This window comes from Micromonospora sp. NPDC003944, assembly GCF_053605225.1.
Genome location: NZ_JBSGIV010000004.1, coordinates 1 through 57289, shown reverse-complemented (window position 1 = coordinate 57289; position 57289 = coordinate 1). Strand labels below are relative to the sequence as shown.

The following is a 57289-nucleotide window of genomic DNA, read 5'->3' as shown; positions in this document are numbered from 1 at the left end:
ACCGCCTGCGCGGGCACCAGATCCGGATCGACCCCGGCGGCAACCGCGAGGTCGCGCGCCCGGGGGCCCTTGAGCAGCTTCGCGGCAGCGGCCGGCTCGGTTGGGCCGCTGCCGTAGGAGGGGCAGAGCTTCGCGAGGGTGCACGCGCCGCAGGCCGGCTTTCGGGCGTGGCAGACCCGTCGCCCGTGGAAGATGATCCGGTGCGAGAGCATGGTCCAGTCGCGCTTGTCGTACAGCGCGCCGATCGCGTGCTCGATCTTGACTGGGTCGGTCTCGGCGGTCAGCCGCCAGCGGTGGACCAGCCGCTGGAAGTGCGTGTCGACGGTGATGCCCGGGACGTCGAAGGCGTTGCCGAGGATCACGTTCGCGGTCTTGCGGCCGATGCCGGGAAGCGTCACCAGGTCGACGAGCCGGCCCGGGACCTTACCGTCGTACCTGTCGAGGAGGGCCTGACCGAGCTTGAGCAGCGAGTCGGTCTTGTTGCGGTAGAAGCCGGTGGGCCGGATCAGCTCCTCCATCTCGCCCCGGTCGGCGGCGGCGTACGCGGCAGCGCTCGGGTAGCGGGCGAAGAGCTTCGGGGTGACCTCGTTGACCTTCTTGTCCGTGCACTGCGCGGACAGGATCGTGGCGACGGCCAGCTCCAGAGCATTGGAGTGGTCCAGCTCACAATGCGCGTCGGGGTGCGTCTCGGCAAGCACCCGGCCGATCTTGCGGGCACGGCGTTTACGCCCGAGGTCGGTCTCGCTGGCACCGGGAGGGCTACTGGTCACGACGGTCAGCCTACGTCGCACCCCCGACGGCCCTGCTCGGGTCAGCCGGCGGTCGGCGGCGAGATCTTGCCCTGCCCGTCCAGACGAGCGCCGCCCTTCGGGAAGTCGGAGCGGCTCAACTCGGTGACCAGACCCAGGCCCCGGTCGTCCTTGTCCATCGTCGGCTTGCCTGCCGAGTTCATGTACGTCGAGGTGAACGTGCCGCCGGCCCAGGTGCCGTCCGGCTTGAGCGACACCTTCAGCACGCCGCCCCAGCCGAGTCGACCCGCGTTGCTCAGCGAGTTGCCACCGCCGGCGAAGTTGCCCAGGCTGTACGCGATCAGACGCCCCTGGTAGAACTCCATCCCGCGCAGCACGTGCGGGCCGTGCCCGACGATCAGGTCGGCGCCGGCGTCGATCATGGCGTGCGAGAACTTCACCGGGTCGCCCCGGTTCTCCCCCAGGAACATCTCGGTGCCCGGCTTCACCCGGGTCTTGTCGGCGCCCTCGCCGCCCATGTGCACCTGCACCACGACCAGATCGGCCATGGTGGCGGCCTTGGCGACCACCGCCTTCGCCTTGGCGATGTCGACGAGGCTGTTCGACCAGACGTACGACGAGAAGCCGGCGACTGCGACCTTGACTCCCTTGACGTCGACCACGGTGATCTCGTTCGGCGCCCCGGTGTGCTCCAGGTCGTACTCCTTCAGTGCCTTCTGGGTGTTCTCGTAGCCCTTCGGCCCGTAGTCGTAGCCGTGGTTGTTGGCCTGGTTGAGCACGTCGAAGCCGGCGTCCCGCAGGTGCCCGGCGTACTCCGGTGGGGCGCGGAACTGGAAGCAGCGGGTGGAGTTCGCCCCGCACTTGCCCGTGCCGGTGTCGACAGTCAGCGGCTCCTCCAGGTTGCCCATCACCAGATCGGCCTTGAGCGCCTCGGTGACCGAGCTGAAGAAGCCCTTACCGCCAGCGGCGGGCAGCCGGCTGGGGGCGTTGCCCATGATGATGTCGCCGGTGGCGGAGAGCGAGATCGCACCACCCTGACCGGCGGGTCCGCTGCCCTTCGGGCCGGCCGTGGAGACCGGCGCGCCGGTGCCGCCACCTCCCGCGCCGGGCTGCCAGACGGGTGCCTCACCACCGGAGTCGGCACAGCCGGCCACGAGGAGGGCAGCCAGCAGCGCGGCGAGGCCGAGGGCGACGCGGCGGCGCGGGCGGGACGCGAAAGGGGCGGGAGCGTACATCGCCCGCGACCCTACCGCTCGTTAAACGCGCCGACGCCAGCCGATCGGGTGGACTTCTCGCCGGTGAGCTGCTCAGACCATGGCACGACCGGCCGAGCACCGCCGGTGAGCACCGCCGCGTGCACCGCTCGGGCGAGCGGGGCACCCCAGGCGGAGCGCGGACCGCCGTAGGCGGCCTCCGGCCCGTCCACGGGGCAGAGCACGGTGACCGCGTCGGTGGGCGTGCCGGTCCCCGGTACCCCCAGTTCGGTGATCGCCTGGGTCTTCGCCTCGGTCGCGGTGGCCACCGCGTTGACGAGCGCCGAGTCGGCGAGCCGGGCCGGCACGTACACCACGATGTTGACGGTGCCGGCGCGGTGGGCGAGCGCGGCCGGCGTCGGCGCGGCCGCGGGCACCGGCGTGCCGAGCCCGACCGTCACCCAGGCCCGCACTCCGGTGTCGGTCCGCGCCACCACCTCGGCCACGTCGACGCCGGTCAGCAGACCAACCCCGGGCCCGTCGAGGGCCAGCTCGTCGGCGAGCGAGGCCAGGTGTGCCGCCGGGTCCTCCCGGTCGTACGACATGGGTACCGTCGCGTTCAGCACCCACCGCCGGACCCCGATGCCACCGCCCAGCGGGCCACTGCTGACCGCCCGCAGGGGTGCGTCCGCGCGCCAGACGAGCAGCGGGACGCTCCGCCCCTCCTCGGCCCGGCTGGTCAGAATCGGCTCGCTCAGCACGTCGGGCAGGTTACGCCCACCGATCAAGATTCCAGGGGCGACCTCTGATTCATGCTCATGTGCGCCTAGACTTGGCGGCGCGCGAGGGGATCAGCGGACGGCGTCCCCGGCCGACGGACGGCACGCGCAACCGGAGGTGCGCAATGGACGAGGTACTGGCCCGCAGCGGGATCTTCCAGGGTGTCGACCCGGAAGCTGCCGAGGCGCTTGCCAAGGAGATGGAGACGATCGAGGTCCGCAAGGGCGAGATCGTCTTCAATGAGGGCGAGCCCGGTGACAGCCTCTACATCCTGCTGTCCGGGAAGATCAAGGTTGGTCGCCGCGCAGCGGACGGCCGGCAGAACCTGATCGCGGTGATGGGGCCGTCGGACATGGTCGGCGAGCTGTCGCTCTTCGACCCGGGTCCGCGTACGGCGACCGCCACCGCGGTGACCGACACCCGGCTGGTGCGGCTGCGCAAGCAGGCGCTGCGGCCGTGGCTCAACAACCGCCCGGAGATCGCCGAGCAGTTGCTCCGGGTGCTCGCCCGGCGGCTGCGTCGGACCAACGACTCACTCGCCGACCTGATCTTCACGGATGTGCCGGGCCGGGTCGCCAAGAACCTGCTCCAGATGGCCGGCCGCTTCGGCACCCGGGACGGCGGCGTCCTGCGGGTGACCCACGACCTCACCCAGGAGGAGATCGCCCAGCTCGTCGGCGCCTCCCGGGAGACCGTCAACAAGGCGCTCGCCGACTTCGCCTCGCGCGGCTGGCTGCGGCTGGACGGCAAGAGCATCATCATCCTGGACCCGGAGCGTCTGGCCCGTCGCGCCCGCGTCTGAGCAGCACCTGACGTCCCCGCCTACCGTCGCTGACGGTAGGCGGGGACGTTTGCCGTCTGCCCGCCGCAGAATCGCTGGTGTGTGACGGTGCCAGCGGTGAGGGTGGGGCCATGGTGAACCGTGTTGCTGTGCTCTCCGACATCCATGGCGTCCTGCCGGCGCTGGAGGCCGTGCTGGCCGAGCCGGACGTGGCCGCCGCTGACCTGATCGTGCTCACCGGTGACATCGCCGCCGGCCCACAACCGGTCGAGGTGCTGGACGTTCTCGCCGGTCTGGGCGACCGGGTGTGCTGGGTCGGCGGCAACGCCGACCGCGAGCTGGTCGAGGCCCGAGCCGGCCGACCGGCGTCGATCGAGGTGTCGAACTGGGCCGCCGGGCAGCTACGTGACGACCAGGTGGCCCGGCTCGCGGCGCTGCCGGCGACGGTGACGCTGGAGATCACCGGGCTCGGGCCGACCCTGTTCTGCCACGCGACGCCCCGCGACGACGAAGAGGTCGTGCTCGTCGACTCCCGGATGGCACGCTGGGCGGAGGTGTTCGAGGGTCTACCCGCCGAGGTTTCCACAGTGGTCTGCGGCCACACGCACATGCCCTTCACCCGGTTGGTCGACCGGCGCCTGGTGGTCAACCCGGGCAGCATCGGCATGCCGTACGGGGGAACCGGTGCGTGGTGGGCGCTGCTCGGGCCGGGCGTCCAACTGCGCCGCACCGCCTTCGACGTGGACGCGGCCTGCGCCCGGGTGGCAGCGGGGTCCACGTTTCCCGACGCCGTAGCCTGGGCCGACGAGTACCTCCGCTCCCAGCACAGCGACGCCGACGCACTGGCCGTCTTCGGTCCCCGCGACGGCCGCTGAGCCGGCGGCCCTCCGGCGGCGGCCCCCCGGAGTGCGGGCTGGCGGCTGGCGGCTCACGCGGCGCAGCCGAGGGCGACAGCCGAGGTGGACGGCCGCAGGATATGAGTCGGGCCTCCTTTGGAGCTGAATCGTTTGCGACATCAGCACCGCCGATGGGCGGATGACGTCGACGGCCCGGACCGACCGACGGTCGACTCGTTTACGACATCAGCTCCATAGGGAGACTGAGCCACTCATGGGGGATCAGGGTGGGGCGCGCGCATCGGTTCAGCAAGCGCGGGCCGGGCTGGAGAAGAGATCGATGTTCGCTGTCTTCGGAGCTGCCCAGGTCTGAGGCAGCCAGGTCAGCCCGACAGGTCAACCGGTCGCGGTCGGGTCAACCCGCAGGGGCCAGACCCCAGGCGCACGCACCAGTTTGCCGAGACCTTCGAAAAAGTCAGTCTTGACTGTTTGTTTCGTAGGCCGCAGGCTGTCCCCGTGCCCACCGCATCGACCCGCGTACCTCAGCAGGAACGCAGCCGCGCCACCCAGGCCCGCCTGCTGGAGGCGACCGTCGACTGCCTGATCGAGCACGGCTGGTCCGGCACCACGACCACTGTCGTCGCGGCGCGGGCAGGTGTTTCGCGGGGTGCTCAACTGCACCACTACCCGACGAAGGCAGCGTTGGTGACGGCCGCCGTGGCCCATCTGGCCGAGCGCCGGGCCGACGAGTTGCGCACCGAGGCCGAGGCGCTCCCGGCCGGCCCGCAGCGGTTGGACCGGGTCGTCGACCTGCTCGCCGTGGCGTTCACCGGGCCGTTGTTCGTGGCCGCGCTCGAGCTCTGGGTCGCGGCCCGCACCGATCGGGAGCTCCGGGATGCCCTGGTGCCGCTCGAGGCGACGGTCGGGCGGGAGATGCACCGGCTCACCGTCGCCCTGCTCGGTGTCGACGAGCGCCGACCCGGTGTCCGCGAAGCGGTGCAGGCCACGCTCGACCTGCTCCGCGGGCTCGGGGTGGCCAACCTGCTCAGCGACGACTCCGCCCGCCGCGCCGCCCTGTTGACCACCTGGAAGCGCCAGCTCGCCACCCTGCTCACGCCCTGACCGCCGGCCGCACCGGCCACCACCGACCGGAGGCACCATGGTCGACCTCAGCGACCTGCTCGTGGACCTGGCCGACGAGTCGGCCCAGTTGGACGCCCTGGTGGCGCCGTTGCCCGCAGCCGACTGGGCGAGGCCGACCCCCGCGCCGGGCTGGAGCATCGGGCATCAGATCGCCCACCTCGCCTGGACCGACCACGTCGCGCTGTTGGCCGCGACCGATCCCGAGGCGTTCTTCGCGACGGTGACCTCCGCACCGGACGTGACCCGGCTCGTCGACGTCGGCGCCGAGGAGTTCCTCGCCCCGCCGGCCGACCTGCTGGCCCGTTGGCGGGCCGGTCGTACCGCGCTCGCCGACGCCCTGGCCGCCGTTCCGCCCGGCGGCAAGGTGCCCTGGTACGGCACCCGGATGTCGGCCACCTCGATGGCCACCGCCCGGCTCATGGAGACCTGGGCGCACGGTGCGGACGTGGCCGATGCCCTCGCCGTGGTCCGCCCCGACACCGACCGACTTCGGCACGTGGCGCACCTTGGCGTGCGTACCCTCGGGCACGGCTTCGCCGCGCACGGCCGGGAGGCACCGACGGCGCCGGTCCGGGTGGAGCTGGTCGGGCCCGGCGGCGACACGTGGAGCTGGGGCCCGGCGGACGCCGCCGACCGGCTCACCGGCCCGGCTCGGGACTTCTGCCTGCTCGTCACCCAGCGCCGGCACCGCGCGGACCTCGCTCTGGTCGCCACCGGTCCGGTGGTCGACGAGTGGCTCGACGTGGCGCAGGCCTTCGCCGGGCCGCCGGGTGACGGTCGGAAGCCGGCCAGCGCAAACGGGGTACGGGCATGATCCGCATCGGCAACGCCTCCGGCTTCTACGGCGACCGGTTCACCGCCTGGCGGGAGATGCTCGACGGCGGTGAGCTGGATGTGCTGACCGGCGACTACCTGGCCGAGTTGACCATGCTGATTCTCGCTCGGGACCGCCTGCGCGATCCCGACCTGGGTTACGCGAAGACGTTCCTGCGGCAACTGGAGACCTGCCTCGGCACCGCCCTCGATCGCGGGGTGCGGATCGTGACGAACGCCGGCGGGTTGAACCCGGCCGGCCTGGCCGCCGCCATCGAGCAGCTCGCCGAGCGGCTCGGCCTGGGGGCCCGGGTCGGGTACGTCGAGGGCGACACGATCCGGCGGCCGGACGCGCTGAGCGCGAACGCGTACCTCGGCGCGTTCGGGATCGCCGCCTGCCTCGACTCCGGCGCGGACGTGGTGGTCACCGGCCGGGTGACCGACGCGTCGCTTGTGGTCGGCCCGGCCATCGCCAGGTACGGGTGGGGCCGCGACGACCTCGACGAGCTGGCCGGTGCCACCGTCGCGGGGCACCTCGTCGAGTGCGGCGCACAGGTCACCGGCGGCAACTTCAGCTTCTTCACCGAGCTGCCCGACGGGGGGCACCGGCCCGGATTTCCGATCGTCGAGGTGCACCCCGACGGCTCGTCCGTGCTCACCAAGCATCCGGGCACCGGCGGCGCGGTCACCGTGGAGACCGTCACCGCCCAACTCCTCTACGAGATCGCCGGCCCGTCGTACCTCGGGCCGGACGTGGTCACCCGACTGGACACGGTGACGCTGCACCCCGACGGGCCGGACCGGGTCCGGGTCTCCGGCGTACGGGGCACGCCGCCACCGCCCACGCTCAAGGTGGGCGTCAACAACCTCGGCGGCTTCCGCAACTCGATGACCTTCGTCCTCTGCGGACTGGACATCGAGGCGAAGGCGGCCCTGGTCCGGGGGCAGATCGAGGAGGCGGTCGGCAAGGACGGGCTGGAGTTCACCCTCGCTCGGACCGACCACCCGGACGCCGCCGACACCGAGGCGGCGAGCGCTCTGCTGCACGTACACCTGCGCGACGGTGACAGGGCACGCGCCGGGCGGGCCTTCTCGGCCGCCGCGGTGGAGCTGGCCCTGGCCTCGTACCCGGGCTGCACGCTGACCACCCTGCCCGGCGACGCGACACCGTACGGCGTCTTCACCGCCGACGCGGTGCCGCAGGACGCGGTGGCGCACATCGCGGTGCTTCCCGGCGGCGAGCGGGTGCCGATCGCCCCGCCGATCCGCACCGCTCCCGGGTCGGCGGACGAGACCGACCCGGGCGGTGACGCGCCGGTCGACGGCCCGACCCGGCGCGGGCAGCTCGGGGAGGTGGTCGGTGCGCGTTCCGGGGACAAGGGCGGGGACGCCAACCTCGGTGTCTGGGCGCGTACCGACACCGGGTACGCGTGGCTGCGGACCTGGTTGACGGTCGACCGGCTGGCCGAACTGCTGCCGGAGACCGCTCCGCTGTCGGTGCGACGATACGAGCTTCCGAACCTGCGTGCGGTCAACTTCGTGGTCGAGGGGCTGCTCGGCGCGGGGGTGGCCGCGTCCACCCGGTTCGACCCGCAGGCCAAGGCACTCGGCGAGCTGCTCCGCGCCCGCATCGTCGACCTGCCGGCCGACCTTTCGACGGGGGCATCCCGGTGAGCATCGTGGACACCCCCGAGCGCCGGCAGCTGCGTGAGCTGACCCGGGCGTTCGTCAACCGGGAGGTGCTGCCCCACCTGGACGAGTGGGAGCGGGCCGGCGAGGTGCCCCGGGCACTTCACGCCACCGCCGCGAAGATCGGTCTGCTCGGCATCGGCTTCCCCGAGTCGGTCGGCGGCAGCGGCGGTGACCTGCTCGACTCGATCATCGTGACCGAGGAGCTGATCCGCTCGGGTGGCTCGTCCGGGTTGGTGGCGGCCCTGTTCACGCACGGAATCGCGCTGCCGCACATGGTCGCGGCGGCAGGTGCCCGCACCGGCGGGTCGCTCGGCAGCCGGCTCGGTGGCGCGTCGTCCCCGGGCGACGACAGCCTGATCGAGCGGTACGTCCGACCCACCCTGTCCGGCACGATGATCGGCGCGCTGGCCATCACCGAGCCGGACGGCGGTTCGGACGTGGCCGGCATCCGTACGACCGCTCGCCGCGACGGGGACCACTACGTGGTGAACGGTTCGAAGACGTACATCACCAGTGGGCACCGGGCCGACTTCGTCACCACAGCCGTCTGCACCGACTTCCCCGGCAGCGGTGAACTCACCCTGCTCGTCGTCGACAAGGGGTCACCCGGGTTCACCGTGGGACGCCGGTTGGAGAAGCTGGGCTGGCACTGTTCGGACACCGCCGAGCTGTCGTTCGTGGACGTGCGGGTTCCGGTCGCCAACCGGATCGGCGCGGAGAACACCGGCTTCCTGGCGATCATGCAGCACTTCGCGGCGGAACGGCTGTCGCTCGCGACGCAGGCGTACGCGACCGCGCAGCGCTGCGTCGAGCTGGCGGTGCGCTGGTGCCGGGACCGGGAGACCTTCGGGCGCCCGCTTGCCAGCCGGCAGCTGATCCGGCATCGGTTGGCCGAGATGCACACCCGGGCGGAGGCGGCCCGGTCGTACGTGCACGCCGTCGCGGGTCGGGTCGCTGCCGGCGAGCCGGTGGTGACCGAGGTGGCGATGGCCAAGAACGTGGCGGTGGCCGCCTGCGACCACGTCGTCGACCAGGCGTTGCAGCTGCACGGTGGCTTCGGCTACCTGCGTGACGCCGAGGTGGAGCGGCACTACCGCGACGCGCGGATCCTCGGCATCGGCGGCGGCACCACCGAGATCATGAACGAGATCATCGCGAAGGGCATGGGCCTGTGACGATTCTGGACAGCGCAGTCGATCCGGCATCGCCCGGGTACACCGCGAACCGGACGGCGTTGCTGGAACGGTTGGCCGAGTTGGACACCGCGCTCGATCAGGCGCGCGCCGGGGGCGGCGAGAAGTACGTGACCCGGCACCACGCCCGCGGCAAGCTGCTCCCCCGGGAGCGCATCGAGCTGCTCGTGGACGCGGACAGCCCGTTCCTGGAGTTGTCGCCGGTCGCCGCGTACGGCTCGGACTTCCCGGTCGGGGCCAGCGTGGTCACCGGCATCGGGGTGGTCGAGGGCGTGGAGTGCCTGATCGTCGCCAACGACCCGACGGTACGCGGCGGCGCGGTCAACCCCTGGTCCCTCGCGAAGACCCGGCGAGCCGGCGAGATCGCCCTGGCCAACCGGCTGCCCATGGTCAATCTGGTCGAGTCGGCCGGGGCGGACCTGCCCACCCAGGCGGAGATCTTCATCCCCGGCGGTCGGGTGTTCCGTGACCTCACCCGGCTCTCGGCGGCCGGCATCCCCACGGTCAGCGTGGTCTTCGGCAACGCCACGGCCGGTGGCGCGTACGTGCCGGGGATGTCCGATTACGTGATCATGATTCGGGACCGGTCGCAGGTCTACCTGGCCGGTCCGCCGCTGGTGAAGATGGCGACCGGCGAGGTCACCGACGACGAGTCGCTTGGCGGCGCGGCGATGCACGCCGGCACGTCCGGGCTCGCCGACTACCTGGCCGTCGACGAGCGGGACGGCATCCGGCTGGCCCGACAGTGCGTCCGCCGGCTGAACTGGCGCAAACAGGGCCCGTCGCCGCGTACGGCGGTGCCGCAGCCGCCGAAGTACGACCCGGAGGAGTTGCTCGGCATCACCAGCGCCGACCTGAAGGTGCCGTTCGACCCCCGGGAGGTGCTGGCCCGGATCCTGGACGGCAGCGACTTCGACGAGTTCAAGCCGGCGTACGGGGACGCGTTGGTCACCGGCTGGGGTGAGCTGCACGGTTACCCGGTGGGGGTGCTTGCCAACGCCCGAGGGGTGCTGTTCAGCGCGGAGGCGCAGAAGGCTGCCCAGTTCATCCAGCTCGCGAACGCCTCGGACACCCCGTTGATCTTCTTGCAGAACACCACCGGCTACATGGTCGGCACCGAGTACGAGCAGCGCGGCATCATCAAGCACGGCGCTCTGATGATCAATGCGGTGTCGAACTCGACGGTGCCACACCTGACGGTGAACCTGGGCGCCTCGTACGGCGCGGGCAACTACGGCATGTGCGGCCGGGCGTACGAGCCGAGGTTCCTGTTCACCTGGCCGAACGCGAAGTCGGCGGTGATGGGCCCGGCCCAGCTCGCCGGGGTGCTGTCGATAGTGGCCAGGCAGGCGGCTGCCGCCCGGGGGCGCGACTACGACGAGGAGTCCGACGCGGCGATGCGGATGATGGTCGAACAGCAGATCGAGTCGCAGTCCGGCGCGCTCTTCCTCTCCGGCCGGCTCTACGACGACGGGGTGATCGACCCCCGGGACACCAGGACCGTCCTCGGGCTCTGCCTCTCGGCGATCCACAACGGACCGGTGAAGGGCGCCGACGGCTACGGCATCTTCCGGATGTGAGGGGTCAATCGATGATCGAACGCTTGCTGGTGGCCAACCGGGGCGAGATCGCCCGCCGGGTCTTCGCCACCTGCCGGGCGATGGGTGTGCAGACCGTCGCCGTCTACTCCGACGCGGACGCCCACGCGCCGTTCGTGGCCGAGGCCGACCAGGCCGTACGCCTGCCGGGGAGTTCGCCGGCCGAGACGTACCTCCGGGCGGATCTGATCCTGGACGCGGCCCGCAAGGCCGGCGCGGACGCGGTCCACCCGGGCTACGGCTTCCTCGCCGAGAACGCCGAGTTCGCGGCGGCGGTGACCGACGCGGAGCTGACCTGGGTCGGGCCGCCGGCCACGGTGATCGCCGCGATGGGAGACAAACTGGCGGCGAAGGCGCTGCTCGCCGAGGCGGGTGTGCCGATGCTGCCGAGCTGGACCGACGCCGACGAGGTCAGCGACTTCCCGGTGCTGGTGAAGGCGTCCGCCGGTGGCGGCGGGCGGGGCATGCGGATCGTCCGGGACGCGGACGAGCTGGCCGAGGCCGCCGCCAGTGCCAGCCGGGAGGCGGCCGCCGCGTTCGGCGACGGCACGGTCTTCATCGAGCGGTACGTCGAGCGGGGCCGGCACGTCGAGGTGCAGATCCTCGGTGACTCGCACGGCCGGGTGGCCGCCCTCGGGGTGCGGGAGTGCTCGATCCAGCGCCGACACCAGAAGATCATTGAGGAGGCCCCCGGGGTGCTTCCGGGGGAGATGCGGGCGGCGCTGCACGAGGCGGCGGTGTCCGCCGGACGTGCCGTCGACTACGTGGGTGCCGGCACTGTGGAGTTCCTGCTGGCGCCGACGGGTGAGTTCTTCTTCCTGGAGATGAACACCCGCTTGCAGGTGGAGCACCCGGTCACCGAGCTGACCGTCCCCGTCGAGCTGGATCTGGTGCGGTGGCAGTTGCTTGTCGCCGAGGGCGCGGCGCTGCCGGAGCACCTGCACGAGCCGGGCGTACGCGGCTACGTGATCGAGGTGCGCCTGTGCGCCGAGGACCCGGCGCAGGGCTGGCGACCCGCGACCGGCGTGCTGCACCGATTCGCGATCCCGGGAGTCGACCGGGAGTTCGGTGGCCTCCAGCGGGCCGGCCTGCGGCTGGACTCCGGCGTCGGCACGGGCTCCGAGGTGAGCGTGCACTACGACTCCATGCTCGCCAAGCTGATCGCCTGGGCGCCGACCCGGGCCGAGGCGGCACGGGCCTTGGCGGGCGCGCTGGCCCGGGCCGAGCTGCACGGGGTGACGACCAACCGCGACCTGCTGGTCCGGGTGCTGCGCAGCCCGGAGTTCGGAGCGGCCGACATCGACACCGGCTTCCTGGACCGGCACCCGGAGGTCTTCGCCCCGCTGCTCCCCGCCGACCAACTCCCGCTCACCGCCCTCGCCGCCGCACTGGCGGGCGCGGCCCAGCGTCGAGCGACCGCGCCGGTGCTGGGCGGGCTGCCCTCCGGCTGGCGCAACGTGCCCGCCGTCCCGCAGGTCAGCCGGTTCGTCGGCGCTGACGGCGACGAGGTCGAGGTCCGCTACCGCCTGGACCGGACCGGCGGGCTCGCCCACTGGTCCGGCACGTCAACTGCTTCAGGTGCGGCCGACGGCCAGTCGGAGACCAGCGTCGCGCTTGTCGAGGCCACCCCGGACGGGGTGGTGCTCGACGTCGACGGGGTTCGTCGCGCGTACCGCGTACACCGGGTGGGGTCGGCTGTCTTCGTGGACGGCCCGGACGGGGCGGCGAGCCTCGACGAGCTGCCGCGCCTCCCGTTGCCCACCGCGGCGGTGGCGGCCGGGTCGCTGCTCGCGCCGCTGCCCGGCGCGGTGACCCGGGTGCACGTCCAGGTCGGTCAGCGGGTCACGGCCGGCGACCCACTGCTCACGCTCGAAGCGATGAAGCTTGAACACCAGGTGCTGGCACCGGTCGACGGCGTGGTCACCGAACTGCCGGTGCCGCCCGGCGGTCAGGTGCAGACGGGCGCGGTGCTTGCCGTTATCGACGAAAAGGACTCGTGATGACCTTCGACCTCACCCCCGAGCAGGACCAGCTGCGCGACGCCGTGCGGGCGCTCGGCCGCCGGTACGGTCACTCCTACTTCGTCGAGAAGGCGAAGTCCGGCGAACACACCACCGAACTCTGGGCGGAGGCCGGGCGGCTCGGCTACCTGGGTGTCAACATCCCCGCCGAGTACGGCGGCGGGGGCGGCGGCATCACCGAACTGGCAATCGTCTGCGAGGAACTCGCCGCCGCCGGCTGTCCGCTGCTGCTGCTCGTGGTCTCCCCCGCCATCGCGGCCACCGTGCTCACCCGGCACGGCACCGAGGAGCAGCGCAAGCGGCACCTGCCGGGCCTCGCCGACGGCTCGCAGAAGATCGTCTTCGCGATCACCGAGCCGGAGGCCGGCTCGAACTTCCACCGACTCGGCACGGTGGCCCGCCGCGACGGTGACGGGTGGTTGCTCAACGGCCGCAAGTGCTACATCTCCGGCGTCGACGAGGCCGGGCACGTGCTGGTGGTGGCCCGCGTCGCCGTCGATGACGGCCCAGCCGGCTCAGGGGAAACGCCTCCGCAGAGGCTTAAGCCGGCACTGTTCCTGGTGCCGACAGACGCGGCCGGGCTGACCCGGTCCAAACTGGACATGGAGATCGTGTCCCCGGAGAACCAGTTCCTGCTCTACCTGGACGACGTACGGGTGCCCGCCGACGCCCTGCTCGGTGAGTCGCTCGACGCCGGGCTGCCGGCCCTGTTCGCCGGGCTCAACCCGGAGCGGATCACGGTGGCCGCGATGGGCGCCGGCACCGGCCGGTACGCCATCGAGCGGGCCAGCGAGTACACCGCCACCCGCAAGGTCTGGGGTGGTCGGAGCATCGGCTCCCACCAGGGGGTGTCGCACCCGCTTGCCCACGCGGCGGTGCAGGTGGAACTGGCCCGCCTCATGATCCAGAAGGCGGCCACCCTCTACGACGCGGGCCGTGACCTGGAGGCCGGGGTGTCCGGCAACATGGCCAAGTACGCGGCCGGGGAGGCCGCCGCACTCGCCGTGGACACCGCCGTCCAGGTGCTCGGCGGTGCCGGCATGACCACCGAGTACGGCGTGGCGACCCTGCTCGGCGCGGTCCGGGCGGGCCGGATCGCCCCGGTCAGCCGCGAGATGATCCTCAACTTCGTGGCCCAACACGTCCTCGGCCAGGACAAGTCGTACTGACCCGGCCCGGCCGCGCGGCTTGATCGACTCGGTCTCCTTGAACCTGCGGTGTCCGCCAGCCGGCAACACCCCGAGTTCCTGAAATCCGAGTCGATCAAGCGGGGCGGGGCGCTCAGGCCGGGTTACGGCAGGCGGCGTCGATGCGGTGGACCGGGCGGACCCGGCGACCCATACCCTCCAACAGCGAATCCTCGACGTGGAAGTCGTGAATGCGCAGTTGGTGGCGGGGCAGCTCTTCCTCGCTCGGGCAGAGCACCTGAGCACGGACCAGGCCGACCGGCACGTACCGGACGCCGCCCCGTTCCTGGAGGATCACCATGTTGACGTCGTCGGTGGTCACCACGTGCCCGCGTACGTCCTCGGTGGGCCCACTCTCCGGGCCTACAGTGGTGACGGTCAGCGGCAACACCGGTGTGCTGATCACCGGCACCGCGGCCCAGACCAGGGTGGCCAGCACCGCCACCTCTGTCACCGACGCGAGCGGCCGGATCACCATGCCCGGCAGCGGCCCCGCGATGAACAGGGCCAGCAGTGGCGGCACCACGAGGAGCGCCAGCGCCACCGACTCCCCGCCCTGCTGCACCGCCGCCCGCAGGGTGGGCAGCATCAGCCACCCGTACCCGGCGAGCAGCGCGCCGATCAGCAGCAGCCGAGGCACGACCCGCTCGTGCAGCCGCCCGGGACGCAGTTGGAACGCCGCCACGAACGCCGGCAACAGCAGCGGCAGGTAGAGCAACGGCCAGGTGATCAGGGCGAGCAGGAAGCTGGCCAGCACCACCCAGGCCGGGGTGATGTCGGCCCACCTGGCGAAGAGCGGACGCCGGCGGGTGCCGGGCGGGAGCCGGTCCGCGCTGACGGCCAGCACCGCGCCGAGCGCGAACACGGCGACCAGGCCGGTGGAGAGCAGCCGGGCCGCCGTGGTCAGGAAGCCGGCGAGCAGGTTGACCGGCCCGACGTTTGCCACCAGCAGCAGCGTGGTCTGGAGCTCGCCGCCGGCCTCCACGCCGAGGCGGAGCACCGAGAAGATCGCGGGTACGCCCACCACTGCCGTCCAGAAGGACTGGCTGGCGCGGGCGCGACGCTCGGCCGGATCCCAGCGGACCCGCCCGGGTTCGACCTCGGCGACGACCGGCTCGGCCGGTTCGGCGACCGGCACGCCGGCCGGCCAGGCGACCTCACTCCCCGCACCGGCCGCCGGAGGGTCGACGGTCGGCGGCGCTGCGGCCGTACCGTCGATTGTCGGCGCGGCGGCGGGCACGGATGTGCGGGGTGGCGGGACCGGCCCGTCACCGCCGGTGGCGGTCGGCGTCGCGCTCACTTCGCCGGCGCCTTGTCGTCGAAGTCGACGAGCTTCGGCACCTCCAGCGGCTGTGGCTGGCGCTTCTCGGCCTTCAACCACGGGCCGAGGGTCCGGTTGTACGCGGTCTGCCAGGGGCTGGCGTCTCCGTCCCGGCCCTGCTCGTAGCTCTTCTGCAGGAAGAACGCGACCAGATCGCGCAGCGCCGGATCACCGATCGGCACGCCGATGCCCAGCAACTCGCTGGTGCCGAACGGCATGTCGACGATCTCGAACTCCTTGGGGAAGCTGGCCAGGAAGCCGGCGAGGATCGACTCGTCGGAGCTGACCGCGTCGTAGCGGCCCTTTCGGATGCCATCGACGCAGTCGCCGACGTCCTTGACCACGAACGTCTTGACCTGGTGCTTCTCCAACTCGGCCTCGGTGGTGGAGCCGCCGCTGGTGCAGACCTTGTAGGCGGGGTCACGCAGGTCCTCGATGGTGCGGATGTCGTCCTTGAGTCGGACCGGCACCATCACCTCCTGCGTGGTGACGAAGTACGGCCCGGCGAAGCTGACCAGCTTCTTGCGGTCCTCGGTCATGGAGAAGCTGGACACCACGAGGTCGACGGTGCCGCCCTGGAGCGACGGGATGCGGTCCTCCGTGGCGACCGACACGAACTCCAGCCGCTGGTCTCCCTCGTAGCCGAGGGAGGCCGCGACGTACCTGGCGATCTCGACGTCGAACCCGACGTGCTGACCGTTTCGCAGGTCGCCCATGAGCGGCTCGTTCGTGGCGACACCGATCCGGAGCTTCGACTGACCGTAGATGTGCGTCTCGCGCATCTTCTCCTGCACGGAGGGCAACTCCGGTTCCTGCCGGCTGTCGCAACCGGCGGCGGCGGCGAGCACGAGAGTGAGAGCGACCGCCAGCGTCGACGCGATCGAGCGGAGCCGGGTTTGCGAACTGCCTGAGTTCATGGGCGACCTCGCTGCCGGAAGAGCCTGCGGGACACCGAGAGTAGCCGCTCCTGTCGAATCCGTGTGCATCCGCCGGAGCATGTCGGGCGGGTCGTCCGGATCGACGTCGATCGGCGCGGCGGTCGGCTCTGCGGTTGACAGCCGGGCTCGTCACGACATGCTGGACGGGTGAGCCGATTGTCCAGACCCGATGCGCGCACGGTGGCGGTGCTCGCGGCACTGGGAGCCCTTGCGCCGCTGGTCATGCTCGTCGTGTGGCGCCGACAGGACCTCCTCGGCGTGGCTCTCGCGCTACTCTGCGTGCTCATGACCATGGTCGCCGGGGTCGCCGTCTCCGCCGCCCGTCAGGTCGACGATCCGGAGCCCGTGGATCGGTCGGCAGCCGTCGGGCCGCCCGAGCTGATGCCGTACGGGATCGACGCGGACACCCTCGACGCGCTCGACAGTCGGGACGCGTTGCGTGCGGTGCGTGACCGCCGACGCGGGTCGAACGGGCTCAGCGGCCGGTGAGTGTGGGCGCGGTGAGCGCATCCACGCCGCGCCCCGCCAGACACCTGTAGGTCCGATCGATGCTGCCGTCCACAGGTGGCAGCACCTCCAGGTGCCAGCCGGTCGGCTCGGCGATGCCGGTGGTCAGGCGGAAGGTGGTGGCGCTGCACACCTGCCGTACCGGCTCGGCCGCCGCCACCTCGTCGTAGTCGGCGCCGACGAGCGACACCGGCAGGATGCCCTCGGCGTACGTCTCCCAGGTGTGCCGGCCGGCGCAGGACAGCCGGGCCGCTTCGGCGCGACTGCCGCGGATCCGCATCGGGCCGAAACACTCCAGCTCAGGCAGGCACCGGGCACCCTCGGGCAGGGCGGTGGGCGCACCGGGGCCGGTCGTGCAGCCGGGCAGCGGCCCGGTCGCCGGTGCGGCGATCTGGGTCGCCGACGGGTACGGCGCGGGTGGTGGCGCCCGATCGGCGACCCAGGCCCCGGCCGTCGCGGAGGCGGCGAGCGCGAGCACCCCGGCCCCGCCGAAGAGCCAGCGTCGCCACCGCCGGCCGGCGGGGACCGCCCGCTGCGTGTCCTCGATGGGCGGGCGGGGCACCGGCTGGCTGGCCGCGTACGGGCCGGAGAGCGTCGCGGCACCGCTGACCGGAGCACCGCTGACCGGGGCCGCCGGTGAGCCGAGCGGCAGGTTGCTGAGCAGGTCGTGCAGCTCCAGGGCGGAGGGACGCTCGGTCGGATCGTTGGCCATGCCGGCGCGCAGCACGTCGATCAGCTCGTCCGGCACCCCGGGGAGGCCGGGAATCGGCTGGTTGAACATCTCCAGCACGGTGACCAGGCTCGGGTTGCGCTCGGACTGCCAGCGCGGAGGCCGGCCGTGCATCACCGCGTAGAGGGTGGCGCAGAGCGCGTACACGTCGACGGCCGGCGACGGCGGGCTGTGGCTGAACATCTCCGGCGGCGCGTACGCCGGGGTGAGCACCTCCAGGGTGACCGAGGCGTCCCGGTGCTCGGCGAGGACGGCGAGCCCGAAGTCGGCGAGCACCGCCGAGTTGAAGGGCGAGTGGAGGATGTTCGCCGGTTTCACGTCCCGGTGCAGCACCCCGGCGGCGTGCGAGTGGGCAAGCGCGTCCGCGATCTTGATGCCCAGGTCGCGGGCCTCCACCGGGCCCAACGGCGAGGTACGCATCCGTTCGGCGTACGAACCGTCGCAGAGCTCCATGATCAGGTAGGGGTGCTGGTCGACGGTGACCCCCACGTCGAAGAGGTCCACCACGTGCGGGTGTGACGACATCCGCCCGGCCGCCCGCGCCTCGCGCAGGAAGCGGGCCTGATCCCGCTCGCTGTCAAGCGTCCGGTTCTCTACCTTGACGGCGACCTCACGGCCCACGGAGATCTGCGTGGCTTGGTAGACGGTCGCGTACCCGCCCCGGGCAAAGACCCGCAAATCAGTCAGACCGGGCACGATCGGCACTGGCAGGCCGCCGGTCGGGGTGTCGGTCACCGCTCGAAAATACCCAACCCGACCGATGGCTCAGCGCACCGCGTCCGCCGGAGCCGCACCGGCGGGACCGGTACCCTCCTCGGCGACCGCAGCCGTCCCGGCACCCTCGGACGATCCGAGCTCACCGGCCGGGACGCCCCGCCGGGCATCGAGGCGCAGACCGATTGCGGTGGCAACGGCCCCCAGCCCCTCCCACGCCGCCACCCCGAAGAACCGGTCGGGGGCGATGTCGGCAAGCACCGCGATGGTGAACACGGTGAACGTGACCAGCCGGAAGACCACCGTGAACCGGTAGAACGACCGCCACTCGGTCACCGTGGCCAGCAGGTAGTAGACGCCCATGTTGAACGCCGCCATCGAGGACGCCAGCAGGAACGTGCCGGTGTGGTCACCGACGGCCCGCGTCTCCGGCACCTCGAACCCGAGCATGCGCAGCTGCGCCTCCGGCCAGAGCAGCCCGACCGCGCCCATCACCAGCGCCAACACGCCGAAGACCGCGATGGTCCAGCCCGCGATGGATCGCGGCAGCTTCATGAAGGGCCTCCCCAGGCACGGCGACGGTCACCACTGTGGACCCGTACGCGGTGGTGACACGCTAGCCCCTCACCCCGACCACCACATCCCCGAAACCGCCAAAACCTCCCCCAACGTGGGGGTTAGACCAGGGCGGTTAGGCGGGTTCGGAGGGCGTCGGCTGCTGCGCGTTCGCTGCGCTGTTCGGTCGCGTACGCCAGGCGGACCGCTTCCTCAGCACAGGACAGCGCCTCCGCCGGAAGCCCGCAGGCGGCCAACGCCTCCGCCAGCACACTCGCCGCGATCACCTGACTACGCACGTCCTCCGCCGGTGCGGTGACCGCGCGGCGGGCCCAGTCCAACGCCTGTTCCCGTTGACCGTGAGCGAGCAGCGCCGCAGCGTACTGGGCCATCGTCTGGCGGCGGGAGAAGAGCAGCGAGGGCGTGTTCGAGGCGGCCGTGGCCACCGGGGCGAGCAGCCCGACCGCTGTCGCCGAGTCGCCGGCGGCAAGCCGGGCCGTCGCCAGCAGTACCCGGGGCGCCACCTGCGCCGGGGCCTGCGGGTTGTGCGGCTCCACGGCGGTAAGCACCGCGCGGGCCACCCGCTCGGCCGTCTCGCAGTCGCCCATGTCCATCGCGACGAAGCCCCGCAGTGTCCCGGCCATCCCGGTGAGCAGCGGATGGGAGGTGCGCTCCGCGTACGCCAGGGCGTCGGTGAGCAGGTCCGCCGCGTGCTCCGGCTCGCCCAGCCCGCGGGCTACCACCGCCCGGACCACCAGGGCGAACCCGCGCCCCCAGTCGTCGGAGGCGGCGGCGAACTCCCGGTACGCGCGACGGGCCTCCCGATCCGCCTCGGCCAGGTCACCCAACTCGGCGGTGGCGAACGCCGCCACCGCGCGCAACGTTCCCACCGCCCACGCCTCACCGACCCGCTCGCCGAACGGCAGGAACACCTGCGCCATCCGACAGGCCTCGCGCAGTCGGCCGGCGAGCAGCCGGGCGAACGCCGTGGTGCCGCGCAGCCAGGCCCGCCCGTACGGGTCCTTCAGCTCGGCGAAGAGCCGGGCCGCCCGGCCGAGCACCGCGTCGGTGCCGGCGAAGTCCCCCCGGGTGGTCGTCACCCAGGCCAGGTTCTGCAGCGACCACGCCTGTCCGCGTCGGTCCTGGGCACCGAGGCTGACCTGGTACGCGGCCGCCAGCCGGCTGCTCGCCTGACTGAGCCGTCCCGCCACGAAGTCGGCCATGCCGAGCCGGCGCATCGCCGTGGCGCGCAGCGCGGGCAGCTGCCCGTCAGCGGCCACCTGCAACGCCTCCTGCCAGGCGGTCACCGCCCGGCCCTGGTCGCCGAGCGTCTCCTGGGCCTGCCCGGCCAGCAGCAGGGCACTGACCCGGGTGGCCTCGTCCCCCGCGTTCGCGGCGATCTTCTCGGCGTACGCCAACGCGTCGGCGACCCGGCCGACCTGGAGCAACGCCCGAGCGTGCACCACCTGATCGGCTGCCGGCACCCCGGCGCGGGCCAGTTCGGTGGCGCGCTCGGCGTACTCGACGGCCATCGCCGGCTCCCCGGCGGACAGCGACCGGCGGGCGGCCCGACCGAGCGCGGCGACGCCGAGCGGAACCACCGCGCGGGCCGACGCGTCCGGGCGCAGCTTCACCGCGTCGGCGAGCGTGGCGGCCCGCTCGACGTGCATCGCCACGAAGTCGTCCCGGGCCTCGTCGGTGAACCCGCCCACCGTGCTGACCGTGGCCTCGTCCACCGGCGCAGCCCAGCGGGCAAGCGCGGCGTGCCGCTCGGCCAACTCGGCCTTGCTCACCCCGGCGTACGCGGCCTCCCGCATCAGCGGGGTGGCGAACGAGTAGCCGGTACGTGAGCGGTGCAGCATCCGTCGTTGCAGCAACTCCTCGACCGCCCGGTCCAGCTCGACGGCGACCACTGCCGACGGTCGGCCGTCCCGGCCGGCACGCTGCTCCCGCATCGCCTCAAGCGCGCCGGTCGGCACCGTGTCGCCGGTGACCGCCGCGTCGCGCAGCACCGACCGGGCGTCCGGCGGCAGCGCGTCGATCCGGGCCGCGAGCACTGCGGCGAGGTCCCGGGAGAGCAGCCGGCTGCCGAGCGAACCGGGCACCAACCGCCACCCGCTCGACGGGGTCTGGTCCCGCTCGCCTGACCCGGGCCGCTCCACAGTGGCGCGGACACCGCGCGCCGACTCCGTGGTGAGCGCTCCCCGCTCGATCAGCAGGGTGACCAGCTCGGCCAGGTAGAACGGATTGCCCTGCGCGGTGGCGAGCAACCTGTCGGTGTCGGCCTGCGGCAGCTTGCCGCCGCTGAGGTAGCTCGTGAGCAACCGGGCCGCGTCGGCACCGCGCAGCGGCGGCAGCGAGTGCACCTCGGCGTCCGCGACCCGGGTGAGCGCGCCTGCGGTACGCACCAACTCGGGGCGACCGAGCAGCAGCACCAGCACCGGGCCGGTGAGCCTGGACAACGTCAACCCGAGGGCACCTATCGTCTCGGCGGTGGCGTCGTGCAGGTCGTCCACCACGATCACCAGCGGCGCCTCCGAGGCGAGCCCGCTGAGCAGGTCGGCGACCGCGTTCGGCACCACGTCGGCGTCTGCGGCGGCGGTGCCCGAGCCGCCCCACTCGCCGCTGTCGCCGCCCGCGTGCGCCGGGAGTTCGGCGTAGCCGAGCAGGGCGAGCAGCTGCTCGGTGGCGATCGGCGCGGTCTCCACACCGGAGCGGGCGAGCCGCTGCCCGAGGCGGCGCAGCCGCTCCTCCACCGCCGGGCGGGTCAGCGCGGTGGACGCGTCGCTCGGCAGACCGACGGCGGCCCGCACCAGGTCGGCCAGGGGCGCGAGCCGTCGCCGCTCACCGAACGCGGCACAGCGCACGGACAGCACCCGGGCCCCGGTGTGCGCCGCGTACCGGCCGGCACCGACGTCGTACCCGGCGGCGAGGCGCTCCACCTCGGCGGCGAACCGGGACTTGCCGATGCCCGCCTCGGCGGTCATCAGCAGCACCCGTGGGTCGCCCTGGTCGATCACCTCGGCGAGCCGGCCGGCGACCCGACCGATCTCCGTCTCCCGGCCGACGTACGGCGCCTCGTCGCCGAGCCCCGAGCGGGTGCCCGGCGCGTCAAGCAGACCCAGCAGCTCGTACGCCTCGACCGGCTCCCGCTTGCCCTTGAGCCGCAGCGGGCGCAGCGCCCGCCAGGAGGAGACGTGCCGCGTGGCGGCGGCGGTGCGTCCACCCGCGTAGACGGCCCCGACCGCGGCGGCGTCGGCGAGCCGGGCCGCGGTGTTCACCGTGTCGCCGATGACCGTGTACTCGATCGCGGCCTGGATGCCCGCGATGACGTCGCCCGTGTTCAGACCGACCCGCAGCCCGAGGGGCGCGCCGCCACCCCGCTCGTCGTCGAGCACCCGGCGGACGGCGCGCTGCATGGACAGCGCGGCCCGAACGGCACGTTCGGCGTCGTCCTCGTGCGCAACCGGGGCGCCGAAGACCGCCATGATGCCGTCACCGGTCAGCTTGTCGACGTGCCCGCCGAACGTCTTCACCGCACCCGCGAGGGCGGCGAGCACCCGGTCGGTGACCGCGCCGACGCGTTCCGGGTCGAGGTCCTCCGACCAGGAGGTGAACTCGGAGAGGTCGCCGAAGAGCACGGTGACCACCCGACGCTCGGCCGCCGGCAACGTGGCGGCAGCCGGCAGCGCGGCGCCACAGTTGTGGCAGAACCGCGCGCCGGGAACGGCAACGGTTCCACACACGGGGCAGGTCACATGTGCTCCAACCCACTGACCCCGGGTGCGGATTCCCCGGTGTCGACGCCGAGATACTCCAGCTGGGCACGGACCGACCACTCAGCCGCCCACCAGAGGGACCGGTCCACGTCCGCGTAGACCGTCGCCACCACGTCGGCGGGGGTGTGGGCGCCCGCGGCGACCGCCGCCCGGACCTGGTCGAGCCGGGCCCGACGGTGGGCGAGGTAGAAGTCGGCGGCGGCGGCGCAGTCGGCAAGCGCCGGGCCGTGTCCGGGCAGCGCCGGAATTCCCGGGTACGCGGACAGCAGCTCCAGGCTGGTCAGGTAGTCACCGAGGTGCCCGTCCGGGTGGGCGACCACGGTGGTGCCCCGGCCGAGAATCGTGTCTCCGGTGAGCACCACCCGCTCGTCGGCGTGCTCGACCAGGAAGCAGACCGAGTCGGCGGTGTGCCCGGGGGTGTTCAGCAGGCGGATCTCCAGGCCGAAGCCGCCGAGGTGCTCGCCCGGCTCGGTCAGCGGGTCGCCGCCGATGGTGTGTGCCGGGTCGACGGCGAGAACGTGCACCCCGCCGAGCAGCTCACTGAGCCGCGCCGCGCCCTCGGTGTGGTCCGGGTGGCCGTGGGTGATCAGGATCAGCCCGATCGGGCCGTGCTCGGCGATCCGGGTCAGATGCCCCTCGTCCGCCGGCCCGGGGTCGACCACGATGGCGTACTCGGCTGCCGGGGCGCGCAGCACCCAGGTGTTGGTGCCGTCGAGGGTCATCGGCCCCGGGTTCGGTGCACGCAGCAGTGAAACCCAGCCGGGCAACTCGTCGGCAAGCGCCGCCACCGCCCCCGTCACGTGCCCGCTCATGGCTGCGATCGTACGACCCCGCCCGCCACACCCCGCGATCTTGCACTTGCTGCTGCTGATTCATGCCTCTTCACGGCTTTCGTCGCGGCAGAAAGTGCAAGATCGCGGTTGGGTCAGGCGACCTCGACGATCAGTTCGATCTCCACCGGGGCGTCCAGGGGCAGCTCGGCCACGCCCACGGCGCTACGCGCGTGGCGGCCGGCCTCCCCGAACACCGTGCCGAGCAGGTCGGAGGCGCCGTTGATCACGGCAGGCTGACCGGTGAAGCCGGGCGCGGAGGCGACGAACCCGGTCACCTTGACCACCTTGACCACGTTCTCCAGGCCGACGAGCGAGTCGACCGCGGCAAGCGCGTTGAGGGCGCACCGCTGAGCCAGATCCTTCGCCTGGTCGGCGGAGATGCCAGCGCCGACCTTGCCGGTCGCGAGCAGCTTGCCCTCGGCCATCGGCAACTGGCCGGAAACGTACACGTGCTGCCCGGACTGCACGGCCGGCACGTAGCTGGCCACCGGCGGCACGACGTCGGGCAGTTCGAGACCCAGCTCGGCGAGCTTCGCGTGCGGACCGTTGCTCACTGCGCCACCCCGTCGTACGCGACCGCGGGGCTCCGCTTCGCTGCGCTCGCGCTCACGCCTTCGGCCGCTTCAGGTAGGCGACCAGTTGGTCCGGATTCGGGCCGGGGACCACGGCGACGAGCTCCCACCCGTCCTCGCCCCAGTTGTCGAGGATCTGCTTGGTCGCGTGGACCAGCAGCGGGACCGTGGAGTATTCCCACTTCTGCATCGCTGAAGGGCTCCCTCTCGGTGCGGAATTGTTCGAGGGACAGCCTACGGTCCGCTGGCCGGACGAGGTACGGGACGCTGCTCCGGCGTGGCCGGCAGCTCCCCGCAGAGCCCTTCGTGCTCGTACCCCTGGGGGCAGCGGGACCGGTCGGGAAGTAACAGGTCACAGAAGACCCGGTGCCGGTTGTTCTGGTCGTCGGCGTTGGAGACGGTGGTCTCGCCTGCGTCCAGCTCGGGCAGGAAGCCCAGGGAGACCGCGACCCGGCCGGCCAGCACTGTCGCCGCTGTCAGGTTCGGCACCCGGATCGGCAGGTGGATGACGAAGCCCGGCTCGTCGTCGTCGCGGGTGCGCTCGGCGGGCTGACTCGGGACCCGAGGCGTCTCCGCCTGCTCCGGCGTGCGGCGGTACGACCGTTCGTTGATCGGCTGACTGGTGACCTGCCCGCCGGCCTCGACCACGGACCCCGTCCGGCGGGGCCGGTCGTTCGTCGGGAACTGGGTGCGAGGGATGTTGTCCGCGTCGCGCATGCACTGCCTCCGGTCGTACCTCTCGGACCATGCTTCCGGCCCGGACCCATTCGTCCGTTCCGGCCCCCGCACCCGGACGAAGGTAGGTCTGTGGCCGCGGTCCCGCCAACAGGACGCGCACAAGAGGTCACCAACAGTCACATATGCGACACACCGCAGGTCGGGGGCCCGACACCGGAAGTGACGCGGGTACCGCTCACTGGATCGCCGGACCGCCCGACAGGCAGTGGCGACACCGATCCGGTCATCGACCGCTACCCTTCCGGTCGGACGGTCGCGCAGCGCCCGGCCGCCCGCTCGATCACGCTCGGCGCCAGGGGTGGCGGCGGGCGCCGCACCCCGGGGAGAACGACATGACCCACCCGCCCAGCGGCGACCAGGCCGGCACACCCGCTCACCCGCCGGCCCACCAGGACCCCGCCGGTCAGCCCGGCCTGCCGGCCATCCCCAGCCAGCCGACCCCCGCCCCACCGACCGGGCAGCTCGCCCTCCCCGCATCCCCCGCCCAGCCGGCACTCCCCGCCGCCCCCACCTCACCAGCCTTTCCCGGGCAGGCAGCCGGCGCGACCCAGCCAGCCTTCTCCGGGCAGGCAGCCGGCCCCAACCAGCCGGTCTTCCCCGGGCAGCCGGAAGGGCACGGCGGCCCTGCCTCGGCCGCCACACCGACGCCGCCGGGCGCCCCGAACCCCTCGTCGATCCCCCCGCCCCCGCCGGCCTACCCGCCCTACCCGGGCACGGCCGCGCCGAAGAAGAAGCGCGGCCTGCTGATCGCGGCCATCGCACTGGTCGTGATCATGGTGCTCTGCGTGGGTGGCGGCGTGGTGGCCTTCCTGACCCTGCGCGACGCCGAGACCGGCGAGGGGGCCAAGGAGCCCTCGGTCGCCGTCGACGAGTTCCTCACCGCGGTCTACAAGGACCGCGACGCGACCAAGGCGGCCAGCCGCGTCTGCGCCGCCTCCCGCGACGACGACAAGATCGCCGCGAAGGTGGCCGAGGTGGAGAAGTACGCCTCGACCTACCAGAACCCGCGCTTCCGGTGGACCACCCCGAAGGTGGACAACCAGACCGGCGAGCGCGCCACCGTCTCCACCCGGCTCACCATGACCACCGCCGACGAGAAGGTGGCCGACCAGGAGTTGCGCTTCACTGTGGTGCAGAAGACGGGTTGGTGGGTCTGCGAGGTCGCGTGACCCGCGAGCCTGGATAGGCTCGGCTGGTGTGTGCAGCTGAGCGTCCGATCGACCCGGCCGGTACCGGCTGGCCCGCCCGCCTCCACGTGGTGACCGGCAAGGGCGGCACCGGCAAGACCAGCGTGGCGGCGGCGCTGGCTCTCGCGCTCGCCGCCGGCGGCCGACGCACCCTGCTGGTCGAGGTCGAGGGGCGGCAGGGCATCGCCCAGCTCTTCGGCATCGACCCGCTGCCGTACGAGGAGCGGCACCTCGCCGACGCACCTGACGGCGGTGAGGTCCGCGCGCTCGCGGTCGACGCCGAGGAGGCGCTGCTCGAGTACCTGGACATGTTCTACAAACTGGGCGCGGCGGGCCGGGCGCTCCGCAAGCTCGGGGCCATCGACTTCGCCACCACCATCGCGCCCGGCCTGCGGGACGTCCTGCTCACCGGCAAGGTCAAGGAGGCCACCACCCGCACCACCGGGCAGCGGCGGGCGTACGACGCCGTGGTGCTGGACGCCCCGCCGACCGGGCGGATCGGCCGGTTCCTCAACGTGACGGCGGAGACCGCCCGGCTGGCCAAGGTGGGGCCGATCAAGACCCAGAGCGAGGGGGTCGCCGCGCTGCTGCGGTCCCCGATGACCGCGGTGCACGTGGTCACGTTGCTCGAGGAGATGCCGATCCAGGAGACGGTCGACGCGATCGCCGACCTGACCGCCCTCGGCTTCGGCGTCGGAAAGGTGCTCGTCAACGGTGTCCGACCGCCGCTACCCGCCGGGCCGGCGGTCACCGCGGCGGAGTTGAGACGCGGGCTGGTCGCCGCCGGGCTGCCGGCCGATCGGGACATCGTGGCCGGCCTGCACGATGAGGCACGTGACCAGCTCATCCGGCGCGAACTGGAGGATTCGCTCCGCGCCGACCTGGTGGAGTTGGGGCTGCCGATGATCGAGCTTCCGTTGCTGCCCGACGGGGTGGACCGGGCCGGGCTCGCGACGCTGGCCCAGGCCCTCGTCCACGCCGAATGACTCACACCTGAGCGCAGCACGGGCGCGCGGACCCACCGGCCCGATACGCTCGATTGGTGCCTTCCGAAGACGCGGCGCCGCAGCTGGACGTCGACCAGATCCTCGCCGACCCGGGCGTCCGGATCGTCGTGTGCTGCGGTGCCGGCGGAGTGGGAAAGACGACCACCGCCGCGGCGCTGGCCCTGCGGGCTGCCGAGCAGCACGGCCGACGCACGGTGGTGCTCACCATCGACCCGGCCCGCCGGCTCGCCCAGTCGCTGGGCCTGACCGAGCTGGACAACACCCCCCGCCAGGTCAAGGGCATCGACGTCGAGAGCAGCGGCGGCGAGTTGCACGCCATGATGCTGGACATGAAGCGCACCTTCGACGACGTGGTGTTGCAGCACACCGACCCGACGAAGGCCGCGGAGATCTTCGCGAACCCGTTCTACCAGGCGATGAGCTCGACCTTCGCCGGCACTCAGGAATACATGGCGATGGAGAAGCTGGGCCAGTTGCACGCCCGGGGCGAATGGGACCTGATCGTGGTGGACACGCCACCGTCCCGCTCGGCACTGGACTTCCTCGACGCGCCGGCTCGCCTCTCCCGCTTCCTCGACGGCCGGATGCTGCGACTGCTGCTCGCCCCGGCCCGCAGCGGCGGCCGGAGCATGTTCAGCCTGGTCACTGCCTCGTTCGGGATGTTCTCGAAGGTCGTGCAGAAGGTGCTCGGCGCACAGTTGCTGACCGACCTGTCCGGCTTCGTGGCGGCACTCGACTCGATGTTCGGTGGTTTCCGGCAGCGCGCCGAGCAGACGTACCGCATCCTGCAGGCACGGGAGACGGCCTTCCTGCTTGTCGCGACGCCGGAGCCGGACGCGGTCCGGGAGGCCGCCTACTTCGCGGGTCGGCTACGGGACGAGCGGATGCCGCTGGCGGGCCTGGTGCTCAACCGGGTGCACCGTCCGGCGGTCCCGGAGTTGGACGCCGAGCAGAGCCGCGCCGCCGCCGAGCGGCTGACCGAGCTGGGTGGGCATGCGGCCACCGTCGACGTGCTGCGGGCGCACGCGACGCTGGCTCGTCAGGCGGTACGCGAGCAGCAGGTCGCCGCGCGCTTCACCGAGGCGTTCCCGGCCGTGCCTGCGGTATCGGTTACCGCGCAGCCCGCCGACGTGCACGACGTCGACGGGCTGCGGACGATCGGCGCGGCGATCAGCCGGCCGTGACCGGCGTCAGTTGGCCGCGCTGACGAGAATCTTGTCCTTGGCGGCCTTGTCCTTGCTGTTCTTCTTCATCGCGGCCTCGAACATCTTGCGCCAGCTCGTCACCTGCGGGTGACGACGCAGGAGCGCCCGCCGTTCGCGTTCGGTCATGCCGCCCCACACACCGAACTCGATCCGGTTGTCCAGCGCGTCGGCCAGGCACTCGTACCGAACTGGGCAGCTCCGGCAGATCCGCTTCGCCACGTTCTGTTCGGCGCCCTGTACGAACAACGCGTCCGGGTCCCCGTTCTGACATGCCGCAAGTGACGGCCAGTCAGTGATCATGCCCATGTGTACACGTCCCCCCTTGCAGTACCTACCGACCTCGTCGATGCACGTCAGCCGGCAATTCCCCCCGATCGCCCGGCCTGCCTTCCCCAAGGCGGCACGAACGACATGTGGCCTGTCGCCGCCCCCATCATGCTCTGTAGTCGACTGATTACGCAACGTTGTCGGCGAAATCCATCATTTCGGACACTCCCGGCTTCCCGGGCTTTCGACCGCCGGTTACCCCGCCGAGGTCAGCGATAACGCTGCGCCACCTCACAGGATCGGAGGAGACTCACGCCAGGTCATACGCAACCAAGCACCGGGGGTCGTGCGTTTAGCACAACGAGGGCAGCGCGCGCAGGAAATGGGGAAAGAACGCCCAGGCGCCCCTCGTTCCCTACTCGCGTACCCTGTCGAGGTGACCTGGATGCGGAAACGTGACCACAATGTGCTGACCAACGCCGCATCGCTACTCGTGTGTGGCCTGCTGGCCGGCGTGGTGGTCGCTGCGGCGGCCTTCCCCGCGGTAGCGATGTCCGGCCTGGCCGCAAAGGCCGGCGCAGAGACATTCGGTGCCCTGCCCACGGAGCTGACGGTGGCCCGCGCGCCACAGATCAGCTACCTGCTGGCGTCGGACGGCAAGACCCCGCTCGCGACGATGTACGACGAGAACCGACGGGACGTCAAGCTCGCCGACATCTCGGTGCCCATGCAGAAGGCCATCATCGCGGCCGAGGACCACGACTTCTACAAGCACAACGGCGTCGACATCAACGGTGTCGCCCGCGCCTTCGTCAACAACCAGAGCGAGGGCTCCGGTCGCCAGGGTGCCTCGACGCTGACCATGCAGTACGTCCGGCTGGCCATCGCCTACTCGGCGACCCACCCGGCCGACGTGGTCGCGGCGACCGAGGACACCAGCGCCCGCAAGCTCCGCGAGATGCGGCTGGCCCTCCAGGTCGACAAGGAGTTCTCCAAGGACGAGATCCTCACCCGCTACCTCAACCTCGCCTCGTTCGGCAACGGCGCGTACGGCATCTACGCCGCCAGCCAGGTCTACTTCGGCAAGCCGCCGAGCAAGCTGAAGATCGAGGAAGCAGCGCTGCTTGCCGGCATGGTGAAGGCACCGACGACCAACGACCCGACCACCGAGGCCGGTTACCCGCTCGCACTGGACCGACGCAACTACGTCATCCAGAACATGGTCGACATCAAGGCCATCACCCAGCAGGAGGCAGACGCCGCCAAGGCCGTCGATCTGAAGGTGAAGGACAAGCGCACCCCGAACGGCTGCGTCGCCGCAAACGTCAACGAGTGGGGCTTCTTCTGCGACTACTTCTACCGCTGGTGGTTGGATCAGGAGACGTTCGGCTCGACCACGTACGACCGGGAGCGCCGGCTCAAGAGCGGCGGCTACACCGTCGTGACGTCGATCGACGTTCAGGCGCAGCGCGGCGCGGACAAGGCGGTCCGTAAGGCCAAGAGCGTCAACAGCAAGGAAGCGGCAATGGTCGCTGTCGTCGAGCCGGGTACCGGCCGCGTACGGGCGCTCGCGGTCAACCGGCAGTTCAAGCTCGACGACCCGAAGAACCCGAAGAACAAGCTCTCCAGCGATCCGGCGAAGAGCAAGAAGAAGATCCGGGGCAACTACCCGGCGACGGTCAACCCGCTGCTCACCGGCGGCAACGGCATCACCGGGTACCAGGCCGGCTCGACCTTCAAGATCTTCACCATCCTCGCCGCGCTGGAGAAGGGCATCCCGCTCGGCTACACGATCAACGCGCCGCAGCAGTTCAAGTCGGAATACATCATCGACAGCAGCAGCCCGGCGGCCTGCAAGGGCACCCACTTCTACTGCCCGACCAACTCCGGCCTCAAGGCCGGCGGCGTGCAGAACATGTGGTCCGCGTTCGCCCAGTCGGTGAACACCTACTTCGTCCCGCTGCAGCAGCAGGTCGGTGCGGAGAACGTGGTCGACGCCGCCCGGCGGGCCGGCATCCAGTTCCGGGCGAGCAACGACGCCAAGTTCGCCGCCACCAAGAACGACGCCCACCAGTGGGGCGCCTTCACCCTGGGTGTCTCCTCCACCACCCCGCTCGACCTGGCCAACGCGTACGCGACTCTCGCGGCGGACGGCAAGTACTGCGAGCCGATCCCGGTGCAGGAGATCCGCGACCCGGAGGGCAACAAACTGGACATCGCCAACCCGCGCTGTGAGAAGCGGTTCAGCACCGAGGTGGCCCGGGCCGCCGTGGACGCCGCACGCTGCCCGGTCGGCGACAACTCAAGCACCAGCAAGTGCGGTAGCAGCCGTACGGCCCGCGTGGTGAAGGGCATCGTCGACGCGCCGGTCGCCGGCAAGTCCGGCACCACCGACTCGGAGAAGACGGCCGCCCTGGTCGCCATGACCAAGCAGTACTCGGTGGCCGGCATCATGGCCGACCCGGACTGGCCGCAGACGAACGTCAAGATGAAGCACGCCGAGAAGGACGGCATCAACCCGCCGGTGTACGAAACCCTGCGGGATGCCATGAAGGGCAAACCGCGGATGCAGTTCGAGCCGCCCGGCCAGAAGATCTCCGAGGGTGACCAGCGCAGCATCCCCGACGTGAAGTGCGTCTCGGTGGATCAGGCGAAGTCCCGGCTGAAGGGCGCCGGCTTCGAGCCGGTCGTCTCAAGCGCGAGGGTGCCGTCCTCCTGCAAGGCGGGCGACGCGGCCGGCACCAGCCCGGACGGGCGCACGATCAAGGGTGGCGTGGTCACCATCCAGGTCAGCAGCGGCGGCGGTGCCCCCGGTAACACCGACGGCACGCCTCCCGGCGGCCAGCCCGGTCGCCCCGGGGGAGGTCGTCCCGGCGGCTGAGCCGACCAGTAGGACACGACGGGCGGGCACCCTCCTCGGGTGCCCGCCCGTTTCGTCTGTCCGGACCGCCGAGCGCCACGACCACCGTCCGGCCGCGCCGCTGAGCCTGCTTGGTCAGAGACCGAGCTGTCGGCGTACCTCAGAGGCCACCCGGCCACCCTCGGCCTGGCCCGCCACCGCGGCCTGGGCCGCCTTCATCGCCGGGCCCATCTGGGCCTTGCCGGTGAAGCCGCCCGCCGCGAGCGCCCCCGACACCAGCTCGGTCAGCTCGGCGTCCGAGAGCTGCTTGGGCAGGTAGCGGTCCAACACCTCACCCTCGGCGCTCTCCTTCGCGGCCTGCTCGGCGCGGCCCGCGTCGGCGAAGGCGGTGGCCGCCTCCCGACGCTTCTTGGCTTCCTTGGTCAGCACCGCGAGCACCTCGTCATCGGTGAGCTCGCGCTTGGCCTTGCCGGCGACCTCGGCGGTGCCGACAGCGGCCAGGGCCATCCGCAGCGTGGAGGTGGTCAGCTCGTCGCGCGCCTTGAGCGCGGAACGCATGTCGGCAGTGAGGCGGTCCTTCAGCGTGCTCATGGACCGTCAAACTACCCTGAACGCCATGCGAAAGCGCACACTATTCCGGCTCGCCGCCGGAACCGCCGCCATCGGCGCGGCCACCCTCGCGTACGCGTCGCTCGTCGAGCGCAACATGTTCACCCTCCGGCGGTACGACGTGCCGGTGCTCCCGGCCGACGCGGAGCCGCTGCGCGTGCTGCACCTGTCGGACCTGCACATGATGCCCGACCAGGCGCGCAAGCAGCGCTGGGTGGCGTCGCTGGCGGCCCTCGACCCCGATCTGGTGGTGGTGACCGGCGACAACATGGCCCACCCGGGCGCGGTGCCCGGAGTGCTGCGGGCCCTGCAACCGCTGCTGGACTACCCGGGCGCGTTCGTGTTCGGCTCCAACGACTACACCGGGCCGGTGCTGAAGAACCCGTTCACCTACTTCCTGCCCGACCGGGAGTACACCGAAGGCGTCGAGCTGCCCTACGAGGAACTGCGTCAGGTGTTCACCGGTGCCGGCTGGGCGGACCTCAACAACGCCCGGACCACGGTGAAGGCTGGTGGCCGACAGGTCGACCTCGTCGGCGTGGACGACCCGCACATCGACCGTGACGACTACCCTGCCGTGGCCGGCGCGGTGTCGTCCTCGGCCGACCTCTCCATCGCCCTGACGCACTCCCCCGAGCCGCGGCTGCTCGACCAGATGTCGGCGGACGGCTTCGGGCTGCTGCTGGCCGGGCACACCCACGGTGGTCAGGTATGCGTACCGGGCTTCGGGGCGCTGGTGACCAACTGCGGTCTGCCCCGCTCGATGGCGAAGGGCCTGCACCGGTGGCCGGGCTCAGACTCCTGGCTGCACGTCTCCGCCGGCCTCGGCACCCACCCGACCGCCCCGGTCCGCTTCGCCTGCCCCCCGGAGGCCAGCATCCTCACCCTCATCCCCCGCTGACCGCCCCGCGGCCCGCCCGCACGCTGCCCGCCCGCACGCTGCCCGCCTGGCCGAGGGCCGCGGCCCGCTTCAAGATTCGCGCACCATCAGGGATGTTGCTGCCTCGGCGTGTCGCGAGGCAGCAACATCGCGGAAGTTGTGCGGATCTTGGTTACCCGGGAGGGGTCGGGGCGGCAGGGGTACCGAGTTTGACCATCGGGGCGGGTGGGCTACTATTTGTCGGCACGCCTCGGGGTGTGGCGCAGCTTGGTAGCGCGCTTCGTTCGGGACGAAGAGGTCGTCGGTTCGAATCCGGCCACCCCGACCAGAGGTAAAAGGCCAGGTGAGAATTCCTCTCACCTGGCCTTTTTGTCTCACCCGGCAAGCCCTGTCGACCGATTCCCGTGCTGCCGGGGCCTGGCTAACGTCCGCGTATGACCCGCCCGCAGGCGCCTCAGCCATGGATCCCGCCCGACGGGCCGGCAGCGGCACCCCTTGCGGCCCCGGTGGACGGCCGCGCCACCTTCCTCTCGCTCCTGGCCATGTACCTGCTGGCGGGCCTGGCGATCGCATGTTGGGCGGGAGCGGCGTACAGCGCCCGGATGATCCTTCTTGGCCTCGACATGGTCGAGGGTCTGCTGAGCTTCGTCGGCCTGCTCGGTCTCGCCGCATCCGAGGTGTTCGCGTTGCTGTTCACCATCACCGCTGCCTTCGAGCTACGCGCGCGCAACTCACGCCGTGCGGCCCTGGTGGCCGGCCTGGTCGCGGTCATCGGGGTCGTCACGACGATCGTGTTCCTGATCTGGGTTTCGACCACCGCGGGTACCGACTCGTAGCAGGTGCCGACGAAGCTCGGCGATGCCGCTCGGTGCGCCCGGCCTCAGTCCTGCCGTTCGGTGCGCTCGATCTCCGCGAACGCGGCGGCCAGGTAGTCGTCAAACGGCACGCTCGTCGCCGCCAACAGGTCGGCCACCAGCAGCGGGGCGTGTCGGGCCAGCGCGGCCGCGTCCGGAGGTGACTCGTCGCTCTCGGGGTCGTACACCCCCAACGCGCCGGCCAGCAGGACGAGCACCACGTGCGGGTCGACGTCCGAACGCCACCGCGCCGACTCCTGTACGCAGTGGGTCAACACCTGACGGATGTCGTCGCCGGTCAACCCGTCCGGGTGGCTCTCCTCCAGCAGCAACCGGACCACCCCGCCGAGCACCAGGCCGGAACGCTCGTCCGCCGCGAGACCGCCGACTGCCTCGTCGTACGCCTGACCGTCGCGTTCCTGGGCGGCGGCGACGGCCGCCGTCGCGGTTACCGCGATGGCGCGGGCGGTAGCGGGCAGATGTCGCCAGGTGCCGGTCATCGCGCCAGCATCGCAGACCCGGCAGACATCGACCGACCGCCATCACGGCGAGTGGATCAACGTGGGATTGGTCACCCGACAGGCCCAATCACCGCGAGCGGCGGCCGAAACGGTTCGCGCGGCGTCAGACCCACCGAACAGAATGCCGGCATGCTGCGTCGTGCCCTGCCCCGCCGAACGGAAGCTCGCCGGCTCCTCCTCGGCACCCTGCTGTCGGCGGTCGGGCGAGGGCTGACCCTGCCGTTCCTGTTCATCTATCTGACCGACGTACGCGGGCTCACCGACACCCGCGCCGGGCTCGTGATCGGTTGGTACGGCGCGGTCACCCTGGCCCTGTCGCCGCTGGGCGGAACGCTCATCGACCGCTTCGGCGCCCGCTGGGTGGTGGTGCCCTGCCTGCTGCTCGAAGCGATCGGCACCGGCTCGCTCGCGCTGGTCCACTCGACCGGTTCGGCGGTGCTGGTGATGACGGTGATCGCCATCGGCAGCTCGGCGATCTGGTCGGGGCAGAACACCATCCTCGCCTCGTTGACCGACGACGACGAACGGCAGCGCGTCTTCGGGCTGAACTTCGCCCTGCTCAACCTGGGCATCGGCATCGGCGGCATGACCTCCGGCGCGATCGTCGACACGGCCCGGCCCGGCACCTTCCAGACGATCTACCTGCTGGACGCGGTGACCTACCTGATGCCGGCATTGATCCTGCTCACCCTGCCCGCCGTGGGTCACCGACTCGGCAACCGTCGAGGCGTCGACGAGCCGTCGCCCGGCGGCTACCTGACGGTGCTTCGTGACCGCCCGTTCCGACGACTGGTGATCTTCGGGCTGATCCTCACCACCTGCGGGTACGCACAGGTGGAGGTGGGCTTCGCCGCGTACGCGGTGCGGGTGGCCGAGGTGAACCCGCGAGTCGTGGCCTGGGCGCTCGCGGCCAACACCGTGATGATCGTGCTCGCGCAACTGGTGGTGATCCGCCGGATCGAGGGCCGCAGCCGCACCCGGGCGCTGGCCGTGGTCGGGGCGGTGTTCGCCGCCGCCTGGTTGGTCCTCGGCGCAGCCGGCCTGGTCAACGGTGAGAGCGCGGTGCTGGCCGCCCTGTGCGTGGTGCTCTGCTCGGCGATCTTCGGCTTCGGCGAGACGATGCTGTCCCCGGTGATGCCCGCACTGACAAACGCGCTGGCCACCGACGAGCTACGCGGCCGGTACAACGCGATGAGTTCGATGATCTTCGGAGTCAGCGGTGTGATCGGCCCGGTGACCGCCGGCCCCCTCATCGGCGCCGCCAACGGCATGGTCTGGGTGGCGACGGTGGTCGGCGGCTGCCTGGTCGCCTCACTTGTCGCGCTCTCCCTGCGCCGACTGCTCACCGCGGAGCAGGACGGCGTCGCAACGACTGCCCCGGCAGCGTCCGCCCCCACGCCAGCCCTCACCTGACCTCACCCGACCCCCGAGGGGACCTGACACACCCCACACCCCACGCCTGCGGGCGCGGGGCGCGGGGCGCGCCAAGATCCGAGCAACTTCACGGATGTTGGTGCCTCGGGCGTGCGGGAGACAGCAACATCGGCGAAGTTGCTCGGATCTTCCTCGTTGATCTTGCCCGCAGTGGTCATGTGCGGGCCGGCGCAGGCGTGGGCAACCAGGGCGAACGGGGCGACACGACACGCGCCCGAGGGCCACACACGCCGCCCCGAGGGCGACACGACACGCGCCCGAGGGCCCACACGCGCCCGAGCGCCCACACGCGGATCCACGGGCGGCACGACACGCGGACGCGAGGGTGGCACGACATGGGACGAGGTCGGGCCCCGGAGCACCAGCTCCGGGGCCCGACGAATCGCGGGATCGGCCGTCAGGCGGCGGGGACCTCGGCAGTGGTGCGGATCCGGTCCAGCGTCGGTGCGGAGACCGGCGACTGGGCGGTCAGGTAGTCCACGAACGCGTCCAGGTCGATCTGGCCGGTGACCAGGTTCGTGCCGCCGGTGAGGGCGCTGAAGCCGTCACCGCCCCCGGCCAGGAAGTTGTTCACCGTCACCCGGTAGGTGGCGGCGGTGTCGACCGCGGTGCCGCCCAGGGTGAGGCTGCCCCGAACCACGCGGGTGCCGGCGCACGGGTCGGCGACGGTACCGGTGGTGCCGTTCGGGTCGACCACATAGCCGACCGTGGACGACGGGTACAGGGTCCGCCCGGTGACGAACTGCTGCTCCAGGACGCAGTAGAGCTGCGCTCCGGTCAGGTCCAGTGTCACCAGGTTGTTGGCGAACGGCTGCACGGTGAACGCCTCCTCGTAGGTGACCGGGCCGGCGTCGAGGTCGGCCCGGACCCCGCCCGGGTTCATGAAGGCGGCGACGGCGTTCTGTTCGTCGTCGGTGGCGGCGAGCTGTGCGTCGGCGATCAGGTTGCCCAGCGGCGATTCGCCCAGGCTCGTACCGAAGAGGGTTTCCTGGCTCCGGGTGATCGCCTGGCTGGTCACGCCGACCTGGCGTCCGGCGACCGGGCCGAGCACCGTCTTGTAGCGGTTGATCAGCGCGGTCTGCCGCGGGTCCTTGGCGACGTCGCGGGTGACCACGACGTTGTTCGCGGCCGCGGACAGCACGTCACCGCTCCGGCGGTCGATCTTCAGGTCGATGTCGGTGACCAGGCGACCGAAGGAACTGGCGCTGGTGACCAGTTTGCCGTTGATGTTGCAGTTGTACGCCTGGTGGGTGTGCCCGCTGACCACCACGTCGATGGACGGGTCCATCCGGTTGGTGATGTCCACGATCGGGCCGGTCATCCCGACGCAGTCGTTGATGCCGCCGGTCGCCGCCTGGGTGCCACCCTCGTGCAACAGGACGACGATCGCCTGTACGCCCTTGCGGCGCAGCTCGCGAGCGTACCTGTTGGCGGTGTCCGCCTCGTCGGCGAAGCTGAGGCCGGCGACGCCCTGCTGGCTCACGATCTGCGGGGTGCCCTCCAGGGTCATGCCGATGAAGCCGACCTTGACGCCCTGCACCTTGTGGATCGCGTACGGCGCCATCAGCGGCTTGCCGGTCGCGGTCGTGAAGGCGTTCGCGGACAGGTACTTGAAGCCGGCCCCCCGGTACGGGGTGCCGTCGATGCAGCCGTCCACCGGGTGGCAGCCGCCGTTCTGGATGCGCAGCAGCTCGGCGGCGCCTTCGTCGAACTCGTGGTTGCCGACGCTGGCGTAGTCCAGCCCGGCCATGCTCAGCGCCTCGATTGTCGGCTCGTCGTGGAACGCGGCCGAGAGCAGCGGGGACGCACCGATCAGGTCACCGGCGGCGACAGTGATGGTGTTCTTCTTCTTGGCGGCGGCGCGCAGCTCGGCCAGGTGGGTGGCCAGGAACTCGACGCCACCGGCGGTCTGCCCGGCGATGGTGCCGCTGGACCCGCTCGGCGGTTCGAGGTTGCCGTGGAAGTCGTTGAGGGCCAGCAGGGTGACGTCGACCGGCTTCGGCCGCGCGTCGGCTTGCTCAGGGCTGGTGGCGACCGCGCCGAGGGCGGCCACCGCGAGCGCGGTCAGGCCGACACCGGCCCGACGCATCCCGGTTATGAACATGGATCTCCTCGTGAGAATCGGCGCGTACGGTGCCCGGCCTCTGGTTCGACCGGGGCCACCGACGGACGCCGTCGAAGGGGTCGCGGATGGCGGTGGTTGAGCATGGGCCCCCGCCCCGACAGCCTCTCATCCGTTTGCCCGGCGGTCGACCCGGGCAGCACATCGGAGCTGCGCGTACGCCGGGACCGGAATCGATCACCACTTGGCGCGGTCTGCCGGACAGCGTCGTACCCAGGGTCTAGAAAGGACGGGACGGCCCACGCGGACAGGAGGCATCGTGAGTGGATCGACCCCGGTGGTGGAGCAGGTACGGTCGGCGGACGGCACGCCCATCGCCTTCGAGCGGTCCGGTGCCGGTCCGGCGATCATCCTGGTCGGCGGCGCGTTCGGTGACCGCAACGCGACGCGCGACCTGAGTGCGGCGTTGGCGCCGGACTTCACCGCCTTCGGCTATGACCGTCGGGGCCGGGGCCAGAGCGGCGACACCGCTCCCTACGAGGTCGGTCGTGAGATCGACGACCTGGCCGCCCTGATCGCGGCGGCGGGTGGCTCGGCAGCCGTCTACGGCATCTCCTCCGGTGCCGTCCTGGCCGCCCTCGCCACCGCGCAGGGCCTGTCGGTGACCGGGTTGGTCATGTTCGAGCCACCGTTTCAGGTGGGTTCGCACGTGGGCGTACGTCCGGACATCACCCCGCAGCTCATCGAGCTGATCGCCGCCGACGATCGGGACGGCGCGGTGGCGACCTTCCTCAGCGCCTCGGTGGGGCTGCCGGCCGAGCAGATCAGCGCGATGCGGTCGCAACCGATGTGGGCTGGGCTGACGGCGGTCGCGCACACCCTGGTGTACGACGCGATCGTCACCGCTGGAGGCCGACTCCCCGCCGACCGCCTGGGGGCCGTCACCACGCCGACCCTCGGGGTGGACAGCACCGGCAGTCCACAGTGGTTGCGGGACGCTAGCCGGGCTGCGGCCGAGGCGGTTCCGGGTGGCCGGTCCGTCAGCCTCGACGGTGGCTACCACGACGTGCCACCGACGACGCTGGCCCCGGTGCTGCGCGAGTTTCTGCTCGGTTGACGACACCGCCACGCGCAAACCGCCACCCGGGCCAGCCGGAGTCCGGTGCGTCAGCCGCCGCGCAGCGCCTCCTCGACCAGGGCCGTCACAGCGTCCCGTGGCAAGGCGTCCGCCACGCCGGGCCGGGCCGCCAGGTAGGTGGCGATCCGCTCGGCCGGCCAGCCGTGCGACTCACGTAGCCCGCTGGCGATCATGCCGAGGTAGATCGGCGCGGGTGGTCGGCACCGCGCGGCGGACGCCCCCTCCGGGGCGGTGAACGTGAGCATCGGTACGCCGTCGCGGCTGCCCGGGCAGATCAACGTCTCGTACCGGCCAGGGCCGAGCGTGGCCCGCCCGTCGGCGACGGCGGCGTCGATGGCCGCGCCGGTCGCCGGGATCAGGTCGGCGGGGTCGCCCGGCGGACGATACATCTCCTGCGCCGCGATGTCGGTGAACTGCTCCAGGGTGACCAGGTAGGCGCGGGCAGGGGCCTCGCCCGGCAGGTGCGGGTCGTAGAAGGCCATGCCGCCGGTCCAGGCACCAGACTCACCGGCGAAGTAGATGCCGCCGGGCAGCGTCACCGGCACCGATCGGCTCGGCGGACGGCGGTCGCGGCAGCCCGGGTACGTCCGCTTTCCGCCGGGTGGGCAGCCGCCACCGATGTACCAGGCCAGCCGGGCGGCGTGCATGTTCGAGCCGTACGAGACGTACCAGACCAGCACGACACAGCCCTCAGAACCCGCAGGTCTGCCCGGCGGAGTGACTGACCTGCACGGTGTGGGTCACGCAGCCGCCGGCCTCCACCGAGTGCAGCAGGAACGCGGTGGGCTCGTCGACCCAACCGATCTGCTCGTCGGCGCTCATGGTGAGCGTGCTCTGCTTCAACGTGCTTGGTGCCACGGTGAGGACAGTGCCCGCGTACGCCGTGGTGACCGGGCGGTGCAGGTGGCCGGCGCCCACCCGTACGACGTGCCGGTGCCGGCCGATCACCTCGGCGAGCGCGGCACCGTCGGCGAGCCGGATGGAGTCCGCCGCGGGAATGCCGACCGCTACCGGCGGGTGGTGCAGGAAGATCACGGCGGGCACCTCGGGTCGCCCGGCCAGCACCCCGTCGAGCCAGCCGAGCTGCTCCTCGCCGAGCTGGCCGCCGTCACTGCCGGGGACGAGCGAGTCGAGCACCACCACCGACGCCGCCTCGTGGTCGACGTGGTAGTAGGCCGAGAAGCCGCCGCCGAGCCATGGCGTGCCCCCGAACGCGTCGATCAGGGACTCCCGGTCGTCGTGGTTGCCGGTGACCAGGTGCACCGGCAGCGGGAACCCGCCGATCACCTCGCGCAGCGCCGCGTACTCCTCGGGTTGCCCGTGGTCGGCCAGGTCACCGGTGATCACGACGCACTCCGGTCGGGGCCGCAACGCCAGCACCCGGCCGAGCGCCCGGTGCAACCCGGCGGCGGGTTGCGCGGCGAGCAGGCCGGTGGTCAGGTGCGGGTCACTGAGCTGGGCGATGAGCAACGAGCTCGCCTCCTCGGCGCCGGGGTGCTTCAGGCTATCGCCGGGCGCGACATCCCGGGGGCAGGCGTCCACAGGCCGCGTCCACAGCCTGTGGATAGCACGTGTGTACGAAGGTCGCTGTCCCGCCACCGTGAGTACGCTTGATCGAGCGGTTCGGCGTCGGCCGGCCCCCTCCCCTACCTGGAACGACGTGCGAGTGGATCATCAGCGAGTCATCCGTGACGTCACCGTCCGCCTGCCGATGGCGTCGAGCACGCCGGAGGTGTGTCGGTGGGCGGTCACCGCGCTGTCCCGCCACACCCCGGCGACCATCTCCGTACTCCTGGCGGCCCACGACCGTCTGCGCTGCGTCGCGGCGACCGGGGCCTGGCAGGTCTTCGCCACGGTGCCGGCGCGGACCGGCATCGTCGGCCGGGTGTACGCGACCGGCACCCCTGCCGTGGTCCCGGACGTCACCGTCGACCCCGACTACCTACCGGTACGCCCGGACGTGACAACCGAACTGTGCGTACCCGTGGTGGACCCGACGGGCCGGACGATCGGCGTACTCGACCTGCAGTGGAGTGAGCCGACCGACCTGGAGCCGTGGCGGGAGACCGCGCAGCGGCTGGCCGACCGGCTCGGCGCGCGGATCGCCGCCCTCGGTGGCCCGCCGGCGGAGAGCCGCAGTGAGAAGCTGCTCCGGCACGCCGCCGCGCTCTCCTCCGCACCGACCGAGGGAGAGGTGATGGGGGTGGCGGCCCGCGCCGCCCGGGAGGTCTCCACGCTCTCCACCGCGCTGCTGCTGGTCGGCGGCAAGCTCGGTCCGCCCTCGGCGACGCCGAGCGACCTGGAGACCCGGATCCGTGCCGAGCTGGCCGGGGCGGGTCCGGTCGCTCTGGACCGGATGGTCGACCGGGCACACCGGTACGGCGCCGGCTACACACTTGGCGAGGCCGGGCATCCGCCGACCGAGGACTACCGTCCGCTGACCCGGGCGGGGGTACGCACACTTGTCGCCGTACCGGTCGGGCCGACGGACGCCGGAGGTGTGCTCCTGGTCGCCGACGAACGCGCGCTGCGTCCGGACCCGACCACGGTCAGCCTGATGGAGTTGCTCGCCGGGCAGGCCTGGACGAGCGTGGACCGCCTGCGCACGCTGGCCCGGCTGCGCGAGCAGGCCAGCTCCGACCCGCTGACCGGGTTGCGGCACACCGGCCCGTTCGGGCAGCGGATCGCGGCGGCCACCCCCGGGCGTACGGCCCTGCTGGCGATCGACGTGGACGGCTTCAAGACCGTGAACGACACGTACGGCCACCAGGCCGGCGACCGGGTGCTTGTCGGCTTGGCCCGGGCGCTGGAGGAGGCGCTGCGGCACGGCGACGAGCTGTACCGGATCGGTGGTGACGAGTTCGTCGCGGTGATCGAGGTCAGCCGCCCGGAGGAGGCGGTCCGGATCGCCGAACGGCTCACCGAGGCGGCTCGACGTATCGGCCGCACCATCAGCGTGGGCGTCGCCCTCCCTCGCCCCGGCGAAACCCCCGATCGCACCCTGAAGCGAGCCGACCAGGCCCTCTACACGGTAAAACGCCAAGGCCGAGACGGAGTCCTCCTAGCCGCAGCCTAACCCCACCCCGGCCCCGGCCCCCCGGCCTGCAGGGACCAACCCTGGCCCGCGTCGATCATGGACTTATGGTGGGCGCTTTGGCCTCGGAAGGAGTAAACGTCCCCCACCACAACTCCATGATCGACGCGGGTCAGGGGGCGGGCGGGGCCGGACCGAGGGGCCGGGGCCGAGGGCGGGGTTAGGGGGTGCGGAGTTCTTTGGCCAGGAGTTCGGCGATCTGGGCGGTGTTGAGGGCTGCGCCCTTGCGGAGGTTGTCGCCGGTGACGAAGAAGTCGAGGGCGCGGGGGTCGTCCAGGGCTCGGCGGATTCGGCCGACCCAGGACGGGTCGGTGCCGACGGCGTCGATCGGCATCGGGAACTCCCCGGCCGCAGGGTCGTCGACGAGGATCACCCCGGGGGCGTTGCGGAGCGCCTCGCGGGCCCCCTCGGCGTCGACCTCGGTGGCGAAGACCGCGTGTACGGCCACCGAGTGCGCGGTGACCACCGGTACCCGGACGCAGGTCGCGGAGACCTTGAGGTCGGGGAGGCCCAGGATCTTCCGCGACTCGTTGCGGATCTTCATCTCTTCCGAGGACCAGCCGCTGTCCGCCGGGGAGCCGGCCCAGGGGACCACGTTGAGCGCCATCGGTGCAGGGAACGGCCCCAGGTCGTCGCCGACCGCCTGGCGTACGTCGCCGGTGCGCGAGCCGAGCGCCCGGTCGCCGGCGACCTTGGTGAGCTGGTCGTGCAGGATGTCGACGCCGGACTGACCGGCCCCGGAGACCGCCTGGTAGGAGGCGAGCACCAGCTCCCGGAGGCCGTACTCGCGGTGCAGCGGCGCGACGGCGACGATCATCGCGAGGGTGGTGCAGTTGGCGTTGGCGATGATGCCGCGGGGCCGGTTGCGGACCTGCTCGGGGTTGATCTCCGGGACGACGAGCGGGACGTCGCGGTCCATCCGGAACGCGCCGGAGTTGTCGACAGCGATCGCGCCCCGGGAGACGGCGATCGGCGCCCACTCGGCGGAGACCTCGTCGGGCACGTCGAACATGGCCACCTGGACCCCGTCGAACGCCTCGGGGGTCAGCGCCTGGACGACGAGTTCCTCGCCCCGGCAGCGCACCCGGCGGCCGACGGAACGCTCTGACGCGAGCAGCCGGATCTCACCCCAGACGTTGCGCCGCCCGGTGAGCAGCTCACACATGACGGTGCCGACGGCACCTGTCGCTCCGACCACGGCGAGGGTGGGCAGCGCCGTCATCGGCGCTACCTACCCGTCCCCGCGTAGACCACGGCTTCGGTGTCGCCGCCAAGCTCGAACGCGTCGTGGATGGCCCGGACGGCGGCGTCGAGGTCGGTGTCCCGGCAGACCACGGAGACCCGGATCTCGGAGGTGGAGATCATCTCGATGTTGACGCCGGCCGCGCCGAGCGCGGCGAAGAAGCCGGCGGCCACCCCGGGGTGTGAGCGCATGCCCGCGCCGATCAGCGAGACCTTGCCGACGTGGTCGTCGTAGAGCAGGCCCTTGAACTTGACCGGCTCCTGGATCTTGCTGAGCGCCGCCATGGCGGTGGGGCCGTCGGCCTTGGGCAGGGTGAACGAGATGTCCGTCCGGCCGGTGCCCTCGGTGGAGACGTTCTGGACGATCATGTCGAGGTTGATCTCGGCGCCGGCGACGGTGTCGAAGATCCGCGCGGCGGCGCCCGGCTCGTCGGGCACGCCGACAATCGTGATCTTTGCCTCGCTGCGGTCGTGCGCGACCCCGGTGATCAGTGCCTGCTCCACGGAAAGGTCCTCCATCGATCCGGTGACCATCGTGCCGGTGTTGGTCGAGTATGACGAACGGACGTGGATCGGCAACCCCGCCCGCCGGGCGTACTCCACGCTACGCAGGTGCAGCACCTTCGCGCCGCACGCGGCCAGCTCGAGCATCTCCTCGTAGGTGATCTGCTGGATGTGCCGGGCGTTGGGCACGATGCGCGGGTCGGCGGTGAAGATGCCGTCCACGTCGGTGTAGATCTCGCAGACGTCGGCGTGCAGGGCGGCGGCGAGCGCCACGGCGGTGGTGTCCGAACCACCGCGGCCCAGCGTGGTGACGTCCTTGGTGTCCTGCGAGACGCCCTGGAAGCCGGCCACGATGACCACCGACCCCTCGTCGAGCGCGCCCTTGAGCCGCCCGGGGGTGACGTCGATGATCCGGGCGCGGCCGTGCACCGACGTGGTGATCACGCCGGCCTGCGAGCCGGTGAACGAGCGGGCTTCGTACCCCAGGTTGTGGATGGCCATGGCCAGCAGGGCCATGGAGATCCGCTCCCCGGCGGTGAGCAGCATGTCCAGCTCGCGGCCCGGCGGCAGCGGGCTGACCTGGTTGGCCAGGTCGAGCAGCTCGTCGGTGGTGTCGCCCATCGCGGAGACCACCACCACCACGTCGTCGCCGGCCTTGCGGGCGGCGACGATGCGCTCGGCCACCCGCTTGATCCGCTCGGCGTTGGCGACGGAGGACCCGCCGTACTTCTGCACCACGAGTGCCACGACGGTGCACTCCCTCCCAGCGACCCTGAGCGTGCCGACGCCGCCGGAACCGGGGCCGGCGGCGCGTGTCAGACCCCTTGAGGGTATCCGGCGGGTAACGGCGCCGGGTCAGGTGATCCCACCATCCGGCCCGCCCGGTGCCGGCCGGGCCGGTCCCCCGAGGTCGGGCAGGTACGCGGGGACGGTCCCGCCCGACACGCCGGGAGGGGCCCGCAACGCGTCGGCACCCACCAACCGCCCGTACCCCCCAGAATGGGCCGGTGCCCGTCCTCAACCGCTCGGCCGGCCGCGTGCTCGGGCCGCTCGTCCTCGCCCTGCCGACGCTCCTGGTCGCCTGCACAAGTGAACAGCCGCCGACCCCACCACCCGCCGATCCGGGGCCGGTCGAGGTGGACGCCGCGCGCGACGAGCTCGCCGCGCTCGCCGCGGCGGCACAGGATCGGCACCTGACGGCCCAGTACGTGTACAGCCAACCGGGCCAGCTCGATCGCACCATCGTGTTCACGAGCGCGAACGACGGCAGCTGGCGGGTCGACGTGCCGGGGGGCGCGTTGGGTGGCACGGCAGACGTCTCGATGGCCACCACTGCCGACGGGTTGTTCCAGTGCGCCCTGCCCTCGGCCGGTCACGCCGAGCCGGCGAGCTGCGTACGCCTGGGGGAGCGCGACGACGCGATCCCGCGTCGGCTGGACCCCCGGGTTCAGCACCCGCTCACCGACTGGCTGGACGTGCTCACCGACCGACGTGCGCCGCTGGCGGTCGCCCCGGCCGACGCCCCCGAGGGGCTCACCGGCGCCTGCTACTCGGTGGACTCCACCTCGGCGTCGCTCAACGCCCCGCTGGATGTGGGCATCTACTGCTACGACCGGGACGGCACACCGACCGGCGTCCGGACCGGAGCCGGGACGCTGAGACTGGCTGCCGTACCCGGCCCGGCACCGGCGACCGTGCAGCTGGCCGGCCCGGTGGTGGTCGACCGGGAGCCGCTGGACACCGCGGCGCCACCGACCCCGGACCCGTCGGAGAGCCCGGGCGCGGGAACGCCCTGATCTTCGTCCCGTTACGGGTGCTCTTGCCCACATTCGGGCACCCCGCACTGAGGGGCGAATCACCCATACAGGACGATCCGACGTATGGCCGATCTCACTCCGCTGCTCGCCTACCGCTGGAGTCCGCTGGCGTTCCACCCCACCGGGAAGGTGAGCGCGGCCGACACCTCCTCCCTGTTGGAGGCGGCCCGCTGGGCACCCTCCCTGGGCAACCGCCAGCCCTGGCGGTTCACGGTCGGGTACCGCGACGACGAGACGTGGAAGCGGATCCTGGTCAACCTGCCCGAACGCGACCAACGCTGGGCGCACCGGGCCGCCGCGCTGCTACTCGCCGCACATGTCGAGCCCGACAGCGCGTCGACCGACGGGATCGCGTACGACCTGGGCCAGGCGGTTGCCCATCTCACAGTCCAGGCCACCGCGCTCGGGTTGCACGTTCGGCAGGTGCTCAGCGTGGACCGTGCCGGACTCGCCGCCGACCTGAACCTGCCCAGCGACGTGCGGCCGTACGCGGTGCTCGTCGTCGGGCAGCTCGGCGACCCGCTCAGCCTCCCGGCGGACCTCGTCGCCGAGGAGACCGGCCTGCGTCGCCGCCGACCGCTGGCCGACCTCCTGATCGGCTGACCGGCACCTGCCTACTCGCCGCGGCTGGCGCGGAGCAGGACCGTCGCGGCCTGGGTCGGCTTCGGGCTGGGCGCGTCACCGACACCGCCACGGGCGCGGCTCGGGCCTCCGCCGGACGACCAGCGCGGCGCGTACCTGGGGGCGCTGCGGCTCGGCGAGCAGGTGCAGTACCTGATCGCTCCGGCCGGGTCGACCGCGCTCGGTGTGACCGCCGGCGGCTGGGGTTGGTTACCGACGGCAGCGATCTTCGTGCTGGTAGCGATGGTGGTCAGGCCCGCGGTGGCCCGGGCACAACGGACACCGAGGCTGGGTTCCCAGGCCCCAGCGTCGACAATGACCCCGGTCCCATAGTCCGGACCAGCCTTTCCACCCCTCGTTCCATCACGTAGGGTGACCTGGATATGTGGCAGGCGCTTCTCCTCCTTAGCCGCCGCGACGAGGCCTGACCGGCCGGCACCTCGTCGCGGAGTCGCATCGCGCCGTCCAGCAATCCGAAATCCTCCTCGGCACCGCCGCGCACCGTCGCCCGGCACTTAGCCGACACCTTCCGATCTGCTGACGCCACATGTTCCAGGGAGCACTCTGAGATGGCTCAACCTGTCACCGACGCCGAGACCGATCCGATCGCCCGGCAGCAACCAAGTCGGATGCCGTACCAGCGCTACCAGCCGTACGGGGAGCAGTTCCGGGTCGACCTGCCGGACCGCACCTGGCCCACCCGCACCGTCGAGGCCGCCCCCCGGTGGTGCGCGGTGGATCTCCGCGACGGCAACCAGGCCCTGATCGACCCGATGTCGCCGGAGCGCAAGCGCCGGATGTTCCAGCTGCTGGTCCAGATGGGCTACAAGGAGATCGAGGTCGGCTTCCCGTCGGCCAGTCAGACCGACTTCGACTTCGTCCGGCAGCTCATCGAACAGGACATGATCCCGGACGACGTCACCATCCAGGTGCTCACCCAGTGCCGGGAGCACCTGATCGACCGGACGTTCGAGTCGCTGCGCGGCGCGAAGCGGGCCATCGTGCACTTCTACAACTCGACCTCCACCCTCCAGCGCCGGGTGGTCTTCGGCCTGGACAAGGACGGCATCGCCGACATCGCCACCACCGGGGCGCGGCTCTGCCAGAAGTACGCGGAGATCCACACCCCGGACACCGAGATCTTCTACGAGTACTCGCCGGAGTCCTACACGGGCACCGAGCTGGAGTACGCGCTGGAGGTCTGCTCCCGCGTGATCGACGTGATCGACCCGACCCCCGACCGGCCGCTGATCATCAACCTGCCGGCCACCGTCGAGATGGCCACCCCCAACGTGTACGCCGACTCGATCGAGTGGATGCACCGGCACCTGCCGCGCCGCGACAGCGTGGTGCTGAGCCTGCACCCGCACAACGACCGGGGCACCGGCGTGGCCGCCGCCGAGCTGGGCCTGCTCGCCGGCGCGGACCGCATCGAGGGCTGCCTGTTCGGCAACGGCGAGCGCACCGGCAACGTCGACCTGGTGACCCTGGGCCTCAACATCTTCTCCCAGGGCATCGACCCGATGATCGACTTCTCGAACATCGACGAGATCCGGCGCGCGGTCGAGTACTGCAACCAGCTACCTGTGCACGAGCGCCACCCGTACGCCGGTGACCTCGTCTACACCGCCTTCTCCGGCTCCCACCAGGACGCCATCAAGAAGGGCTTCGACGCCCTCGCCGCCGACGCGAAGGCGGCCGGCGTGCCGGTGGACGAGCACACCTGGGCGGTGCCGTACCTGCCGATCGACCCGAAGGACCTGGGCCGTACCTACGAGGCGGTCATCCGGGTCAACTCGCAGTCCGGCAAGGGCGGCGTCGCGTACATCATGAAGAGCGAGCACCAACTGGACCTGCCGCGCCGGCTCCAGATCGAGTTCTCCGGGGTGGTCCAGCAGGTCACCGACCACGACGGCGGCGAGGTCGACCCGGCCGCCATGTGGCAGATCTTCGCGACCCACTACCTGCTCGACCACCAGCCCGACCCGGCGGTCCGGTTGACCGGCTACACGATCAGCACCATCGACGGCAAGGTCGAGATCGACGCGCAGGTCGGTGTGGGCGGCGAGCAGCGGTCCCTGACCGCTGTCGGCAACGGCCCGATCGACGCGTACGTCAACGCGCTCCAGTCGGTCGGGGTGGGCGTGCGGGTGCTCGACTACCACGAGCACGCGCTCTCCTCCGGCGGTGACGCGCAGGCCGCCGCGTACGTGGAGTGCGAGGTGGACGGCAGGACGGTCTGGGGTGTGGGCACCGACGCCAACATCGTCACCGCGTCGATCAAGGCGGTCACCAGCGCCGTCAACCGCGCCCGCCGCTGACCGCGCGCCACACCCCCGGAGTACCTGCCTACTTCGGGGGTGTGGCGGCGGGCAGCGAGTGGCAGGGTTGGGACGGCGGGGCTTCCCGGGGCGGTCGGTGCACCAGCACGAGGGCCAGCAGCGCGCCGACCACGAGTAGCCCGGCGCACCACTCCATGGCGCCCCGGAACGCGTCGGTCAGCTCGCCCTTCTGCTCGTAGCCGCCACCGGAGAGCCCGACAAGCAGTGGCAGCGCCGCCACCGCGAGCAGGCCGCCGGCCCGGGACGCCGCGTTGTTGAAGCCGCTTGCCACCCCGGAGAACCGATCTTCCACGGCGGCGAGCACGGACGCGGTCAGCGGTGCCACCACCAGGGTCAGCCCGATGCCGAAGAGCAACACCCCGGGCAGTACGTCCCGCCAGTACGACGCGCCCGGCCCGACGCCGCGCAGCAGCAGCAGACCGACTGCGGCGACCACCGGACCGATGGCGAGCGGCAGCCGTGGGCCGATCCGCGCCGACAGCGCGCCGGCACGCGCGGACCCGACCAACAGCAGCAGGGTCATCGGCAGCAGCGCGATGCCGGTGCGGAAGGCGGACCACTCCACCACGTTCTGCAGGTAGACGGCGAAGAAGAAGGTGAAGCCGCCGAGCGCCGCGTAGACGACGACGGTGAAGAGGTTCAGCACCGAGAAGAGGCGGCTGCTGAACAGCCCGGTGGGCAGCATCGCGGCGTCGCCACGTCGCCGCTCCAGCAGCACGAAGGCCACCGCCGAGAGCACCCCGACCACCGCCGCGATCAGCACCTCGGCGGAGTCGAACCCGCGGGCCGGCGCGTCGATGAGGGCGTAGGTGACGCCGGCGAGCGCGAGCGCGCCGAGCAGGGCGCCGGCGACGTCGAACCGCCGTCTGGTCCGCCCCCTCCCCTGCGTCCGGGAGGCGCTCTCGTCGCGACTCTCCGGCACCCAGCGCAGGGCGGCCAGCAGCACCAGCACGGCGATCGGCAGGTTGAGGAAGAAGATCCACCGCCAGGAGAGCGCGTCGATCAGCCAACCCCCGATGAACGGCCCCAGCGCGGTGGACACCCCGGACAGCCCGGCCCAGGCGCCGATCGCGCGCCCCCGGTCGTCGGGATGGAAGCTCGCCTGGAGCACCGAGAGCGAACCGGGGGTGAGCAACGCGCCACCGGCACCCTGGAGGAACCGGGCCCCGATCAGCCACTCGGTGCCCTGGGCCAGCCCGCACAGCACCGAGGCGGCAGTGAACCACAGCACGCCGATGAGGAAGACCCGCCGCCGGCCGAAGCGGTCCCCGAGCGCGCCGCCGAGCAGCACGAACGCCGCAAGCATCAGCAGGTAACCGTTGATGGTCCACTGGAGATCTGCCACGTTCGCGCCGAGGTCCTGCCCGAGCTTCGGCAGCGCCACGTTGACGACGGTGCTGTCAAGGAAGACCATGCCAGAGGCGAGCACGGCGGCGAGCAGCGTGCCCCGGCCGGCGGTGGTGCCCATCCGGAGGGCGGTCGCCGGTACGGGTGCGGTCATCCCACCAATGTGCCTTGCACCATGTGGGAGACGCCACGAAACGCCGAAACCATTCCCGGGTACTGTGCGCAATCGCCGGGAGCCCCCAAGCTGGAGAGGTGTCGTCTGTGCGTACCAGATCAGGACCGCGAGCGGCGGTGCTCGCGCTCGCCGCGGCGCTGGCGCTCGGCGTGGCCGGTTGCGTCCCGCCGGATGAGCCGACCGCACCACCGCCTAGCGGCGGCGGCGGTAACGCCGCGGAGCAGCTGAGCCAGCTCACCGTCGCGACCGCCGGGTCGATGAAGGGCTACAGCCGGGAGCGTTTCCCGCACTGGCGGGACACCGGCAAGAACTGCGACGTCCGGGACAGCATCCTCCAGCGCGACGGCAAGGACGTGAAGCTGTCCGGCTGCAACGTGGTCGGCGGGCGCTGGGAGAGCGTGTACGACGGGCGCAGCTTCTCGGACCCCTCCGACGTGGACATCGACCACATGGTGCCGTTGGCCAACGCGTGGCGCTCGGGCGCCGACGAGTGGGACAACGCCAAGCGCGGCGATTTCGCCAACGACACCACCCGTCCGCAGCTCTTCGCGGTTTCCGCCTCGTCCAACCGGGCAAAGGGTGACCAGGACCCGTCCCAGTGGAAGCCGGCAAACCGATCGTACTGGTGTAAATACGCCCAGGACTGGGTGACGGTCAAGCACTACTGGCGGCTGACGGTGACCACCGCCGAGAAGGCCGCGCTTACCGACATGTTGGAGGGCTGTTGAGTGGGGAGCGACTCGTGACCGCCGCCGAGGAGAGCGGCCAGGCCGCCGCCGACGAGAGCGGCCAGGCCGCCGCCGACGAGAGCGGCCCGTCCGCCGCAGGCATGACCGCGGACGGGACCGCCGAGACCTCCGCCGCCGTGCCGGGTGCCGGCATGGTCGCGGACTCGGGCGGCGCGGCCGGCGCGCAGAGCCGCACCACGGACATCGTGCCCGGCCCCGGCGGCGTGATGACCGACGAGGTCGGCGTCGTCACGGGTGACCTGACGCTGCGCACCGAGTACGCGGACGGCAAGGTCACCCTGCGGGTGCAGTACAAGGACGCGGACGAGTGGTACGTGGTGACCGGCACGGCGGTCACGCTCGCCGACGCGGCCGGGCTGGACGCGGTGCACGGCGTCGCGGTGGGGCTGCTGAACCGCCCCGAAGGCTGACGACCGCCGGCACCGCGTCCAATCTCAGACGTACGAACCGGGCTCGGTGGGCGCGGAGACCACGCCCGGCGCGTCCCCCTCACCCTCGGGCCGGACGACCTGCGCGCTGACGCCGTGTGGGCGCAGTTCGCCGCTAGCGATCTGCTCGGCGAAGTGGCAGGCCACCCGGCTGGCGCCGATCTCCCGCAGCACCGGTCGCTCATCGGCGCAGCGGGTGGGCTGCGCCCACGGGCAGCGGGTGTGGAAGCGGCAGCCGGACGGCGGGTTGGCCGGCGACGGCAGGTCGCCGGCGAGCAGGATCCGCTCCCGGCGGTCCTCCACGTCCGGGTCCGGCACCGGCACCGCGGACATCAGCGCCCGGGTGTACGGGTGCAGCGGCTCGGTGTAGAGCCTGTCGCTCGGTGCCTCCTCGACCAACGCGCCCAGGTACATGACGCCGACCGTGTCGGAGATGTGCCGGACCACCGCGAGGTCGTGCGCGATCACCAGATAGGTCAGCCCCAGGCTGTCCTGGAGTTCGTCGAGCAGGTTGACCACCTGGGCCTGGATCGACACGTCCAGCGCCGAGACTGGCTCGTCCGCGACGATCAGCTCCGGCCCGAGCACCAGCGCGCGGGCGATGCCGATGCGCTGCCGCTGCCCACCGGAGAACTCGTGCGGGTAGCGGGACAGCGCCCAACGCGGCAGCCCGACCGCGTCCAGGGTCTCGCCGATGATCCGTCGACGGTCGGTGCGGTCGGTGCCGATCCCGTGGGTCTGCAGGCCCTCGGTCAGGATCGACTCGACGTTCTGCCGGGGATCGAGGCTGGACATCGGATCCTGGAAGATCATCTGCATCCGGCGACGCGTGCTGCGCAGCTTGCCGGGCGGCAGGGTCGTCAGCTCGACACCGTCGAAGCTGACCTCACCTGCGGTCGGCGGGGTGAGCTGGAGCAGTGCCCGACCCAGCGTGGACTTGCCGCAGCCGGACTCACCCACCAGGCCGTACGTCTTGCCCCGCGCGATCCTCAGGTCGACCCCGTCGACGGCCTTCACCTGGCCGACCACCCGGTCGAAGAGCACCCCCCGCTTGATCGGGAAGTGCACCTTCAGGTCGCGTACCTCGACGAGGATGTCGTTCTCGCTCACGCTTCTTCCTCCTCGCGCGGGGCGGGCACCGTGCCCGGCACCGGCTCCGGGTTGACGCACCGGTAGCTCCGTCCGTCGTGGGCGTGCACCAGCTCCGGTGGCTCACCGACGCACTCGTCGATCCGTCGGGCGCAGCGCGGGGCGAAGGCGCAACCGTCCGCCCAGGGCAGCAGATCACGGACCGAACCGGGGATCGGGCTGAGCTTCTCGCCCCGCCCGGCGTCCAGGCGCGGCACCGACCCGAGCAGACCCACGGTGTACGGGTGCCGCGGCTGGCGGAACAGCGGACGGCGGCGGGCCGTCTCCACCACCCGACCGCCGTAGAGCACGTTGACGGTGTCGCACATGCCGGCCACCACACCCAGATCGTGCGTGATCATCAGCAGCGCGGTGCCGGAGTCCCGGACCAGTTCCTTGAGCAACTCCAGGATCTGGGCCTGGATGGTGACGTCCAACGCGGTGGTCGGTTCGTCGGCGATCAGCAGCCGAGGCTGGCAGGCCACCGCCATGGCGATGAGCGCGCGCTGGCGCATCCCACCGGAGAGCTGGTGCGGGTACTCCTTGAGCCGCCGCTTCGGGTCGGGGATGCCGACCCGGTCGAGCAGCATCGCCGCTTCCTTCGCCGCGGCGTCGCCCTTCATCCCGCGGTGCCGGGCAAGCACCTCGGTCACCTGCAACCCGATCGGGATCACCGGGTTCAACGACGACAGCGGGTCCTGGAAGATCATCGCGATGTCCCGACCCCGAATGTCCCGCCGCGACCTGTCGTCGAGCTGGAGCAGGTCGGTGCCGTCGAAGACGGCCTTGCCGCCGACCCGCAGGCCAGGCTGCTTGGGCAGCAGACCCATGATCGCCAGCGAGGTGACGCTCTTGCCGCAGCCGGACTCGCCGACCAGGCCGACCACCTCACCGGCGTCGACCGAGAAGGACACCCCGTCGACCGCGTGCACGGCCCGTTGACCGCGACGGGCGAACGTGACGGACAGATCTTCAACTTCGAGCAGTGCCATTACTGGCCTTCCGTTCGCGACTGCGGGGCTCGCAAGCTCACTCCTCGCGCTTCACACATGCCGGGCCTACTTCCGCAGCTTCGGGTCGAGGGCCTCACGCATCGCCTCACCCAGCAGGGTGAAGCCGAGCGCGGTGATGATGATCGCGACCGCCGGGTAGATCGCCAGCGACGGCCGGATGCCGAGGTACTGCTGCGCGTCGGCGAGCATGACCCCCCACTCCGGTACGGCCGTGTCCGGGTTGCCGAGGCCGAGGAAGGAGAGCGCCGCCGCCTCGATGATCGCGGTGGCCAGGGTGAGCGTGGCCTGCACGATCACCGGGGCGAGCGAGTTGGGCACCACGTGGGTCAGTGCAATCTTCGACTTCTTGACGCCGAGCGAGGTCGCCGCCAACACGTAGTCGCTGTTGGCCTGGGAGATCATCGAGCCGCGCAGCAGCCGGGCGAAGACCGGCACCGAGACCACACCGACCGCGATCATCACGGTGGTCAGGCTGGCCCCGAGCAGGGCGGCGATGCTCACTGCCAGGAGCAGGCTCGGCATCGCGAGCAGCATGTCGATGAAGCGCATCAGGGTCGTGTCGACCCACCGCCCCCACCGTCCACCGAGACCCGCCGCGGCCCCGGAGACGCCACCGATCAGCGCGCCGATCGCCAGACCGATCAGGGTGGAGACCACGCCGACCAGCAGGGTCTGGCGGGCACCCACGATCATCCGGCTGAACTCGTCGCGGCCCTGGTGGTCGTAACCGAACCAGTGGTCGCCGTCGGGGCCGGGGATGACCCCTGGCTTGATCAGCCCTTCCCGGATGCCGATCGTGTCCGTCGGCGCGTACGGCACGAGGAACGGACCGAGCACCGCGACCAGCAGGAAGATCGCCAGGATGACCGCGCCGACGATCGCGGCCGGGTTTCCGCGCAACCGGCGGAACGCCTCCTGCCAGAGGCTGACGCCCCGCTCGTCGTCCCGGGCGGCCAGCTCGGAGAGCCGGTCGATCTTCTCGCGCTTCTTGCCTGGGCTGAGTGTCATCGCACCCTCACCCTCGGGTCGATGAAGCTGTAGGAGAGATCGACCAGGAGGTTCACCAGCACGTACACCACCGCGATGATCAGGATGAAGCCCATCAGCACCGGATAGTCGCGTTGGCCGATGGCCTCGGCGACGAACGCTCCGATGCCGCTGAAGGCGAAGACGGTCTCGGTAAGCACCGCGCCGGAGAGCAGGCCGCCCGCGAGCAGACCGATCGAGGTGGCCACCGGCAGCATGGCGTTGCGCAGGACGTGCCGGCGACGAACCGTCTGCTCGGTCAGGCCCTTCGCCTCGGCGGTGCGGACGAAGTCCTCGTTCAGCACCTCGAGCACACTCGCCCGGGTGATCCGGACGATGATCGCCAGCGGGATGCTTGCCAGCGCGATGCTCGGCAGCACCAGATGCCAGAGGGCGTCGGCTGCGGCGTCCCACTCACGGGTCATCAACCCGTCCAGGACGAAGAAGTTGGTGACCCGGGTCGCCCCGAGCGTCGGGTCCTGCCGGCCGCTGGAGGGGAACCAGTGCAGGTTCTCCGAGAAGATCGCTTTGAGCACGTAGCCCAGGAAGAAGACCGGGATGCAGATGCCGATCAGCGAGCCGCCCACGGACGCGTGGTCCAGGAAGCGACCGCGACGACGGGCAGCCAGGTAGCCAAGCGGAATGCCGACGCCGATCGCGATCACCATGGCGGTGATGGTCAGCTCGACGGTGCCGGGGAAGCGCTCGATGAACTCCGTGGTGACCGCCCGCTTGGTGGAAGTCGAGGTGCCCAGGTCGAGCCGGATCAGCCGGCGGACGAAGCGGCCGTACTGCACCAGGATGGGCTCGTCGAGCCCCATGTTGCGGCGGATGGCAGCACGCATCTCGGGCGTACCGCGCTCGCCGAGGATTGCGGTCTCGGGGCCGCCGGGGAGCCGGCGGAGCCAGATGAAGAGCAGGAGGGAGAGCCCGAACAGCGTGGGTATCAGCTGAAGCAGGCGCCTGACGATGAACCGGAACACGGCGGCCTCGAAGGGGTGCGGAGGGTTGCGGGCGGACGCTGTGTGACAGCGCCCGCCCGCGTTCCTTGCTGCGTCAGATCAGGACTTACTTGAACTCGGCGGTGGCGTACCGCTCGTCGGTGAGCGGGCTCGCCTTGACGCCGGTCACGTCCTTGCCGAACACGATCGCCGGCGGCGAGTGCGAGATCGGCACACCGGGCAGGAAGTCCATGATGGACTTGTTCAGGGCCTTGTACTTCTCGGTCCGGGCCGCGATGTCGGCGGTGCCGTCCGCGTCCTTGAACTGGTCGAACAGGGCCTTGTTGTTGAAGCCCCACTCGTCCTTCGGCCGGTCGAAGAAGGTACCGATGAAGTTGTAGGCGTCGCCGTAGTCACCGGTCCAGCCCAGGAAGTGGATGTCGTGCTTGCTACCCGAGGTGGTGGCGTTCAGGTAGTCCGGGCTCCACTTGAGCGGGATCGCCTCGACGGTGATGCCGACAGCCTTCAGGTCGGCCGACAGCAGCTCGAAGATGTCCTTCGGGTTCGGCATGTACGGCCGGGTGACCTCGGTCGGGTAGTGGAACTTGAGCGTCAGGTTCGACGCGCCGGCCTCGGCCAGCAGGGCCTTCGCCTTGGCCGGGTCGTAGGTGTACTTCGTGACCTCACCGTTCCAACCCTCGACGGTGTCCGGCATGAAGTTGTCGGCGACCTTGGCGCCCGGCGGCAGCTTGGAGGTGACCAGCTGCTGACGGTTCAGGGCGTACGCGATGGCCTGCCGGACGCGGATGTCGGCGAGCTTCGGGTTGCCCTTCTGGTTGATCGCCAGGTAGAGCACGTTGAACGCCGGCCGGGTGAGCATGTTGAAGCCCTCGGACTTCAGCGGCTCGACGTCCGCCGGGCCGACCAGGTCGTAGCCCTGGATGTCACCGGAGCGCAGCGCCTGCTTGCGGGCGTTCTCGTCCGAGATCGTCTTGAAGATGAGGCTCTTCAGCTTGGCCTTGGGGCCCGCGTAGTCCTCGTTGCGCTCCAGGGTCAGCGTCTTGTTGGCGACGTCCCAGGTCTTGAACTTGAACGGGCCGGTGCCGGTCGGGTGCGCCGTCGCGTACGCCGGGTACTTGATGTCCTCGGCGGTGCCGCCCACGTTGCTGGCGTCGAACTCCTGCAGCGCCTTCGGGCTGTGGATGGAGAACGAGGGGAGCATCAGCGCGGCCGGGATCTTGCTGGAGACCCGCGTGAAGGCGAGGTCCACAGTGGTGGCGTCCTTGGCCGTGCAGGACTTGAAGAGGCTCGGCGGGAGGTCGGCGTTCTCGTTCTTGGCGAAGCCGCCCATGACGTCCTGCCAGTACGCGGTCACGTCCGGGCTCTGCATGAGGCCCTTGGCGTTGTACCAGCGGTTGAAGTTGACGCAGACGGCCTCGGCGTTGAAGTCGGTGCCGTCGTGGAACTTCACGCCCGAACGGAGCTTGAAGGTCCAGGTGGTGCCGGCGGCGTCCGGCGTCCAGGACTCGGCCAGACCGGGGGTGACCTTCGTGCCACCCTCCTCCGGCCGGACCAGGGTCTCGAAGACCTGACGCGCCACACGCAGCGACTCACCGTCGCTGGCGAAGCTGGGGTCGAGCACCTTCGGGTCTCCGGCGACGCCGAAGACGAGGGTGTCCTTCTTGCTACCACCGGATTTGTCGCCGCGGTTGCTCTCGGCGCAGCCTGCTACCGCGAGGGCCGCGACCGCGATGGCCGCGATCGCGACCTTCGGCCTGGGTGCACGCATGTGTGCTTCACCTCGTCCTTGGGGGTACGGACAACGTGGTGACAGGGGTCACCGATGGCGGTGACCATAGCTCCCGATGCGTCCACCCGGAAACCGTTGAGTGGACGGTTGGTATCGGATCGTGCCTCAACCGCCGCTTGACATTCGATTCGTAGGCAAACGGCGGCGAAAACCGATCAATCTGCATCCGCGATGCCAAACTGTTACGTCGAACAGCCCCGATGAGGGCTCAGGTGTCAGATCATTTCCGGGCATCGACGCAGCGGTGGCCGGCACCCGCGTGTACTCGTTTGCTGCTGTCATCAGGCATTCGAGGCCGACCCGCAGACGGATGGGTACAAGATCCGAGATCAGACTCCGTCGCCCGCGGTGGCGG

General features: G+C 71.4%; 49 protein-coding genes, 1 tRNA gene and 1 pseudogene (1 of these 51 cut by a window edge). 25 read left to right on the top strand and 26 right to left on the bottom strand.

All coding sequences use genetic code 11. The features are described 5' to 3' along the window. The 3 genes in view from nth to ACWER9_RS03195 are tightly spaced (at most 41 nt apart) and all read right to left on the bottom strand, a layout consistent with a single transcriptional unit that may run on beyond the window. Positions 1-770 carry the 5' portion of an endonuclease III gene (gene nth / locus ACWER9_RS03205; protein ID WP_452300227.1) on the bottom strand. The gene continues 19 nt to the left of window position 1, outside the view, so the window shows 770 of its 789 coding nt (coding positions 1-770); its start codon is at positions 768-770; its stop codon lies off the left edge, out of view. 41 nt (positions 771-811) lie between these two features. Further along, positions 812-1984, bottom strand: coding sequence for a CapA family protein (locus ACWER9_RS03200; protein WP_452300226.1), 1173 nt, complete (start codon positions 1982-1984; stop codon positions 812-814). Between the two features lie 11 nt (positions 1985-1995). Further along, on the bottom strand, positions 1996-2703 hold the full coding sequence (locus tag ACWER9_RS03195; RefSeq protein WP_452300225.1) for an adenosylcobinamide amidohydrolase: 708 nt from the start codon (positions 2701-2703) through the stop codon (positions 1996-1998). A gap of 143 nt (positions 2704-2846) precedes the next feature. Between ACWER9_RS03195 and ACWER9_RS03190 the strand changes: the two genes are divergently transcribed. From ACWER9_RS03190 to ACWER9_RS03150, 9 genes are all read left to right on the top strand, one after another. Then, positions 2847-3524: a Crp/Fnr family transcriptional regulator gene (locus tag ACWER9_RS03190; RefSeq protein ID WP_007466162.1), complete on the top strand. Its 678-nt coding sequence runs from the start codon at positions 2847-2849 to the stop codon at positions 3522-3524. A gap of 110 nt (positions 3525-3634) precedes the next feature. Continuing rightward, positions 3635-4378, top strand: a complete 744-nt coding sequence (locus tag ACWER9_RS03185) for a metallophosphoesterase family protein (RefSeq protein ID WP_452300224.1) — start codon at positions 3635-3637, stop codon at positions 4376-4378. Between the two features lie 477 nt (positions 4379-4855). Continuing rightward, positions 4856-5461 (top strand): TetR/AcrR family transcriptional regulator, encoded by a 606-nt coding sequence (locus ACWER9_RS03180; protein WP_091403316.1) that lies wholly within the window; start codon positions 4856-4858, stop codon positions 5459-5461. 37 nt (positions 5462-5498) lie between these two features. Next, positions 5499-6296, top strand: coding sequence for a TIGR03084 family metal-binding protein (locus tag ACWER9_RS03175; protein ID WP_452300223.1), 798 nt, complete (start codon positions 5499-5501; stop codon positions 6294-6296). After that, positions 6293-7969: an acyclic terpene utilization AtuA family protein gene (locus ACWER9_RS03170; protein ID WP_452300222.1), complete on the top strand. Its 1677-nt coding sequence runs from the start codon at positions 6293-6295 to the stop codon at positions 7967-7969. The genes ACWER9_RS03175 and ACWER9_RS03170 overlap by 4 nt, the downstream gene beginning before the upstream one ends. Further along, on the top strand, positions 7966-9162 hold the full coding sequence (locus ACWER9_RS03165; protein ID WP_452300221.1) for an acyl-CoA dehydrogenase family protein: 1197 nt from the start codon (positions 7966-7968) through the stop codon (positions 9160-9162). Before ACWER9_RS03170 ends, ACWER9_RS03165 begins: the two co-directional genes overlap by 4 nt. Further along, positions 9159-10760: an acyl-CoA carboxylase subunit beta gene (locus ACWER9_RS03160; RefSeq protein WP_452300220.1), complete on the top strand. Its 1602-nt coding sequence runs from the start codon at positions 9159-9161 to the stop codon at positions 10758-10760. Before ACWER9_RS03165 ends, ACWER9_RS03160 begins: the two co-directional genes overlap by 4 nt. 11 nt (positions 10761-10771) lie before the next feature. Beyond that, entirely contained in the window at positions 10772-12778 is a 2007-nt protein-coding gene (locus ACWER9_RS03155; RefSeq protein WP_452300219.1) for an acetyl/propionyl/methylcrotonyl-CoA carboxylase subunit alpha, read from the top strand. Next, positions 12778-13968 (top strand): acyl-CoA dehydrogenase family protein, encoded by a 1191-nt coding sequence (locus tag ACWER9_RS03150; protein WP_452300218.1) that lies wholly within the window; start codon positions 12778-12780, stop codon positions 13966-13968. The genes ACWER9_RS03155 and ACWER9_RS03150 overlap by 1 nt, the downstream gene beginning before the upstream one ends. A gap of 112 nt (positions 13969-14080) precedes the next feature. Here ACWER9_RS03150 and ACWER9_RS03145 read toward each other — a convergent pair whose 3' ends face one another. Together ACWER9_RS03145 and ACWER9_RS03140 are read right to left on the bottom strand one after the other, a co-directional pair. After that, entirely contained in the window at positions 14081-15286 is a 1206-nt protein-coding gene (locus ACWER9_RS03145; RefSeq protein WP_452300217.1) for a hypothetical protein, read from the bottom strand. After that, positions 15283-16224, bottom strand: coding sequence for a transporter substrate-binding domain-containing protein (locus tag ACWER9_RS03140; protein WP_452300216.1), 942 nt, complete (start codon positions 16222-16224; stop codon positions 15283-15285). The genes ACWER9_RS03145 and ACWER9_RS03140 overlap by 4 nt, the downstream gene beginning before the upstream one ends. A gap of 168 nt (positions 16225-16392) precedes the next feature. Between ACWER9_RS03140 and ACWER9_RS03135 the strand changes: the two genes are divergently transcribed. Then, the gene (locus ACWER9_RS03135) at positions 16393-16734 is read left to right on the top strand and encodes a hypothetical protein (RefSeq protein ID WP_452300215.1); all 342 of its coding nucleotides are present in this window, start codon (positions 16393-16395) and stop codon (positions 16732-16734) included. Here ACWER9_RS03135 and ACWER9_RS03130 read toward each other — a convergent pair. The 7 genes from ACWER9_RS03130 to ACWER9_RS03100 form a co-directional block, all read right to left on the bottom strand. Then, positions 16721-18217 carry a serine/threonine-protein kinase gene (locus ACWER9_RS03130; protein WP_452300214.1) on the bottom strand — a complete coding sequence of 499 codons (1497 nt, stop codon included), beginning with the start codon at positions 18215-18217 and terminating at the stop codon, positions 16721-16723. The two genes, ACWER9_RS03135 and ACWER9_RS03130, sit on opposite strands and share 14 nt — an antisense overlap. A 30-nt stretch (positions 18218-18247) precedes the next feature. Continuing rightward, entirely contained in the window at positions 18248-18751 is a 504-nt protein-coding gene (locus tag ACWER9_RS03125; RefSeq protein WP_452300213.1) for a hypothetical protein, read from the bottom strand. Between the two features lie 122 nt (positions 18752-18873). Beyond that, entirely contained in the window at positions 18874-22509 is a 3636-nt protein-coding gene (locus ACWER9_RS03120) for an adenylate/guanylate cyclase domain-containing protein (RefSeq protein ID WP_452300212.1), read from the bottom strand. Continuing rightward, positions 22506-23342, bottom strand: coding sequence for an MBL fold metallo-hydrolase (locus tag ACWER9_RS03115; RefSeq protein WP_452300211.1), 837 nt, complete (start codon positions 23340-23342; stop codon positions 22506-22508). Before ACWER9_RS03115 ends, ACWER9_RS03120 begins: the two co-directional genes overlap by 4 nt. Positions 23343-23455: 113 nt before the next feature. Continuing rightward, complete coding sequence (locus ACWER9_RS03110) at positions 23456-23917, bottom strand: RidA family protein (protein ID WP_452300210.1); 462 nt, start codon at positions 23915-23917, stop codon at positions 23456-23458. 52 nt (positions 23918-23969) lie between these two features. After that, positions 23970-24125, bottom strand: coding sequence for a DUF4177 domain-containing protein (locus tag ACWER9_RS03105; RefSeq protein WP_007466198.1), 156 nt, complete (start codon positions 24123-24125; stop codon positions 23970-23972). 44 nt (positions 24126-24169) lie between these two features. Next, positions 24170-24652 (bottom strand): hypothetical protein, encoded by a 483-nt coding sequence (locus tag ACWER9_RS03100; protein WP_452300209.1) that lies wholly within the window; start codon positions 24650-24652, stop codon positions 24170-24172. A 617-nt stretch (positions 24653-25269) separates the two neighbouring features. Here ACWER9_RS03100 and ACWER9_RS03095 point away from each other — a divergent pair. The 3 genes and pseudogenes from ACWER9_RS03095 to ACWER9_RS03085 all read left to right on the top strand — a co-directional run. After that, positions 25270-25842 (top strand): annotated as a pseudogene (locus ACWER9_RS03095) (Rv0361 family membrane protein); the annotation flags it as partial. Between the two features lie 26 nt (positions 25843-25868). Then, positions 25869-26846: an ArsA-related P-loop ATPase gene (locus ACWER9_RS03090; protein WP_452300208.1), complete on the top strand. Its 978-nt coding sequence runs from the start codon at positions 25869-25871 to the stop codon at positions 26844-26846. Positions 26847-26899: 53 nt separating this feature from the next. Continuing rightward, complete coding sequence (locus ACWER9_RS03085; protein WP_357354357.1) at positions 26900-28051, top strand: ArsA family ATPase; 1152 nt, start codon at positions 26900-26902, stop codon at positions 28049-28051. A 6-nt stretch (positions 28052-28057) separates the two neighbouring features. Here ACWER9_RS03085 and ACWER9_RS03080 read toward each other — a convergent pair whose 3' ends face one another. Further along, positions 28058-28378 carry a WhiB family transcriptional regulator gene (locus ACWER9_RS03080; protein ID WP_053654856.1) on the bottom strand — a complete coding sequence of 107 codons (321 nt, stop codon included), beginning with the start codon at positions 28376-28378 and terminating at the stop codon, positions 28058-28060. A 406-nt stretch (positions 28379-28784) separates the two neighbouring features. On the opposite strand from ACWER9_RS03080, the gene ACWER9_RS03075 reads away from it, so the two are divergent. Next, positions 28785-31220, top strand: coding sequence for a penicillin-binding protein (locus ACWER9_RS03075; protein ID WP_452300207.1), 2436 nt, complete (start codon positions 28785-28787; stop codon positions 31218-31220). 114 nt (positions 31221-31334) lie between these two features. Here the strand turns inward: ACWER9_RS03075 and ACWER9_RS03070 are convergent, their stop codons facing one another. After that, positions 31335-31790 carry a GatB/YqeY domain-containing protein gene (locus tag ACWER9_RS03070; protein ID WP_396687967.1) on the bottom strand — a complete coding sequence of 152 codons (456 nt, stop codon included), beginning with the start codon at positions 31788-31790 and terminating at the stop codon, positions 31335-31337. 25 nt (positions 31791-31815) lie between these two features. Here ACWER9_RS03070 and ACWER9_RS03065 point away from each other — a divergent pair, with 25 nt between their 5' ends. The 3 genes from ACWER9_RS03065 (at position 31816) to ACWER9_RS03055 (ending at position 33524) form a co-directional block, all read left to right on the top strand. Further along, positions 31816-32709, top strand: a complete 894-nt coding sequence (locus ACWER9_RS03065; RefSeq protein WP_452300206.1) for a metallophosphoesterase — start codon at positions 31816-31818, stop codon at positions 32707-32709. 230 nt (positions 32710-32939) lie between these two features. Continuing rightward, positions 32940-33016: transfer RNA gene (locus tag ACWER9_RS03060), tRNA-Pro, on the top strand. A gap of 106 nt (positions 33017-33122) precedes the next feature. Next, positions 33123-33524, top strand: a complete 402-nt coding sequence (locus tag ACWER9_RS03055; protein ID WP_452300205.1) for a hypothetical protein — start codon at positions 33123-33125, stop codon at positions 33522-33524. Positions 33525-33568: 44 nt separating this feature from the next. On the opposite strand, the gene ACWER9_RS03050 is transcribed toward ACWER9_RS03055, so the two are convergent. Continuing rightward, positions 33569-34042 (bottom strand): hypothetical protein, encoded by a 474-nt coding sequence (locus tag ACWER9_RS03050; protein WP_452300204.1) that lies wholly within the window; start codon positions 34040-34042, stop codon positions 33569-33571. 150 nt (positions 34043-34192) lie between these two features. Here ACWER9_RS03050 and ACWER9_RS03045 point away from each other — a divergent pair, with 150 nt between their 5' ends. Continuing rightward, positions 34193-35476, top strand: a complete 1284-nt coding sequence (locus tag ACWER9_RS03045) for an MFS transporter (protein ID WP_452300203.1) — start codon at positions 34193-34195, stop codon at positions 35474-35476. Positions 35477-35894: 418 nt separating this feature from the next. Here ACWER9_RS03045 and ACWER9_RS03040 read toward each other — a convergent pair whose 3' ends face one another. Next, on the bottom strand, positions 35895-37601 hold the full coding sequence (locus ACWER9_RS03040) for a bifunctional metallophosphatase/5'-nucleotidase (protein WP_452300202.1): 1707 nt from the start codon (positions 37599-37601) through the stop codon (positions 35895-35897). Positions 37602-37878: 277 nt separating this feature from the next. On the opposite strand from ACWER9_RS03040, the gene ACWER9_RS03035 reads away from it, so the two are divergent. Continuing rightward, complete coding sequence (locus ACWER9_RS03035; protein ID WP_452300201.1) at positions 37879-38676, top strand: alpha/beta fold hydrolase; 798 nt, start codon at positions 37879-37881, stop codon at positions 38674-38676. 50 nt (positions 38677-38726) lie between these two features. On the opposite strand, the gene ACWER9_RS03030 is transcribed toward ACWER9_RS03035, so the two are convergent. Then, on the bottom strand, positions 38727-39377 hold the full coding sequence (locus ACWER9_RS03030) for a histone deacetylase (RefSeq protein WP_452300200.1): 651 nt from the start codon (positions 39375-39377) through the stop codon (positions 38727-38729). A 10-nt stretch (positions 39378-39387) separates the two neighbouring features. Then, positions 39388-40167 carry a phosphodiesterase gene (locus ACWER9_RS03025; protein WP_452300199.1) on the bottom strand — a complete coding sequence of 260 codons (780 nt, stop codon included), beginning with the start codon at positions 40165-40167 and terminating at the stop codon, positions 39388-39390. Between the two features lie 196 nt (positions 40168-40363). Here ACWER9_RS03025 and ACWER9_RS03020 point away from each other — a divergent pair, with 196 nt between their 5' ends. Beyond that, positions 40364-41773 carry a diguanylate cyclase gene (locus ACWER9_RS03020; protein ID WP_452300198.1) on the top strand — a complete coding sequence of 470 codons (1410 nt, stop codon included), beginning with the start codon at positions 40364-40366 and terminating at the stop codon, positions 41771-41773. Between the two features lie 178 nt (positions 41774-41951). Here ACWER9_RS03020 and ACWER9_RS03015 read toward each other — a convergent pair whose 3' ends face one another. Together ACWER9_RS03015 and ACWER9_RS03010 are read right to left on the bottom strand one after the other, a co-directional pair. Next, positions 41952-43013 carry an aspartate-semialdehyde dehydrogenase gene (locus ACWER9_RS03015; RefSeq protein WP_196920171.1) on the bottom strand — a complete coding sequence of 354 codons (1062 nt, stop codon included), beginning with the start codon at positions 43011-43013 and terminating at the stop codon, positions 41952-41954. 5 nt (positions 43014-43018) lie between these two features. After that, positions 43019-44284 (bottom strand): aspartate kinase, encoded by a 1266-nt coding sequence (locus tag ACWER9_RS03010; protein ID WP_366612311.1) that lies wholly within the window; start codon positions 44282-44284, stop codon positions 43019-43021. 260 nt (positions 44285-44544) lie between these two features. Between ACWER9_RS03010 and ACWER9_RS03005 the strand changes: the two genes are divergently transcribed. The 3 genes from ACWER9_RS03005 to leuA all read left to right on the top strand — a co-directional run bounded on the left by ACWER9_RS03005 (position 44545) and on the right by leuA (position 48296). After that, positions 44545-45333, top strand: a complete 789-nt coding sequence (locus ACWER9_RS03005; RefSeq protein ID WP_452300197.1) for a hypothetical protein — start codon at positions 44545-44547, stop codon at positions 45331-45333. Between the two features lie 84 nt (positions 45334-45417). After that, a complete protein-coding gene (locus tag ACWER9_RS03000; RefSeq protein WP_452300196.1) occupies positions 45418-45957 on the top strand; it encodes a nitroreductase family protein in 540 nt (179 codons plus the stop codon). A gap of 587 nt (positions 45958-46544) precedes the next feature. After that, positions 46545-48296, top strand: coding sequence for a 2-isopropylmalate synthase (leuA, locus tag ACWER9_RS02995; protein ID WP_452300195.1), 1752 nt, complete (start codon positions 46545-46547; stop codon positions 48294-48296). Positions 48297-48324: 28 nt separating this feature from the next. On the opposite strand, the gene ACWER9_RS02990 is transcribed toward leuA, so the two are convergent. Continuing rightward, positions 48325-49818 carry an MFS transporter gene (locus ACWER9_RS02990; protein WP_452300194.1) on the bottom strand — a complete coding sequence of 498 codons (1494 nt, stop codon included), beginning with the start codon at positions 49816-49818 and terminating at the stop codon, positions 48325-48327. A gap of 107 nt (positions 49819-49925) precedes the next feature. Here ACWER9_RS02990 and ACWER9_RS02985 point away from each other — a divergent pair, with 107 nt between their 5' ends. Together ACWER9_RS02985 and ACWER9_RS02980 are read left to right on the top strand one after the other, a co-directional pair. Continuing rightward, complete coding sequence (locus ACWER9_RS02985) at positions 49926-50567, top strand: HNH endonuclease family protein (RefSeq protein WP_452300193.1); 642 nt, start codon at positions 49926-49928, stop codon at positions 50565-50567. Positions 50568-50581: 14 nt separating this feature from the next. Beyond that, the gene (locus ACWER9_RS02980) at positions 50582-50998 is read left to right on the top strand and encodes a hypothetical protein (RefSeq protein WP_452300192.1); all 417 of its coding nucleotides are present in this window, start codon (positions 50582-50584) and stop codon (positions 50996-50998) included. A 24-nt stretch (positions 50999-51022) separates the two neighbouring features. On the opposite strand, the gene ACWER9_RS02975 is transcribed toward ACWER9_RS02980, so the two are convergent. From ACWER9_RS02975 to ACWER9_RS02955, 5 genes are all read right to left on the bottom strand, one after another. After that, on the bottom strand, positions 51023-52126 hold the full coding sequence (locus ACWER9_RS02975; protein WP_452300191.1) for an ABC transporter ATP-binding protein: 1104 nt from the start codon (positions 52124-52126) through the stop codon (positions 51023-51025). Then, a complete protein-coding gene (locus ACWER9_RS02970; protein ID WP_452300190.1) occupies positions 52123-53136 on the bottom strand; it encodes an ABC transporter ATP-binding protein in 1014 nt (337 codons plus the stop codon). The genes ACWER9_RS02975 and ACWER9_RS02970 overlap by 4 nt, the downstream gene beginning before the upstream one ends. Before the next feature lie 66 nt (positions 53137-53202). Further along, the gene (locus tag ACWER9_RS02965) at positions 53203-54165 is read right to left on the bottom strand and encodes an ABC transporter permease (protein ID WP_452300189.1); all 963 of its coding nucleotides are present in this window, start codon (positions 54163-54165) and stop codon (positions 53203-53205) included. Beyond that, the gene (locus tag ACWER9_RS02960) at positions 54162-55166 is read right to left on the bottom strand and encodes an ABC transporter permease (RefSeq protein ID WP_278136495.1); all 1005 of its coding nucleotides are present in this window, start codon (positions 55164-55166) and stop codon (positions 54162-54164) included. The genes ACWER9_RS02965 and ACWER9_RS02960 overlap by 4 nt, the downstream gene beginning before the upstream one ends. Positions 55167-55251: 85 nt before the next feature. Then, positions 55252-56913, bottom strand: coding sequence for an ABC transporter substrate-binding protein (locus tag ACWER9_RS02955; RefSeq protein ID WP_452300188.1), 1662 nt, complete (start codon positions 56911-56913; stop codon positions 55252-55254). Positions 56914-57289: the final 376 nt, after the last annotated feature.

What these genes read in the sequence shown, in the direction of transcription:
- ACWER9_RS03200 (WP_452300226.1), bottom strand. Translation starts at nt 1,984, where the DNA reads ATGTACGCTCCCGCCCCTTTCGCGTCCCGCCCGCGCCGCCGCGTCGCC.
- ACWER9_RS03190 (WP_007466162.1), top strand. Translation starts at nt 2,847, where the DNA reads ATGGACGAGGTACTGGCCCGCAGCGGGATCTTCCAGGGTGTCGACCCG.
- ACWER9_RS03185 (WP_452300224.1), top strand. Translation starts at nt 3,635, where the DNA reads ATGGTGAACCGTGTTGCTGTGCTCTCCGACATCCATGGCGTCCTGCCG.
- ACWER9_RS03175 (WP_452300223.1), top strand. Translation starts at nt 5,499, where the DNA reads ATGGTCGACCTCAGCGACCTGCTCGTGGACCTGGCCGACGAGTCGGCC.
- ACWER9_RS03170 (WP_452300222.1), top strand. Translation starts at nt 6,293, where the DNA reads ATGATCCGCATCGGCAACGCCTCCGGCTTCTACGGCGACCGGTTCACC.
- ACWER9_RS03155 (WP_452300219.1), top strand. Translation starts at nt 10,772, where the DNA reads ATGATCGAACGCTTGCTGGTGGCCAACCGGGGCGAGATCGCCCGCCGG.
- ACWER9_RS03150 (WP_452300218.1), top strand. Translation starts at nt 12,778, where the DNA reads ATGACCTTCGACCTCACCCCCGAGCAGGACCAGCTGCGCGACGCCGTG.
- ACWER9_RS03140 (WP_452300216.1), bottom strand. Translation starts at nt 16,224, where the DNA reads ATGAACTCAGGCAGTTCGCAAACCCGGCTCCGCTCGATCGCGTCGACG.
- ACWER9_RS03125 (WP_452300213.1), bottom strand. Translation starts at nt 18,751, where the DNA reads ATGAAGCTGCCGCGATCCATCGCGGGCTGGACCATCGCGGTCTTCGGC.
- ACWER9_RS03115 (WP_452300211.1), bottom strand. Translation starts at nt 23,342, where the DNA reads ATGAGCGGGCACGTGACGGGGGCGGTGGCGGCGCTTGCCGACGAGTTG.
- ACWER9_RS03105 (WP_007466198.1), bottom strand. Translation starts at nt 24,125, where the DNA reads ATGCAGAAGTGGGAATACTCCACGGTCCCGCTGCTGGTCCACGCGACC.
- ACWER9_RS03100 (WP_452300209.1), bottom strand. Translation starts at nt 24,652, where the DNA reads ATGCGCGACGCGGACAACATCCCTCGCACCCAGTTCCCGACGAACGAC.
- ACWER9_RS03080 (WP_053654856.1), bottom strand. Translation starts at nt 28,378, where the DNA reads ATGGGCATGATCACTGACTGGCCGTCACTTGCGGCATGTCAGAACGGG.
- ACWER9_RS03075 (WP_452300207.1), top strand. Translation starts at nt 28,785, where the DNA reads ATGCGGAAACGTGACCACAATGTGCTGACCAACGCCGCATCGCTACTC.
- ACWER9_RS03070 (WP_396687967.1), bottom strand. Translation starts at nt 31,790, where the DNA reads ATGAGCACGCTGAAGGACCGCCTCACTGCCGACATGCGTTCCGCGCTC.
- ACWER9_RS03065 (WP_452300206.1), top strand. Translation starts at nt 31,816, where the DNA reads ATGCGAAAGCGCACACTATTCCGGCTCGCCGCCGGAACCGCCGCCATC.
- ACWER9_RS03055 (WP_452300205.1), top strand. Translation starts at nt 33,123, where the DNA reads ATGACCCGCCCGCAGGCGCCTCAGCCATGGATCCCGCCCGACGGGCCG.
- ACWER9_RS03050 (WP_452300204.1), bottom strand. Translation starts at nt 34,042, where the DNA reads ATGACCGGCACCTGGCGACATCTGCCCGCTACCGCCCGCGCCATCGCG.
- ACWER9_RS03045 (WP_452300203.1), top strand. Translation starts at nt 34,193, where the DNA reads ATGCTGCGTCGTGCCCTGCCCCGCCGAACGGAAGCTCGCCGGCTCCTC.
- ACWER9_RS03040 (WP_452300202.1), bottom strand. Translation starts at nt 37,601, where the DNA reads ATGTTCATAACCGGGATGCGTCGGGCCGGTGTCGGCCTGACCGCGCTC.
- ACWER9_RS03015 (WP_196920171.1), bottom strand. Translation starts at nt 43,013, where the DNA reads ATGACGGCGCTGCCCACCCTCGCCGTGGTCGGAGCGACAGGTGCCGTC.
- ACWER9_RS03000 (WP_452300196.1), top strand. Translation starts at nt 45,418, where the DNA reads ATGGCCGATCTCACTCCGCTGCTCGCCTACCGCTGGAGTCCGCTGGCG.
- leuA (WP_452300195.1), top strand. Translation starts at nt 46,545, where the DNA reads ATGGCTCAACCTGTCACCGACGCCGAGACCGATCCGATCGCCCGGCAG.
- ACWER9_RS02990 (WP_452300194.1), bottom strand. Translation starts at nt 49,818, where the DNA reads ATGACCGCACCCGTACCGGCGACCGCCCTCCGGATGGGCACCACCGCC.
- ACWER9_RS02970 (WP_452300190.1), bottom strand. Translation starts at nt 53,136, where the DNA reads ATGGCACTGCTCGAAGTTGAAGATCTGTCCGTCACGTTCGCCCGTCGC.
- ACWER9_RS02965 (WP_452300189.1), bottom strand. Translation starts at nt 54,165, where the DNA reads ATGACACTCAGCCCAGGCAAGAAGCGCGAGAAGATCGACCGGCTCTCC.
- ACWER9_RS02955 (WP_452300188.1), bottom strand. Translation starts at nt 56,913, where the DNA reads ATGCGTGCACCCAGGCCGAAGGTCGCGATCGCGGCCATCGCGGTCGCG.